Here is a 57,671-nt window from a genome sequence, read left to right as displayed (position 1 = left end):
AGCAAGCGATGAAGAAAGACGGTATCAATCGTATCATGATGCTGACCGATGGTGATTTTAATGTCGGTATCAGTGATGTCGATGATATGCTGGATTTGGTCAAATCCAATCGTGAGCGTGGTATCTCACTATCTACCGTTGGCTTTGGGCGTGGCAATCTCAACGACCATATGATGGAACAAATGGCCGACAATGGTAATGGTAACTACAGTTATATCGATAGTCTGACTGAGGCCAAAAAAGTTTTTGGTGATGAGTTGGCCGCGACCTTTAATACTGTCGCCAAGGATGTAAAAGTACAAGTTGAATTCAACCCTGATGTCGTGAGTGAATGGCGTTTGATTGGCTATGAAAATCGCGTGCTTAACGAGCAAGACTTTAATAATGATAAAGTCGATGCAGGCGAGCTAGGCGCAGGTAAAGCGGTTATCGCACTATTTGAAGTCACGCCTAAAGGACAAAAAGGTCTATACAGTGATCGTCGTTATACTGACAGCAATGCCACTGTTAAGGTAAAGAGCAAACAGCAAGCCAATGAGCTTGGTTATCTAAAAATTCGCTATAAAGCGCCTACAGGCGATACGTCTAAACTGCTTAGTCAACCAATTAATAATGACAGTCACTCTCTGGACAAAGCCAACGCTGATACTCAGTTTGCAATGGCGGTGGCAGGTTTTGGTCAACGCTTAACTCAAAGTGATTACATTAATGAGTGGCAATATAATGATAGCACTAAGCTAGCGACAAGCAGTCTCGCCCGTCAGCTAAGCAGTGATAAGGACGGCACTCGCCGTAACTTTGTGACTTTAACAGAATTGGCTAGCGCCCTTGACAGTAGAAAGTAATGAACGGGTAACAAACCATAGGATTTCTACGGATGAATGTTCGCCAATAGAACGCTAAAAACCCATTGGTTTTCAAAGTTAAATATTTGATATAAAACATTTTATTTTCCGTCAAGCCTGTTTGCGAACTCAAGCACCAATCTTTTGTATTGAGTAGTTTGTACAAAGTGTGTATGTTAATAAACAAAGGGCTATTTACCGCTATATTGTTTGCTCAGCACTGTACGATTACGCCGTAACCTTGCTTGCCACCGTAATGGTCAGCAAAGGCTTGGCATTTCGTATGTTTATCACACTGTGATTAGTATACGCTGACGGTAATGTACTATTACTAGGAGAAAAAAGATTATGGAAAATCAAGTAAATTTTACCCGTCGTGATGATAAAGTTTGGCTAAAAACGTATGAAGAGCTTGGGCTGAATTACAATATTGAAATGCCAGCTGACGATACTTCACTCATTGATGTTTTTGAAAAAAGCTTTGCGGATAATAGTGACAAGACTGCCTATATTTGCATGGGTTCATCATTAAGTTTTAAAGAAGTGGATTTATACAGTCGCCAGATGGCGGCCTATCTACAGTCGTTAGGACTGGTCAAAGGTGACAAAGTTGCGGTCATGATGCCCAATATTTTGCAATTGCCAATTTCTGTCATTGCAGTACTGCGTGCAGGTTTCACCCTAGTCAACGTCAATCCGTTATATACCACCAGAGAGCTTGAGCATCAACTGACCGATTCAGACGCCAAAGTGTTAATCATGGTCGAAAATTTTGCCAAAACCTATCAAGACATCGGCCGTAGTCTAGTCGACAAGGTCGTGATTACAGGTATGGGCGATTTGATGGGTACGCTCAAAGGATTCATGGTCAACACGGTCGTTCGCCATGTGAAAAAAATGGTGCCTGCCTATAGTATTAGCAACAGCATCACCTTCAAAAGTGCGCTGAGTCATAGCGCTGCGAGTCAGTACAAACGCCCAAGCAATATCACGCTTGATGACATCGCCGTCCTACAATATACCGGTGGTACGACAGGTGTGGCCAAAGGCGCGATGCTAACGCACAAAAACTTAGTGGCAAACTTAATTCAATCCAATACCTTCTTGGGCACCGCTTTTGATGATTTCGATCAAAGAGGTGAGCAGCCTGTCATTATGACGGCATTGCCTATGTATCATATTTTCTCATTTACTGTGTGCGGTATGTTTGGTTTATATCGCGGTTGTGTGGTGCTATTAGTACCAAACCCACGCGATCTTGATAGCTTATTAAAAGCATATAAAGCCAATCCACCAGCATTCTTCCCAGCAGTCAACACGTTGTTCAACGCGCTTGCCAATAACGAAGAATTTATCGCGATGGATCATAGCAAGCTGCGTCAATCGATGGGCGGCGGCATGGCAGTACTGAGTCCAACCGCTGAAAAATGGCGTCAAGTAACGGGTAATATTATTATCCAAGGTTATGGATTGTCTGAAACAGCACCGGTTGCGACCTCTAACCCTAGCAATAGTAAAACATTCACAGGTACTATTGGTGTGCCGATGCCAGCGACTGATGTTGCCATCTTAGATGATGCTGGTAATGAAGTAGAGCTTGGTGAGCGCGGCGAGATTAGTGTTCGTGGCCCGCAGGTTATGAAAGGCTACTGGAATCGTGAGGATGCTACTGCCGAAGTGATGACCGCAGACGGATTCTTCCGTACGGGCGATATCGGTATCATGGCTGACAATGGCTATGTGACGATCGTTGATCGCAAAAAAGACATGATTTTGGTGTCTGGCTTCAACGTTTATCCTAACGAAGTTGAAGAAGTTATGGCGGGCCACCCTAAAATTCTAGAGTGCGGTGTCATTGGTATTAGTGACGAAAAGAGCGGCGAGACTCCTAAGATTTATGTCGTTCGCAACGATCCTAGCCTGACCGCTGAAGAAGTACTGGCTTATGGTAAAGAAAACCTAACTGGTTACAAACGTCCTCGTCATGTTGAGTTTATCGATGAATTGCCAAAATCTAACGTGGGTAAAATCCTACGTAAAGATTTGCGATTGCTTGAAGAAAAGAACCATGGCTAATTGATTGATACTCAATACTCGAAAACTAGTTATGAGTGCTTACAAAGACTCAATGCTCACACAGACTTAGTGTTCATAACTAATCGTAATACAGAGTAGGGTCACCACTAAAAATGATAAGATTGCGTATATGCTATCTTGTCATTTTTTTACGTCTATTTTGTCTTTAAGATGTCGCTAGGGTGAGTCTTCATTGCAAAAGCAGTAATCAAATAATAGATATTAAAGTTAAAATAAAACAATGACGCCGACAATATCGAGATATTCATCAGTTATGCGATACGGTTTGGCGAAACCTAGCTATCATTAGCCTAGTCATCGTTAGACTGGATAGATAGTCATCGATTGAGTTGAGGGCAGGACTGAGTATAGATAGAGAATTTTTGGCAAAACTGCTATAGTGCTCATCAGCGTATAGTTATATTTAACGACAACAGGATATGATTTTCGCTCTATATTTCTTGTAAAATCAACCTTGTAGACTTCATTGTTGATTTAATTCTATTTAGCTATTACAACACTTATGATGGATCTAACACTGCGCTTTGATTTACAAATCTTGTGAATAACGAATGCTATTACCTTATCCTCGTTTCTTATTCACAAGTTTTGCTGTCATTGATCAACCACAAAAATAATGGTGTTTCCATTAGATTATTCTACGTTTTTAACGGCAACATTTAGGAAAAGTTATGACCGACAGTACCAATAAAAAGACCACAAACGATAATGCTGCGACTAATAATAACGACAGCGCATTTCCTACTATGCCGATGATACCGAGTGATAGTCCATGGTTAGGTACTTATGAGCGCTATGGTATTGCGGCTACTATCGACATGCCGGATGATAGTACTTCTTTACTGGAGGTGTTCGAGCGTAATTTTAGCCGTTACGGCCAAAAGCCTGCTTATATCTGTATGGGTGCATCGATTACCTTTAAGCAATTGGATTTGTTTAGTCGTCAGATTGCCAGCTACTTACAGTCGTTAGGATTGGTTAAGGGTGATAAAGTTGGGGTGATGATGCCTAACCTCCTGCAGTATCCAGTGGTTGCATTGGGTATCATCCGTGCAGGTATGGTGCTGGTCAACGTCAACCCTTTATACACGAGCCGTGAGTTATCACATCAGCTGCATGATAGTGGTACGAAAGCTTTGTTCATCGTAGAGAATTTTGCAAAAACGTATCAAGAAGCGGAAGATAAAGGTCAAGTCGAGCACGTCATCGTTTGTAAGATTGGCGATATGTTAGGCACGATCAAAGGAGCAGTGGTCAACCTCGTTGCACGCCATATCAAAAAAATGATTCCTGCTTATAGCTTGCCAGAGAGTGTGAGCTTCAAGCATGCCTTGAATGCTGTTTCTGCTAGCAAATACAAACGTCCTGATTTGAATTTAGGAGACGTGGCATTGCTGCAATATACGGGCGGTACTACAGGTGTGGCTAAAGGAGCAATGCTATCGCATGGTAACTTAGTGGCTAACATGCTACAGATCAGTGCGTTGATGAACAGTGCATTTGACGATGACGCTGAGGCCGACGAGGTTATCTTGACGGCGTTACCGCTCTATCATGTGTTCTCATTTATGGTTTGCGGTATGTATGGCATGTACCAAGGCTATGCGGGTTTGCTTATCCCGAACCCACGTGATCTCGATGGTCTGATTAAAGAGATGGGCAAATATAAACCATCATTTATCCCTGCGGTGAATACGTTATTCAACGGCTTGGTGCACAAAGACAGCTTTGCGGATTTAGATTTTTCTAATCTAAAAGCCTCTATCGGCGGTGGTATGTCGGTACTACCAAGCGTGGCAAAAGAATGGCACAAAATCACAGGTTTGCCTATCGTAGAAGGTTATGGTCTGTCTGAAACCTCGCCAGTGGTTGCTTTTAACCCAATGACCATTGCTGAATTCACAGGCAAGATTGGTATTCCTGCTTCTAGCACAGATGTGATACTGATTGATGATGACGAAAAAGAAGTTGCTCTGGGTGACCGTGGCGAGATTTGTGTCAAAGGTCCGCAGGTGATGATTGGGTATCAAAACCGTCCAGACGAAACAAAGGAAACCTTTACTACCAATGGTTATCTCAAGACCGGTGATATCGGTATTATGGATGAGAAAGGCTTTATTAAAATTGTTGATCGCAAGAAAGATATGATTTTGGTTTCTGGCTTTAATGTCTATCCGAATGAAATCGAAGAGGCTATGAGCGAGCATCCAGCAGTGGTGGAGTGCGGTGCGATTGGTGTTCCTAACGAAAACCGCGGTGAAGAGCCAAAGTTATTTGTGGTCAAGAAGGGCGAAGTGACAGAGCAAGAGTTACTCGATTTTGGCAAAAAGCAACTGACTGGCTACAAGCGTCCGCGTAGCATCCAGTTCGTTGATGAATTACCAAAATCAAACGTGGGCAAAATCCTGCGTAAAGAATTGCGTAAGATAGAAGGTTTAGAATAAATTTAACACCAAACTTTACTGAAGCAGCGGCGTAATAGCGTGAGTGAATCTTGCTATTGCGCCGCTGTCACGTTAGGATATCTCCATATTTGCGTCTACTCAAGCCCACAGTCGCTATTTGTATTCGAGTTATATTCCTGTATGTCAGTTTTTATGAATTGATATGCGATTAATAAATATACGATAATAAATACTGCTCTGCCATGTAGCGACAACCTCTTATTTTAAGACCATTTTTATCACCCTGATTTTCAAACATTGTACTAGGAATTTTTATGCGTAATGACAATCGTGAGCTTGACCAACTTCGCTCTATCAGCTTTGAGCGCCATTATACTAAGCATGCCGAAGGGTCAGTGTTAGTGAGCTTTGGCGATACCAAAGTACTATGTACTGCTAGTGTCGAATCTGGCGTACCACGCTGGTTGAAAGGCAAAGGTAAAGGCTGGATTACCGCTGAATATGGTATGTTGCCACGTGCGACCAATACCCGTAATCAACGTGAAGCGGCACGCGGCAAGCAATCAGGTCGTACCCAAGAGATTCAGCGTTTAATCGGTCGTAGCCTACGTGCGATGATTGACTTGAGCAAGTTGGGTGAAAATACCATTTATCTTGACTGTGATGTACTGCAAGCTGATGGTGGTACTCGTACCGCTAGCGTAACTGGTGCAGCAATTGCCCTTATTGACGCATTAGAGACCGTTCAAAAAGCTAAAAAGCTAAAAGCAGATCCATTGATTGGCTTAGTTGCTGCTGTGTCTGTCGGTATGAAAGATGGTGAAGCGTATCTAGATTTGAATTATCAAGAAGACTCTAGCTGCGATACCGATTTGAACGTCGTTATGACTCAAAAAGGCGAGTTTATCGAGCTGCAAGGTACTGCGGAAGAGAAACCATTCACTCGCGCTCAAGCTGATGACATGCTGATTCTTGCCGAAAAAGGTATTGCCGAATTGATTAAAATGCAGCAAACCGCTTTAGGCTGGTAGTCTGCTTTTGATCTATTATAAACGGTGCTAATTTTTTAACACTACGACGAGCTCTGACAGATAGTTGGCTTTTAATAGCCCGCTATCTGTTGCCAACTAGATATCTCGCAACAGGTAATGATGCATGCTTAAGCTGACCGACGATGGCGCCAAAATCACCTTACAAGGTCAGTCTCAAACGACTGATAACGGTATGTTTTGGTTTGGCTCTGCCTTATTGGTCGGGGCAGTTGCGGTCGCCTTTGCAATGAGTGTGCTACCTGAGCGCTTGGCTATCGGTGCGTTAGCGTTGCTAATTATTGGCAGTTTTATTTTTAATCGACAACGCCAAAAACATAAAAAAGCCATGGTTGGCGCTATCAGTAGCGGCACACTGTGGGTACGTGCTGGTGAGATGGTGCATGACAATCAAGGTAAGCGCGAGCATATCCATTTGATCGATAGTGACAAGATAACACTGATTGGCGAGCAGTTACAGATTGTCGATAGCAGTGATACACGTAAGTACAATATCAGTGGTTTTGATAGTGTCCAAGAAGCGACTGCTGCCAAAGCCATTTTGCAAGGCCAAGCGCTATCTAAGCGTCATGTTAATATCAAGATGAGTGATAATTAAAAATTATCTCCTCTTACTTGTCCAAATTAGACTTTTCTAACAGCATATAGATTACCTTCCTAGCCTTTAGTGCTATCTTGATTTATCCCTTCTAAATTAGCGTTGTAACGCTACCATCAATCTATAATTTCATACCTTCTGTCATCTATTCAAAACGAATAGTGCTTGCAGACTCACTTCTAAATAGTTTATAAGTAGGGTTGGAAATTCATCCACTACTATTTTTATGCTGTCATTTATATTTTATTGACAAGGAGTCAGTCATGTCGCGTTTGCCTATGTCGTCGTCGGTTACAGCGTCGTGCAGTCTTTTATTATTGACCTTTGGTTTGGTTGGCCCAGCTCATGCAGATAGTATGAGCACACTAATCGCTCAAAAATCTACTCAATCAACGAGCAATACTTCCTATCGTTATCCAGACGTATCTCGTCAAGCGCCCACAGTGCTCCCTGCATTTTTATCCGGTGATTATGACAATATCGATAGTGAATATTTACCGCTATTGAGTAGTGCGGAGACCCAAAGTAGTCTGGCCGCACGTGAGGTTGTCAGTACTGCACGCAAGATGGCCCTAAACGAGCGCACTATCATTCAAGGGGGCTGTTGGGACTATCTGAATGCGGTGTTCAAACGAGCAGGAGTGACGCGCGATACCATTCACAAAGGCACTTATGGTCAAGGCCCTTATGCCAATAGTGACGAAATTGAAGTGGGAGATTGGCTCTATTATATCAATCATGGTTATAATGGTGTCGAGCACAGTGGACTGTTTGTGGGCTGGGTCGATGAGCGTGCCAAGCAAGCGCTAATATTAAGCTATGCGGGAGAAAACCGCCGTGAGCCAGCTCGTTACCGTGTTTATGATTTGAGCAATGTCTATCAAATCATGCGCCCTAGCGTTTAGTATTTAACGTTTGATACCAACTTCAGAAATAGGGTCAGCGGTTTCAGAGTTGTTCAAGCTACTAGAGATAATAGGTCAAAAAAAGCGTCCGTCACTGATAAAGTGGCGTACGCTTTTGGTTTGTGGGTATCAATTATTCTGCTAGTGTTGGCGCTAATTTTAGAAAGGTTTTACCACGACTAAAATGACGATAAATATCAACGCAAACACTGGTATTTCATTAAACCAGCGCCAAAACTTATGTGTTTTATAGTGTGGGTTATCAATCAGTTTTTTGCGATACAAGCCACAAGCACCATGATAGCCAGATAGTAATACCACTAGTAAGAGCTTAACGTGTAGCCAACCTTGAGTTTTATACACATCCCAGCCTAGCCCTAACATCCATAGGCCAAAGACCCATGTCGCTATCATCGATGGCGTCATAATGCCTCGATACAGCTTACGCTCCATAATGGTAAAGCGCTCTTGGCTGATGGTATCATCACTCATCGCATGATAAACAAATAGACGCGGCAAGTAGAAAATTGCCGCAAACCAGCAAACCATAGAAATAATATGTGCCGCTTTAATCCAGTTAAAATAATCTGCCATTACTTAATCTCTTGTTATCAGCCATTTGGAATGAGGACATGCCCTAGGCTTATTTTCATATGCTTGCTATAAGGGCTAATTGATGACTCAGCCCAAACGCAAGTGCAATGCAGATTATTGATGAACACTAACTGCACACCGTCAAACTAGTCAGCCAATACGACTTGTGTTTGATGACCGTTCATCGCGTCCATTACAGGCAATACTTTAGGTGCTCTTGGCGCAGCAAACTGCTTTGTTAGGCCAAGTTCACGCATGAGTCTGTCATCGCCTGATTGACTGGCGTTCCCAGTCGTCAGCAGTTTATCACCATAAAAGAATGAGTTCGCACCCGCCATAAAGGCCAAGGCTTGTTCAGAGTCAGAGAGGCTTTCGCGGCCAGCAGATAGACGCACATAGCTGGTCGGGCAGCAAATACGCGCCACGGCAATGGTACGAATCCACTCAAGTACAGACAGCTGACCTTCGGCCAATACTTTGTCACCGATAGGAGTCCCTGCAATAGGCACGAGCAAGTTGACTGGGATTGACTCTGGCGCTTTTGGCATTTTTAGCAGTTCGTGTACCCAATCGATACGGTCATCACGGCTCTCGCCCATGCCAACGATATTACCGCTACAGACATTGATGCCTGAGTTACGCACATTGTCTATCGTATTTAATCGCTCGTCATAGCTGCGCGTGCTGACGACTTGTTCATAATAGCTGCGTGAGGTATCTAGATTATGATTATAGTAGTCTAATCCGGCATCCGCCAACTGCGTTGCTTGATTGGTATCTAACATACCAAGCGTCATACAGGTCTCAAGCCCCAATGCCTTGACTTCTTTAACTAGCTCAACCACGTAAGGCATGTCTTTTGCACTTGGATGTTTCCATGCCGCACCCATGCAGAAGCGTGACGAGCCACTGTTTTTGGCACGTTTAGCAGCGGCAATGACTTTGTCCACTTCTATGCGTTTTTCTGCTTGTAGTTTGGTGGTATCGCGATGATGACCTGATTGTGAGCAGTAGCCGCAATCTTCAGGGCAGTTACCTGTTTTGATAGATAACAAGGTACTGATTTGTACTTCATTAGCAGTAAAGTTCGCCCGATGTATCGTTTGTGCTTGTAACAACAAATCCATCAACGGCAAATCAAACAGTGCGGCGATTTCTTCGCGGCTATGCTTATGTGGCGCTGGTTGGTTGGCATCGGTGGCTAAACTGGCCAAAAAATCATCGCTGCTATTTTGATGATTGAGTGTCTCAGTGTGGCTATCGGCATTGGGTTCTGAGATGTTAAGTAATCCTGCCATGAGATAAATCCTTTTATAACGGTATTGGGTATATCTAAATGTTTTTGTGTTTTTAAAATAATAAAAAAGGCTGCGATATAGTATACCGTAACCTTTTTAGAAAATCAGAGTGCTGCTAAATAGTATTTATATTGAATACAATAAAGTAGGTCAATAGTAACTATTTGCTGATCAGTTTGCTATTTAACGTTCTAATTATTTTTATCTGGTTATTTACCCAGTTTGTGCTTGGCAACACCAATCCAATGGTTTGCAAAGTTTTGTGCTTTGTAAGCATAAGGCTTGGCTTTGTCCAGATAGGGTTTACACTCTTCTGGCACCGCTGGAATGATATGCTTGGCAAGCTTATTAAACCACATCATGAGGCTGTAGTCGCCCTCGATGCTGAGGTTGCCTTCTTGAACCGCTGTCATAAATGCTGGAAGATTACCTTTGGTCAATAGCTTAACACCAGTCATAGAGTCTTTAAAGTTGATAGTCAGGTCTGCTGTTTTTGCATGACCACTATACTGGTTGAATCTCCCATTATCAAAGACAAAATAACGAGCGATATCCGCTTCGGTGCTGGCAAGCTCAATCGTGACATTACGATCAGCGAATAGCTTTTGGACAGCTTCATCGTCGCTATCAGCTAACATAGATAAACGGTAACCGATCACAGCCAATAATACGTCTAAAGGATCAGACTTAATATCTAGAACAGGAATAGTAAACATAATCGAACTCCTAAAAATGAGACGCAAAATAATGCGTACTTTATAACAATTTTTGCGACAAATATATAATTACATTATAAACGATGGATAGGTTGTTATTCTTTAGGAGTTACGTAGAGAGCGTTAAGTATCTTGTAACATTCGATGACGTCAGCATAGTTGCTACAGGATTGATTGCATTAGTGAAAGCGCGGTTGGTAGTCATCATCGTAGACAGGCGTATGTTCGATATAGCGTGCTGCCTCTAACTCACGTTGTAGCTGAACCGATTGACTGACATCCTCATAACGTAACGCCCGATACAAGACCCAAGCCGCTAAAGGTAACCAGCTGATACCCATGGCGATGATATAGCTGTGCCAGTCTGATAACTCTGACAGTATCAGTCGACTTGATAGTATGCTGTGAATGACTTCAACGCTTAGCCAATACGCCATACCACCGAACAAATACAGTAGTAACCAACGCTGAGACGAGAAGGCGAGCGCCGCTATTATCACTGCCAATAAGCCGTAACCAAGTAGAGCCGCATTGCTCCATGCCGCTATGTCGATAAAAGAAAATATAGTTAGTAACATCATTCATCTCGCTATTCATAAGGTGAATTCCAATAAGACCATTATGAAAGTTTGCGAGGCAAAGCTAAAGAGGGTAAAGGCTAGTTTGCGACAACCGATGACGTTTGGTTTTTTAGCATATTTTGATGGTTTTCTATTGCAGATTTGGAGCGTAAGCGCCGTAAGGGTCGGCGCTTATTTTTAGAGAGGAATAAGAGGTTTGCTAATCAATAGTGATTAAACGTTGTTATCAATGATGGTTATTGCGCTTGCCCCACCACGATAATAATGACACTAACACAGCACCTAATAACATCAGCCCCAGTGTGCTGAACCAGTGTGGACCAGTAGGGTAGTGCCATGGTATGACGTTGTGTATTGCTTCATTATCTAGGGTGTTCAAAACACCTACCTTCCATGGCCATATCTTCATCAAAGAGCCAGCGATAAAGCCAGTCAGCAAAGCTAAGGTAGCTTGATAGTAGCGAGCCAACAGCCATTTTAATGCGTGAGTGAACAGTAAAAGTCCAGTGACCATACCCGCTATGAGTGTAAAAATAACCGTGAAATTAAGGGTATGAACAGCTTCTAATACGGTGTCATAAGCGCCTAATAGTAATAGGATAAATGAGCCTGATATACCTGGCAATATCATGGCGCAAATTGCAATTGCCCCTGCAAAAAACAAATAAGGTAAGCTTGGCGTGCCAGTGAGCAGTGGCAAACTACTGATGACGACTGCGCTGACGAGACCGATGGCAAATAAGGCAATGCGTCCTATGTTCCAACGCTTGATTTCAGTCAATAATATACATATGGTTGCAATGACCAATCCAAAAAAGAATGACCAGATCGATAGTGGTTGATTGTCTAGCAAGTACTTAATCATGCCAGCCAACGTGGCGAAACTGGTGGCGATACCTAATAACAGGAATAATAAAAATGTCGCATCGACCTGTCGCCACACCGCAAGCAAACCTTTGATACCACCTTCCTTTTGGAATATCTGCCAGAGCTTGGGTCCAATACTGCCAAGTGCATTAATCAATCGCTCATAAATACCAGCAATCAGCGCAATAGTACCGCCAGAGACGCCAGGTACGATATCGGCTGCACCCATGGCCATTCCTTTGATATAGACGCCTAGTAGCTGTTTTGGGTTGTCAGTATTAGTAACACTGCCATCTAATGGTTGCGGTGCTGACGACTCGCTTGGTTTGGATGATTGGGGTGCCGTCATGGACAGTCCTTGATTGATTTAAAATGAGCGTTGAAAGTGAGTGACAATAGTTAGACTAAAGTGTAGTTAAACTAAAGTGTAGTTAAACTAAAGTGTAGTTAGACCAAAGTAATGTTCAGGCAGTAATATTCAAATGGTTTTATTAAAATAGCACTATGACCAGTGGTAACAAAATATAAAAGCTAGAAGTATAAAAGCCAGATCAATGACAAAGACATTAACCTAGCTTTTTACAGTGTTTCTAGTTTTTAGACATTATTCGGTAGGGGCAAGTGCTGGATAACCAAGGGCATAAAGCGTGCCTTCAAGACCAGTCACGTTAACCGCCGCATCAGCCCGTGCTTGGACGATAGGTTTTGCGTGATAGGCAACCCCTAGATCGGCGATGGCCATCATCGGCAAATCATTAGCACCGTCACCAATACAGACCACTTGTGACATATCGATGCCTAAGCGCTCTGCCGTGTGTTCGACGATGGCGGCTTTTTTGGCACCATTGACGATAGGTAATTGCACGTGGCCCGTCACCATGCCTTCGTCAATATCTAAAAAGTTGGCATGAACTTCGTCAATACCTAACTGCTCTGCGATATAGCGGGCAAAATAGGTGAATCCACCTGATACCAATACGGTGTGATAACCCAATGCTTTGAGTGCACTGATCGTGGTGCGTGCGCCTACTGATAAAGTTAAGCGGCTACAAATATCATCCAATACGTCAATTGGAATGTCTTTTAATAGTGCCACACGTTTGGCAAAAGATTCGTCAAAATCGATCTCACCGCGCATCGCCGATTCAGTGATGGCGGCAACTTCTTCACCGATACCTGCCGTTTTGGCCAGCTCAACGATGACTTCTTGCTCGATTAAGGTGGAGTCCATATCAAAGCAGGCAAGCTTGTGGGTACGTAGCATATGACCAACAGATAAGATATGGCAATCAACGACATTCAAATTATCCGTACTATCAGCACTGCTCGTACTCTTATACGCTTCAGCCAAATCATGACGCAAGCGTCTGGTCAGCTGCTCATCAATGATGTGAGCGGCAGCGGTTTTTTTGGCGGGGTGCATGAGCGTATCGGTGACTGGTACCAGTAGATAGCGGAATACTTGTGTCTGTGTAAAAGGAAGGCGCTGTGCATTTCCGTCTGTTGGTTCTGTATCAGAGACAGTGATATTCACAAAACTTGCATCGGTATCTTCAGCGACAGTGACCAGATGCCAGTTCGGCTGCTCATCGACCCAAGACTGCACATATTGATGGATATCAAGGGTTGATACTTTGGTCGGTAGCACCACAATTAGTGCAAAAACAGGTAGGGACTGTAGCGCGTCAAAATCCTGTAGATCAGTACCATCAGGTAGGAGCGAGGCAATAGAGTCAACGGCTTGTTGCCATGCTTTGCTGTCTTTTGGTAACGAATAAGATGTATTGTTTGGCATGGCTTAATTGTCCCTTGTATGCTCGTATAAGATTGGGAATAATAGCAGCTTTCCTCGGCAGCGCCTATAGATGACATGCAAAGTATCACGGTTAACTAAAAAGGGCTGTACCAGACAGAAAAGCGTTTGAAATTGAATGTTATTATTATGACAAATTTATAAAGCTGCTAACGCTATAAGGTTTATTATGGTGATATAGTAGATAGGATAAGCGAGTTGTATTTATGATAATGTGTTTAGTCATAACAAGTCTCATGTGCGGTCGTTTATCCTATAGTTCTTCCACTATAAAAGTATGACAGCGTTAACCTCGCTTGAAGTATCACATATACATCTACACTTGGTTGCCTTGTACTACTTTTGAATTGAATCGACTATAAGTGATGGTTTACCCAGATATACGTTATAAAGACACGCGTTACAAAAAGATGCCTGCATTACCGTTTTTTAAAATAGCCAAAAAATGAGCAATAGCCTTGTTTTTTAATTTCTTTTATCCAAAAAAGTTTAACATATCATGACGTATTTAGCGCCGCGGCAAGGGTTGTTTGCCATTATTCTTCTGGTTAGTTTTTGTTTGCAGACTCTATTGTTGGTTATTAGCACCGATCAACAGTTGAGCAACAGTCGTGCGTTAAAAGGCGAGCAGATGGTTGCTCAGCTGATTGATGAGGCAAGATTGTCTTTAGAGAATAAAGACCGTGTCAGTCTAAGCGTGATTGCTAATCGCTATACCAGCGAGCAAGACGTGACGAAGATCTTGATCACAGACAATAACGACGATATCTTGGTGCCAGTCGGCAATGCGCCTATGCAGCAAGGTGATACGATTCGTCAAATTGCTACCAACGGCGATGCTGTGATTGGTAGTGTGGCACTGACATTAAAGGATATTAGCAAAGGTGAAATTATCGCCATGCAATGGCCATTTGTCATCGGTACTATGCTACTGCACTTATTGCTTTGGTTAATTTACGGCTATCTTGCCCGTCCTACCAAAGAGCAAATCAATGCCCTCAGTCGTGATATCCAAGATTTGCACCGTGAGCAGTATATGCAAATTGATCAGCGTAGCCGTAACCACGAGCGCCGCTCAGCTGACCGTCAAACAAACGATCTCCAAGAAAATGACTATCAAACAATGAGCAGCTTGGATGAAGACGGCGCAGAGCATAAACCAGCTGACCTTCGTAAGTTTGATGTAAATAGTGAAGTAAACCAGTATTTAAGAACACAACAAAATCAAAGTGCGGCGAGCGATACCGCTCATTCTAGTACGGCTATTGATGGTGCGGCAGATGACCAAGTAGAAAATCTAGCAGCGAAAAGCATGCAAGATGAAATGAGCGGCAGTAGTACTCAGAGATCTAGCAGCGCCTCGCGATTGTCTGCCACACGAGCATTTGACAGCGTGAAAGTACAGATTGTATTCCATGACGAGTTCAATATGCTTGAGCGTCTTGCACCTGCCCAGCGCTTGCCTTATTTGGCATTATGCACTCAGCTATTGAACCAAGCAGCGACTGAGCTACTCAAGCAGCCATTGTTGCTAGGTGTCAGCATGATAAATGAGCCTAAGTTCGATGACAGCGGTGCGAGTGTGCTATTAAAAGCTGATAACAGCCATGCCAAAGTGGCGTTAGCAGGCGTGATGCTTGGTAAGCTATATTTAATGCTTAACAAGATTATCCATGACAAGCATATCGAGCTGTCGCGCTTTGCATTACCTGCCAAAGCGGGCGTCAGTGATGATGCACAAAGTGATGCGATGACGCAATTACTGCACAGTGTTGGCAAAAAAGAGCAGATGCTGATCTTGCTACCGAATGCTGGACTCAAGCAAATCAGCCATCATGTACAAGTACAGAGTATCATGCGCCCAACCACCGTTTATGAGCGTGAATGTGCCGTATTCGATGGTGGGAATGATTCAATGATTCAACGTTTGGCTGATGTCCGAAATTCGGTACTGATGATTGAAAATGAAGACGAATCACATATTTAATAGTATCTGTGTAATGATGTTTCATTAACGACAATTGTTTTTGTTTTTATGTACACAATTGTCTGTTATATTGCCTACATCATTATCTTGGTATTATAGGTGAAATAGGCCATAGTGATAAAAAGCATTGACAACGTTCAGTAGAGACTTTATAAGGCATATATATATTAATGTATTCTTAATACCTTTGCCAAAAATGATAGGAGTTTGTCATGAGTGACGCTGATATTGACAACGATTTTGATGATGATTTCATCGATGATGATGATGCAAAGATGGTGGAAGAGGCTGAGACGAGTGTACGTACGCGCTTAAGCAGTCTTGAAAAACGTCGTCTAATCGATAATTTGTTAGAAGAAAAACGGTTGGCTAAAGAGCTAAAAGACGATTTAGATGACATCGATAACTTCGATGAAGATGGCGATGACTGGGATGATGACGACTTTTAAATTTTAGAATAAAGGTCTCACACAATATAATAAAGTTAAGTCATTTAAGCCGACTAAAGCCACGTAATAATGGCTCATCACCTAATGGTATTAGATTGATGATATCTTATTTATTACTTTTCTATGGTTGCCAGCAGCCCATTCTATGCAGTAATTCTGACTTTATAATGGTTGTTTGAATGTTTATTCGAATGACCTTTATCCTCAAATTATCACTGATTTTGCACGTAACTGAACGTTTATTGCGCATTTATTAAGACTGTCGCAATCCACCTTTCAAGGACAATTAGACCATGAGTAACCAATTAAGTTTTGATGAATTACTAGACTATATGGACAATCAAGAGAGCCAGTTTGTGCTCGATAGTGTCGCTGCGCATGGTTTTTTGACGGCGACAGTCATCGGTCGTCCATTGCCTAACTGGATGGATGCATTGTTTGAAGGCCATACTAGTGAGATTCCAGAAAACGTGATCGATGGCATCACACGCTGGCGTGATTCGATCATCGCTGAGTTAAAAAACGAGACGCCTATCGAGCTACCGTTTGGTGAAGACGCTGGTGATGAAGAAGTAGCCGTCGACTTTTCAGATGACTCAGATATCGTTGCTTGGTCAATCGGCTTTGTCGATGCGATGTATGGTGATGAAGCCAGTGATTGGTTTGAAGATGAAGAAACCGCAGAAGACGTAGCAGTGTTGACCTTACCAATGATCGTATTGAGCGGTATTGATGACGAAGATCCAGAGCTTGCTGAGATGCGTAAAGATGAAGATAAACTGGTGCAAATGGCCAATAGCATTGAAGGCAATTTGACTGAGCTGTTTTTGTTGTTTCATACCAACGACTAATATTTTTGTATTTAATAAGCGGTACTATCAATAGCGCTGCTTATTATGTTCCATGCAGTTTTATACCTCTTTAACTCATCGATAAGGTCGTAACATGACTGTACAGCTTTCCAATCTTGAGCGCTTGCCTAACTATCAAATCACCGAGCGTTTAGATGTGGTGTACGGCAGTACGGTACGCTCAAAGCACGTCGGTAAAGACTTGTTTGCTGGACTAAAAAATATCGTCGGTGGTGAGCTGACAGCTTATACCGAGCTGTTAGAAGAGTCACGTCAAGAAGCGATAGACCGCATGATTGTCAAGGCAGAATCTTTGGGTGCTGATGCAGTCGTTGGTTTGCGTTTTTCGACCTCTAGCATCGCGCAGGGAGCCTCTGAGCTATTTGTTTATGGTACTGCTGTCAAAGCGATACCCATGCCGCAGCAATCACCTCAAAACCCGCCAAGCGATTCGCATTATCAAACGGGTCAATCGCATCATTCAGGTCAACACCCAAGCATGCAAACCCCATCATCAGAACCTAATGATGAGTTGCCACGTTTCAATCCTTTTGGTTAGATAACCGAATCTTAAAGCATTGATGCTTTTGTATGATAAGAGACGTGCCATGAACAACTCCCTTACCCAATTCCTCATCAACTATGCACCGTTTGTTTTATTATTCGCGGCTGGCTGGTTTTTTGGCACGCGTCACGAGCGTCAGCATTTGGCACAGTTGAGCATCGACGAGCAAGCACTGAGTCATATCATTGTGTCAAGCGAACGCTTTTATCGTCCTAATATTGCGGCTAATAGTCAAGGTGAGCTAGTACTGGGTAGTGTGGTGATTGGTCAAGATTACTTCAAAATGATTATCGCCCGTGTCTTAAGTATCTTTGGTAAAAACCTGACCACCTACGAGACGTTATTAGATCGCGCCCGCCGTGAGGCTATCGTACGGATGCGTACCGAGGCCAATGCCAAAGGTTGTAATCATATTTATGGTCTACGCCTTGAGGTGACTAACGTCAATCAACTAGGCAGCATGGTAGAAGCCATCGCCTATGGTACGGCAGTTATCAGTACTGACCGTCACTAAAGCCCTGCCAATCTAAGATATATTCTTAATCTTGCCTTCTTTCTTATCCCCAAAATAATCACTTGTCTTAGGGTGTGTCCTCATTTTAAAAATGATGATCAAAATAAGATAAATTGCAGTCAAACGAGGAAAATAGCGCAGATAATATCGGGATATTAACCAGATATTTGACGATGTTTGGCAAAATTTAGCTATTTTTAGCCCATTTAGAGGGCACTCGTTTGAATTGAGGACACGTCCTAGTTATCCTTGCGTTGCTATCAATGTCTAACAAGAAATTATAGAGGGTCGACTATATTATGCTTGAACTTTTCTTCTGGGGCTTCCTGCTACTTTTACAGATTGTTTTTGGGTTACTGATGTTTTATGGTGTGTTTAAAGTGATGCTCTGGTCTAGTCGTAAAAAGCTGTCAAAGCGTACTTCAAGCTCATCTTCAGGAGATGACGTCAACAACAGTAACAGTAATCATAGCGGATATAGCAGCCAGGACTCTTGTAGTGACAGTGGTGGCGATGGCGGCGGGTGTGATTGATTCCTTTCTTAGCGGCAAATCTGCTCGTTCTCAGCCTAACAACATAAATAATGGGATACCCTAAAATTTTCTGTACTTTTATATGGCGGATATCCTACGTTTGAATACTGACTGGTGAGTAGTTGAATAAAATAGATAAAGCTGCCTTTACAACGATATACTTTATGTTACCGCTTTATTACGATTACTGAATATATGTGAAAGATGGCATGGAATGCTGTCAAGTAATGTTGTCATACAAAACATTGATGACGTCGATGGCTTTTACCCAAAATCTCAGCAGGATTGGCTGATTAAGCATCACAAAGTTGTCATAAAACTGCCTATGTAAGGGCTCTATCTACAAGGATGTAGTTATGGAAGGTGTGGAGTTAGTCACGTTTGTAAATTCAAAAGTCATTCCTATTGGTATTTTTTTGATCATGATGGGGATGGGTCTGTCCTTAGTTACCAATGACTTTAAAAGAGTCGTCAAATACCCCAAAGCAGTCGCAATAGGCCTAACCAATCAGCTGATCTTCTTACCATTGGTTGGTTTTGCTTTGGCAACCTCGATGTCCCTAGAACCTGAATATGCCGTTGGGGTTATGTTACTGGTGCTTTGTCCTGGCGGCACCACCTCAAACCTATTCACTTATCTGGCCAAAGGTGATGTCGCACTGTCGGTCACCATGACCGCTATTGCAAGCGTCATTACCGTGTTTACCATTCCTATCGTCCTCAGTTTTTCTCTCGTGTATTTCATGGGCGCGGGCAGTGAGTTTCAGTTGCCAGTGGTTAAAACCATGGTCAGCTTAATTGCTCTAACTATCTTACCTGTGAGCGTTGGTATGCTGATCAAACGCTATGCGCCCACGGTTGCAGATAAAACACAGGTCATGGTTTCTCGTTTTGGCGTGATATTCCTGAGTTTTTTGGTTTTATTCTTAAGCTATGTGCAAAAAGACATCATTGTAGAAGCCTTGATAGCGACTGGCCCTGTATCATTGATATTGAATGTGTCAACGATGGCGCTTGGTTATTACACCAGTAAATGGTTTGGTCTGAATCCGGCACAAAGAAGATCGATTACCATGGAAGTCGGCCTACAGAACAGTACGCTTTCGATGTTTATGGCATTGACATTATTGGCCAATTACAAAATGTCGCTGACGCCAGCTATTTATACGCTAATCATGTTCTTAACCGCAGGTATCATGGTAAGAGTATTCAGTGCGCAACACAATAAGGCGAAGCAAACTGAGATAGACAGTAGTGTGATGGCAGCACGTAGACTTTAAACTTAAGACTATAAATCACTCAATCGTCTTTTAATTGACTGAACCCCATAACCGGCTTGATGTTTCAAAGCTTGTTATGGGGTTTTTGCATTTATGGCCACTATATTTCATTACATACAGACTGTAGAACATAGCGCAAGACAGGGTTAAGGACAGAGCTTAACGATGACGTACATCTACTCTTTCTTTGGCATTGGCTGTCTGTTCTTTTACTTTTTCAATTTCAAACAAGAAGGTGCGGTTTTTCAGTACTGCGACAAACACCACGCCACCGACCGTATTACCCACCAGTACCACTGCCAAGAAGATTAAATAGCGCCATAGGCTGACAGTATTGCCATACAGTAAGGCAGAAAACACCTCAATATTACCTACGATACTGTGATGTAAACCCAAAAATCCGATACTGCCAGTAATGATGGTAACTAAGACAATGCGGCTAAGGGTATCGCGTGCCGAGGTCACCAGCCATGCCGTCACGCCCATCATCCAACCTGCCAATACTGCGCTACCAAATATCACCCACCATTCAAATCCTAAGACATGCTCGGCATACGCGTCAATATCGCTGACGCTGAATAATTGCATTTTCAAACCAAGGCCAATCATTAACGCAGCAAATAAACACCCACCCACCACGTTACCAGCGATCACAATGCCCCATAGACGTAGCAACTTAGTTAACGGTTCAATCCCATTGAGTACTGGCAGACTTAGTAGGGATGTTTGTTCGGTAAACAATAGCGACTGACCAATGACAACGATAATAAAGCCGATGGGGTAAAGTAACGAGGCGAGTACGAGGGCGTATTCACTGGGTAGTACTCTGCTGAGGAGCGCAAAAGCCGATAAAATCATAAAGAAGCTAATACCAATCTCAAGTCCAGCGGTAAAAGCACTGGTGAATAGCGAGCCAAGCGAGCGCTCAAAGGTTTCTTTAGCGTCCATGACTTGCTCAACTAAAATACTGGCATAGCTTTTTGCATGACTCAAATTGTCATCATTGGCGACTTTTTTGATGGTTTCTTTGTCTTCGTCACTGATTTCTTCTGGCAGATCATTGTCTTTTAGGTCTTCAGTGACGTTTGTCTCATTGGTGTTCTCATTATTATTGTCATGAGCTTTGCCATTGGGACTGTTTTCTTGAGAGCCTTTTTGACTGTTTTCTTGATGGTCTTCTTTCTGGCTTCTTTGAAATTTTTCTTTATGACTGTCATCAGCCAAGTGCTCATAATCTGTAGATGAGGTCTGCAAGTCTTTCTGATGTTCAGTATGACTATCAATATCTTGGGACACGGTAAACTCACTGGTTAAGAGATAATAGTTTTGCTATATAAGAAATATCGAACGTAGAGATAGAAACTATATTGAGACAGAAGCTATATTCTATCGTACGACGATCGCTGATTATGTTTAGCATTGAGCCGATTGCTGTTGTTAATTGTTTAATAATTTGCTCAAAAACTGCCTTCAGGCTTTATAAATTGCCTTACCATCTAACAAAATATGCCTATCTGCGTTAAAATCACTCTATTCATGATTTTCCTAATTTTTATATTCGCTTTAATTCAATTAACTTTGATCACATTCAATCAATAAAAGATAATGCCATTATGAGTAACCACAACCTAACCGCCTCTATCCAAGCGGCCTTAAGCCAACTTGAAAACGCCTATAATCCTGCGGAAGTCGAAGCAGGCATGTATCAGGGCTGGGAAGAAAGCGGCTATTTTCAGCCGACTTTTGACAAAGACGAGTCATTTTCTATCGCGCTACCACCGCCGAACGTCACTGGCTCGCTGCACATGGGACATGGTTTTAACAATGCGATCATGGATGCGCTCACCCGTTACCACCGCATGGATGGTGACAATACGCTGTGGCAGCCAGGTACGGATCATGCGGGTATCGCGACTCAAATGGTCGTTGAGCGTCGTTTGGAGGCACAAGGTATCAAGCGCCGTGATATGACGCGTGAAGACTTCATCGATAAAGTATGGGAATGGAAAGAAGAGTCGGGCGGTAATATCACTAGCCAAATTCGCCGTTTGGGCAGCTCGGTTGACTGGTCGCGTGAGCGCTTTACCATGGATGACGGTCTGTCTAACGCAGTCAAAGAAGTGTTCGTACGTCTATTTGACGATGGCCTTATCTATCGTGGCAAGCGTTTGGTCAACTGGGATCCTAAGTTCCAAACCGCATTATCTGATTTAGAAGTAGAAAACCATGACGAAAAAGGCAGCCTGTGGCATTTCCGCTATCATTTCACGGATGCAGACCTAACCACCCAAGATGGTAAAAACTATCTGGTCGTCGCCACCACACGTCCTGAAACGCTACTTGGTGATACTGCTGTCGCCGTCAATCCTAGCGATGAGCGTTATGCACACTTGGTTGGCAAAACCATTACCTTGCCAATCACGGGGCGCGTCGTGCCTATCGTCGCTGATGATTATGTCGAAAAAGACTTTGGTACGGGCTGCGTAAAAATTACTCCAGCGCATGATTTTAACGATTATGAATTGGGTCGTCGTCATGACTTGCCATTGATTAATATTCTTGATGAGCGCGCCAATATTTTGCCAGCGATGGAAGTCTATCCTGACTTGCAGACGCGTGAGCCAGAATTAGAGACCACCCCAAGCGAGTATGCTGGTTTAGAACGTTTTGCTGCACGTAAGTTCCTCGTTGAGCAAGCAGGCGAGCAAGGCTGGCTAGAAGATATCGAAGACTACGCACTCAAAGCACCACGTGCTGAGCGTGGCGGTACGATCGTTGAGCCGTGGTTGACCGATCAATGGTATGTCGCTGTCAAAGAATTGGCCAAGCCTGCGATTGACGCGGTAGAAGACGGCAGCATCGAGTTCGTCCCTGCGCAGTACAAAAACATGTATATGTCGTGGATGACCGATCTGCAAGATTGGTGCATCAGCCGTCAGCTGTGGTGGGGACATCGTATCCCTGCATGGTATGACGATGCGACGGGTGAAATCTATGTCGCCCGTGACGAAGCTGAAGTACGTAGCAAGTACAGTCTCAGCGACGATATTGTATTGCGCCAAGATAATGATGTGCTCGATACATGGTTCAGCTCAGGTCTATGGACGTTCAGTACGCTTGACTGGGCAGATGTCAACGCCGATCCACGCGTGATGGACACCTTTCACCCAACCAGCGTGTTGGTGACAGGTTTTGACATTATCTTCTTTTGGGTGGCCCGCATGATCATGATGACCATGCACTTCGTGAAAAACGAAGACGGCACGCCGCAAGTACCGTTTAAGACCGTTTATGTGCATGGTCTGGTACGTGATGGCAATGGTCAAAAAATGTCAAAATCAAAAGGCAACGTCTTAGATCCGATTGACCTAATCGACGGTATTGATCTAGAAGCGCTGGTAGAAAAACGCACCAGCAACATGATGAATCCGAAAGACGCGGCCAAAATCGAAAAGCAAACGCGTAAAGAGTTCCCAGAAGGCATCCCAGCCTTTGGTACGGATGCATTGCGCTTTACCTTTACATCCCTTGCCAGTACCGGTCGCGATATCAACTTTGATCTAAAGCGTGTCGAGGGCTATCGTAACTTCTGTAATAAAATCTGGAACGCCAGCCGTTTTGTACTCATGAACTGCGTCGATAGCGAAGGTGCTGCCAAGCCTATCGACCAAGCGGCAAACCCTGACGTTTGGGAATTGCCAGAAAAATGGATAATGAGTCGTCTGAACTCTACCGTTGCCGATATCCATCAGCATTTTGCTCAGTATCGTCTCGATATGGTCAGCCAAGATATCTATGAGTTCATCTGGAATGAGTACTGTGATTGGTACGTTGAGCTTGCCAAAGCCAGTCTAAATGATGACTCAGTGTCTGACGAGCGCAAAGCGCAAATCCGCTATGTATTGCTGCACGTGCTAGAGACGGCGCTACGCTTTAGCCATCCAATCATGCCGTATCTGACAGAGCAAATCTGGCAGACGGTAGCACCGCTACTGGGTCGAAAAAACACTGACAGCATCGTGGTCGCTGACTATCCAAAAACGGATGAGGCACAAATCAGTGAGCAAGTTGAGGCGGATATGGCGTGGCTACAGGAGCTAATCGCTAGCGTCCGTAACATCCGTGGTGAGATGAAACTGGGTAATGCCGTACGTCTGCCAGTGCTACTACAAAATATCTCTGCTGATGAAGATGCGCGTCTATCACGTATCAAAAACCAGTTCAAAGCGCTTGCCAAAGTCGAGAGCTTAGAGATTATAAATAGTGGTGACGGCTCTGATCAAAAGATTCCACTATCGTCATCAAGTATGGTCGGTCAACTACGTGTACTCGTACCGATGAAAGGTCTGATCGATCCAACGGCTGAGCTGGCACGCTTAGGTAAGTCATATGATAAGTTGAAAGGTCAAGCCGAAGGCATCGCGCGTAAGCTTGGTAATGAAGGCTTTGTGAGCAAAGCACCTGCGGAAGTAGTCGATGCTGAAAAAGCGAAACTGGCTGAGCTAGAAGGGCAGTTGACCGCGATGACGGCGCAGATGGAGCAGTTAAAAGCGTTGTAAATAAAACGTAAATATCTGTAGTAATAAAAAGCGCTGTCACACTTGTGATGGCGTTTTTGTTTCGTTACATAGATCAGAGCGATGATGTAGATCAAGAATTTACATATTATATAGAGTTATCTTTTTGATTATATACGTCACTATATGTCGTATATAATCTCTAATACCTGTTTTTTATAGTATTAAGGTACTATTATTAGTAAAAGTACTGAAAAAACATTAAGACAAACTGTTAAAGTATTGATATAAATAGGTCTAATCATACTGTGTTATAATTGGTAGCTTCAAAAAATGATAAATTTTGCAGATATAGTAGATTTAGATACTTTAAACATCACAACTGATAATATTGAACAACTAGGTACTAAAGAGAAGTTTTGGTTCCAGCATCCTACATACGATATGAAATGTCTCTTTAAGATTTCAAGAGAGGGTACTGGAGAGCATTGGTCAGAAGTTATAGCTGATAAGATATGTACAATAATTGGTATTCCACATGCAGAATATGAGTTAGCATATATAACTCATTATGGTGAAAAAAAGCTTGGTGTTTTTACTAAAAATATCGTCCCTAAAAACTATGAAATGGTGATAGGTAACCAGTTCCTATATCAGCTAGTGACTAATACTTTAAAGCAACCTTACCCCCAACCTCTAAATTCTCCAACAAGGTTTGATAAGGTTAAAGAATATACCGTTGATTCTGTGCTCAGAAGTTTAGAGCTTATAGAAGTATTACCTGAGCATCAACAAATAAGTGATCGTTGCTTAAGTGCTTGCGATATATTCTGTGGCTATTTATTGCTAGACGCTTTGATTAGTAACCAAGATAGGCATCATGAAAATTGGGCAGTACTTCAAAGTAATATTACAGGTAAGCAGTTCATGTGTCCTACTTATGATCATGCCTCCAGTTTAGGTGCAATTGTTAAGGATAGCGAAAAACATGAAAGATTAATAACAAACGATAAGTATAGAAAGATTCCTGCATTTACTGCTAAAGCTCGATCTGTTCTTTACAAACATCCTGAAAGTTCCAAACGAATGACTACTAAGGAAGCATATTTTGAGTCAACTAACCATAAATGTTCATCCGATGATATTAGAGACTATTGGAATGAAATATTAAGGACGCGTCTAACTCCAGAAGTAATTAAAAGTATTATTAACTCAATTGATGATGTAATAATATCTCCAACTTCTAAAGAGTTTGCAATTGCGATGATTAAAGAAAATAGAAGTTGCATACTATCCGCTTAGGGTGATTTATGAATATTCAAAAACAAAATATTTTTATTTCTTGGCAGAGTCAGGAAACTAGAAATTGGTATGTTGTCGGTAATTTAGAGTATGATGGTCAAACTTATAATTTCCGTTATACAAATGGTAGTAAGAAAGCAAAGAAGGATGGATTCACCGCTTTCCAAGGAATGAGTGAGTTAGACGTTATTCACTCATCATCAGAGTTATTCCCATTATTCAGAAATAGAGTACTTTCAAGTAGAAGGCCAGAATATCCTAGGTTCATTTCTTGGTTGAGATTAGGTGATGATGCAACAGAAATGGATTTATTAGAGCGTAGTAACGGCATTAAGGTTACTGATAATTTACAAACTTTTTCTCGTTTAGAAATTGACGATTCTGGTAGTTTCGATTGCTTTTTCTTTTTACATGGATTAAGCCATCGTACACAAGATGCAAGAGATTTTGTTAGTAAACTTACACTAGGAGATCAATTATTCCTAAAGCAGGAACTAGATAATCCTCATGATAGCAATGCTACAATGGTTTTGAGTTCTGGTAAAAAAAATTCGGCTTTACAGTTAGGTTATTGTCCAAGATATCTGTCATCTGACGTTTCTAAGTTATTAAATGATAATTATGATTCGATTAAATTTACGGTTGAGAGTTTTGATAGCAAAGCCCCCATTCACTATCAGCTTATGTGTCGTTTAACAGGTCAAGTAACACAGAAATTTGATCGATCACAGTTAGACGAGGATGAGTTTAAGTTTGTACAAGGCTAAGTCAAATGTTTGAAGAAGAGCAGTATTTGATCTGGGTTGATATTGAAACTACAGGATTAAATCCTTCCGAAGATAAAATTTTAGAAGTTTGCTGTGTCATTACAGATAAAAACTTAAATATTAAAGCGAGTTCGAAAAATCTAGTAATAAGTACTAACGTTTGCGACATGAATGATTGGTGTTTAAAAACACATACTAAAAATGGTTTAGTTGAAGATGTCTTGCTGTCTAGTCTTAAAATAAATGATGTAGAAATTGAATTACTGAAATTTCTTCAGTCTTGGTCTGACTATAAAACATCTCCGATGTGTGGAAGTTCAGTACATTTTGATAGAAGTTTTTTGAAAGTTCATATGCCTCTTATAGAGGACTACTTTACTCATAGAAATGTAGATGTTTCAAGTTTCAAAGAGATGACTCATAGGTGGTATGATGTTGGCTATTCCAAGAATGAAAATAACCATCGCGCTGAGTCTGATATTTTAGAAAGCATTGGAGAACTAAAGTTTTATCGAAATCGCTATTTTGTTTAAGTGAAAAACCGCTACAGCAAATACTGTAGCGGTTTTTTAATGTCAGTAATTAGTCTATTATCTTTAAAGGAATAAAAATCTAACGTAAGGAACACCATGAACTATCTCACCGTTGGACAACGCGCGCCTTTAAGCAACCTTGCTATTGACGACACCGCACCAATCACGCTCAAGTTCACTCGTCAAAGCCCAATAGAGATGGACATCAGCTGCTTTGCGTTAGACGCAGCAGGCAAACTGATCAATGATGATTACATGGTGTTTTATAATCAGCCAACCTCACCATGCGGGCAAATCAAACTCATCCATTATGAGTCGCAGCCAACGGCGAATAAAGGCATTCAAGCCGAGTTTGAAGTTAATTTATCCAAACTGGCGACTAATATAGACAGCTTGTTTTTTGTGCTATCAGCCGATACGCCGTTGAATAAAATTCAATCGTTAGAGATTGGCATTTGGCAGCAGTCGCAAAAAGCGCAGGCAGAGTATCAAGCAGCAGACTTTGCCCAGCAGCAAGCCAGTATGTTGATGCAACTTTACCGTAAAAGTGGCGTTTGGCGAGTATCTAACGTCGCGCAAGGCTTTAATGGTGGACTTGCCGCCATCGTGCAGCATTTCGGTGGTGACGTAGAAGAGGGCAGCTCGACAGCAGTAGAGGCGACCGTCACGCCAATGCAAGCAAAACCGTCATTAGAGAAGGTCATGCTAGACAAAGCACCAAAACTGGTCAATCTGGCCAAAAAAGCCACGATATCGCTTGAGAAACGCCAATTGCAGCAATTAACCGCAAAGGTAGCACTGGTGTTAGACGCCTCAGGCTCAATGAACAGACAGTACAAAAAAGGCCGCGTGCAAGAAGTGGTCAATCGCATATTGCCATTGGCAGTGAGCTTCGATGATGACCAAGCGTTAGACTGCTGGGCGTTTGCCCGAGATCCGCAGTATTTGGGCGAGATTGGGCTGAGCAACTATGACGGTTTCATTGACAATGCTCATGGCGGCTGGCGCAAATGGGCACTTGGCCCGCGCATTAACAATGAAGCAGAAGTCATGAAAGCCGTGACGGAGTTTTATCAAAAGGACGGCTTGGATGTGCCTGTCTACGTGCTATTTATCAGTGATGGCGGTGTGAATGACAATCGCGGTATCACGAGAGTCATGACGGAAGCCGCGAAGCTACCGATATTTTGGCAGTTTGTGGGCTTGGGTGGTCGTGGTTATGGCATCCTAAAAAAACTAGACGACATGGCAGGGCGCGTGATTGATAATTGCGACTTTTTTGAACTCGATGATTTGGACGACATTAGCGAAGAAGCCTTGTATGAAAACATGCTAGAAGAGTTCCCAATGTGGCTAAAAGAAGCCAAGCAGCTTGGGATAGTGACGAGCGGTAACTAATAATCAGTCGATAAACACCTAGAACTAATAAACAGTCGATAAATACCTAGATAGGTATCCATAAAGGTAACGCAAGAGATAGGTTTGGTCGTTTATTTACCCATCATTAACCAAACCTACCTATTTATAGCAAAAACCTCGCAAAAATAGTCTTGTATCGCTTTCGGTGGTATTGCATGCTTACTTACCTATATAGGTAGCTATCTTATAAATAAGTAGCTGCTTGCCTTTATCGCCGTATTGCCTAAAAACATGATTTCTATGACTCAATCAAAAAAAACGTTTTATCACCGTCCCAAGACCAATCAATCGAAGAGCCCTACCGTGCGTTGGCTGTTTTTGACGTTAGGCTGGCTATTTTTTGTGTTGGGAATAGTGGGGGCTTTACTACCAGTGATGCCCACCGCGCCATTTATATTGCTGGCGGCAGGGTGCTGGGCGCGTAGCTCAAGGCGTTTTCATTTTTGGCTGATCAATCATAAGTTTTTTGGGAAGTTTGTCCGTGATTGGGAAAATAATCATGCAGTACCTTTCTATGCCAAGTGGTTAGCCACGATAATGATGGCAATATCTACATCTATGTTATTTTATCGTTTACCTGCTGATATGATGTGGATGGCATGGGCGGTAGCGGCGGTCTGTAGTGGGGTAGCGGTGTATTTGTTCCGTTTACCAAATGCTTAAAAAACAGTGAAAATAGGTCAAAAAACAATGAAAAAGGGCCTCCAGTTACACGAAATCTCAGATAAGACTTGCGAAATCAGGATGTTCCCCTTATAATACGCCCAAGCTTAAGAGCAGTTCTGCACCAAATCATTACCTCGTAGTATTAGTTATAATCCTTCGTTTTAATATTTATCGTTCAGTAGCTATTTGCAAGCGTTACCGGTCACTAGGCCATTAATAAATTAAAAAGTAGGATTATCAATATGTCAGATACTCAAAAAGGTACAGTTAAGTGGTTCAACGAAGCTAAAGGCTTTGGTTTTATCGCTCCAGAAACTGGCGCAGACGTTTTTGCTCATTACAGCGAAATCACTGGTTCAGGCTTCAAAACTTTAGCTGAAGGCCAAGAAGTTGAGTTCACTGTAACTCAAGGTCAAAAAGGCCCACAAGCACATAACATCGTTGCTATCTAATTTGTCTTTATAGACAGATAGATGAATAGATGTAAAAAAAGCGAACCTTCGGGTTCGTTTTTTTATGTCTGTCATTTGATATGAGCCGTTAAATATCAAATGACTTTGACATCAAAATATAGAATCAAAAATGCCTACATACTATTTCGATAGTTGTAGGCATTTTTGTTTTTATGGAGTGTAATAGATGACGGGGTGCTAAAGCTTAGGGCTAGCGCTAAAAAAGTGAATCTATTAAATAGAGCTAATACCAATATTAATCAGACCACCGCCAATGATTAACCAAGCAAACATAATAGCCCCCAAGATGAGTGGCTTCACGCCAGCTTGCTTAATCGCGCTCAGATGAGTCGTCAATCCTAGTGCAAACATAGCCATCGCCAGCAATACATCATCAAACTTGACCATACTTCGCTCAAAGCTGTCAGACATCGGCACCCATGTGTGCAATACAACGATAAGAATAAAAATAAAGGCGAACCATGGCACGTTGACTTGTTTGATGCGGTCTACAAATGACAATGTCTCGCCATGACTGTCATTGTCACCCTTGGTTAAAGCAAAGGATAAAATCAGTAGAAAAGGGGCGAGCATCATGACGCGTATCATTTTGGTCACGACGGCTGTATTGCCAACTTCAGGATTGATCGCGTTACCTGCGACCACGACTTGCGCCACTTCGTGTATGGTCGAGCCAGTGTAAATGCCGTATTGTTGAGCATTTAGCCAAGGCTGCAACCAGCCAAGATGATACAAAAATGGATAGAGCAGCATCGCAATAGTACCAAAGACGACGACAGTTGCCACAGCGATAGTGACTTTATGAGCTTCTGCTTTGACCACTGGCTCTGCAGCAATGACTGCGGCTGCTCCGCAAATGCTCGCGCCTGAACCAATCAATAGAGTCGTTTTTTTATCGACTTTTAGCCATCTCGTACCCAGCCAATAGGTCAATAGAAAGGTCGATGTCAGTACCAGTGCATCGGTCATAATTGCTGGCATACCCACGCTAGCCACTTGCGTCATCGTCAGTTTAAACCCATAAAACATAATGGCTAAGCGCAAGATTTGACCTTTGGCAAAGCATACACCAGCATTTAGCTGCTCGGCGAAATTAGGGTATACCGTATTGCCCAACAGCATACCGAGCAAAATCGCTAATGTTAAAGAGGATAATCCGACGATGCGCCCGTTCGACCAAGTGTCTAGACCATTATTGAGCCATAAACAAAATAAGCTACCGACCAGCACCACGAGCAATCCTGCTAAGTGCCGATTGCTTGGGAGATAGTTGGTCACTGTTTTGGTTAAGGCATTCATGACAGGTTGTCCTATTGTCATTAATCGAAATAAGCATAAGTTTATGAATGGACAGTATAAGATAAGCTGATTTATAATAAAAACAGATTAATAAGATACAAACTATCGATTTTTTAGGTTAATACTGATGGTTCAAGATTGATAGTAAAAATATTGAGATTGAAACAAGATAGGTATAGCGAATAAAACAGGCTAAAAACTGACATAAGGCGTCATGAACTAATGAAAAAAGCGATGCAGACGCTACCTAAGATTACGCTAAAGCAATTGGCGGTATTTGTGAGTATTTATCAGACAGGCAGCACCAGCCGTGCCGGTGAAGAGCTGCATTTATCACAGTCAGCGGTCAGTAGCGCGCTGACTGAGCTTGAATCCAGATTGCAAATGCCGTTGTTTGAGCGCGTTGGACGTCGGCTCAATCAGCATCCCAATGCCCATCCCATTTATGTGCAAGCGCAAGCGATATTGGGACAGTCATTGACGCTTGAGCATTATCATAAGCACCAAGCAGGGCAAATTCATATTGGCGCGAGTACCACCATAGGCAACTATGTACTGCCACCGCTGCTGGCTAAGTTATATAAAGCACTGCCAGATGCGAGTGTGAACACTTATATTGCCAATACCCAAGAGGTGGTCGCTGAGGTTGAGCAACTCAACATCGATATTGCCCTAGTAGAAGGGATGCCGCGCCCGACAGATATGAAAGCCATTGAGCAGCGAGCATGGCGAACGGACACGTTAATGATCTTTGCCAAGCGTGACAGTCAGTGGTTACCAAATATCGCGGCCTATAATGATGCGGATAACTGTTACGAGCTTAGTATCGAACAACTGGCACGATTGCCACTATTGGTGCGAGAGGCAGGCTCAGGTACGCGGCAGATCATCGATGAGCAGTTGCTGAAGCATTTACCCGATGCGGAGGTGATTATGGCGATTCAACAATCAGAAGCTATCAAAAATATGGTCAGTGCCGATATTGGCCTTGGCTGTCTATCGCAGCATGTGATTGAGACAGAGCTAGCAGCAGGTACACTAGTACAAGTGAATGTGGCAGGAATTGATCTATCACGGACATGGTGGCTAGTCTGGCACAAAGCTCGTCATCAAAGCCCCATTTGGCAGACTTTCATTGATATTTTGACATCAGAGTAACGACTGCAAGGTAATGATTGAAAGGTTAGGAATAGACAATAAAAAGCGTTCCATAGTAATTTTCTATGAAACGCTTTATTAAGGACTATTTTGATACAAGCTATCTAACTTAATTCTCGTCACTTGAGCTTTGTCATATAAGCTATTTTGAGACAGGCTTATCCAGTCTGACCACCAAACTATCACAAGGCACGTTTGGTAGGATGTTATCTGCTGTAGCGCCGCTTAACCAAGCGACAATGCCATGGCGTTCGTGACGACCGATGACCAATAAATCCACATCGTGTTTATGGCAGTAGTTGACGATACCTTCGCTGTTCGAGATAGCAGTGGTTACCTCAGAATTGACGGCATTTAACTGGTTGCGTTCCAAAAATTCTGCCAATTTAGCGCGGGCTTCTTGGCAGCGTTCATCATCAATCTCATCGTATAAGCTTGAGGCGGGCACCAGCTCATAGCCAAAACCAACCATTGTATCTTTGACAATATGCAATACCGATAACTTAGAGCCAGGACGATTATCAACGATACGTTTGGCCTTTTGAGCGACCACGTCAGCATCAGATAATAAGTCGGTAACCAGTAATATATGTTGATAACTCATGAGATTTTCCTCGTAGCAGATAGTCTTAACTATAGCACTACCCATGGCTGCTGTTAAGTAAGCGTTGGCTATCTTTTTCTGAATAATCGATTACTGTGTTACAGGCTGATCAAGCTTCACCACTAGGCTGTCGCAAGGCACGTTTGGTAGTATGTTGTCTGCAGTCGCCCCAACTAACCAAGCGGCAATACCACGTCGCTCGTGGCGTCCGATAATGAGTAAATCGACGGCTTTTTCTTGGCAGTAATTGACGATGCCTTTGCTATTGGATATAGCGGCAGTTACCTCAGCGTCGACTGCACTCAGCTCATTGCGCTCCAAGAACTGTGCTAGATTTGCTCGAGCTTCTTGCCAGTGTTCACCATCGACATCACCTGACAGACTAGAGGCGGGCACCAATTCAAATCCAAAGCGTACCATATCATCCTCAACGATATGCAAGACTGTCAGCTTGGCTTCAGGAGAGCCTGCAAGGATGCGTTTGGCTTTTAGGGCAACCTTATCAGCATCGGATAATAAGTCTGTCACCAATAAAACATGTTGGTAGCTCATTAGATGTTCCTATTAATAGTTAACTTCATAGTAACAGTGGCGACTGGCTTTGTTAAGGGTTAAATCCATTATTTAATTGTGGTAATAATTAAGTGCTGTTATATGATTTTAACTACAAAGGTTTTAACCATAAAAGTCTGAGGCAAAAAGGTTTAAGGCAAAAAGGCTTTAATAGAAAAGAGATTCAAGCCAACCGAGTGCCGATTTATATGGAACACTCTGAGCAAGGTTAATGCTGTCACTAGTCTATAGAGAATTGACTGTATTATTGCCAGATGGATGGCTTGACTTATGACAGTGTAAACCCCATCTACTTCCGTTAGGCAAATTCTTTTTAATTTATACAGGCGTATCGCTGTCATTTGAGATGATGTATTGATACCTGCCATTAAATTTGAATATTACTCATAGGTTAATCACAATAATACTCACAATATTTTATATGAATAGCATATAAAAACGACCCTACGATAAGTATTACATTCACTAGTTATTTATTGTTTACCCTGATTTTATTTGATCGCTACTGGCTAGATTTGGTTATAAATAGCATATTATTCTAAATAAAATAGGGCAATCCATAAGGAAAATTATGACCGACACGTTATTTACTGCTGATCTAACTTTGCATCCTGCATTTGAGCTGCTAGAGCATCGCCATATTGATGCGCTCTCGATGGACGTATTGATAAGCCAACACGTCAAAACAGGCGCCATGCATTATCACTTGGCGCATCCAAGTGACGAAAATGCTTTTTTGGTTGGCTTTCGCACACAGCCGATGGATTCAAAAGGGGAAGCCCATGTGTTAGAGCATGTGGCGCTATGTGGTTCTGAAAAGTTCCCTGTCCGTGATCCGTTTTTCTCAATGATTAAACGTTCGCTCAATACCTTTATGAATGCGATGACCGCCGCTGATTGGACGGCTTATCCGTATGCAACGCAAAACAAAAACGACTATTTCAACTTGCTTGCTGTCTATCTTGATGCCTCGTTTTTCCCTAATATTCATCCGCTCGACTTTGCTCAAGAAGGCATTCGTGTTGAGTTAGATGAAAATGACAAGCCACAGTTTAAAGGTATCGTCTTTAACGAGATGAAGGGCGCAATGAGCGGTGAGATTGACCAGTTGTATCATACGGTCGCTCATCATTTGTTCCCAACGACGACGTATCACTATAATTCAGGCGGCGATCCTGCGGATATTCCTGATTTGACGCATACTGAACTGGTTGAGTTTCATCAGAGCCATTATCACCCATCAAACAGTGTGATTATGAGCTTTGGTAATATTCCGGTCGCTGAAACGCAAGCCAAAATTCATGACGATGCGTTGACTCAATTTGAAGCGGGCAAAAAGCACGTATCGCGTCCAGAGCAGCGTTTGTCTGCGCCTGTTAGTGCGGTAGATACTTATACGGCTGACGAAGCTGGCCCTGATCAAACCCATCATGTCGTGGCATGGTTATTACCATCGATTACTGATCCCAAGCAGCGTTTGGCATTACGTCTATTAGAAGGCGTATTGGTTGAACATGCTGGCTCGCCGCTGCGTGCCTATCTTGACAGCCATCCACTGGGTAAAGCGCCAAGTCCGCTATTGGGACTCGATGACAGTCATTACGAGATGGTTTTTTATACAGGACTGCGCGGCTCCAACCCTGAGCATGCCGAAGCGGTAGAACAGGGTATTCTTGATTTGCTCACAGAAGTTGCCAGTTCACCAGTCGATGACGAAACCATCGAAACTATTTTGCACCAGATCGAGATTGATCAGCGTCATATCGGCGGTGATAGCATTCCTTATGGTCTAAATCTTATGCTAGAGGGTTTTAGTACCGCTATTCATGATGGCAACCCTATCGACGTGTGGGAAGTGGACGAGCACTTACAGTGGCTGCGCGAGCAAGTAAAAGATGCGCAATGGCTACCGAATTTAATCAAAACCCATCTGTTAGACAATCAGCATCGTGTCCGCGTCACACTGACACCGGATAGTGAAAAGACCGCCCGTCTTGCTGCCGCTGAGCAGACGCGTCTAGATACTATTGCGATGGATTTGACTGCTGATGATAAAGCTATTTTAAAGCAACAAGCATTAGATTTGGCAGAGCGTCAAGCAGCGCCTGATGATTTAAGCTTATTGCCAAAAGTTGGTTTAGAAGACGTACCAACGGATATTAGCTTTAAACAAGGCACGCAAAAGCAGGTAAGTTTAAGCGGGCAAAACAGCACTTTATTTGAATATGAAGCAGGTACCAATGGCATCTACTATTATCAAGTCATCATACCGTTGACCGATGCGATTGGTAATACGAACGCAGATGAGCTGCCAGTCAATGACGTGATTAATCATCCATTGCTGCCTATCTATTTAAGCCTATTGTCAGAGCTAGGTACGGACACGCTCAGTGCTCATGAAATGCAAGCGAAGCAAGCGGCGCATTCATCAGGGGTCACGGCTCGTATCAGCCAACGTACCAATATCGATGATAGCCAAGCGATTAGCAGCTATTTCGTTGTGGCAACGCGTGCGCTTAATCGTAAGCCTGAAGCGATTGATTTGCTCAAAGAAGTTATGGAACACAGTATCTTTTCTGAGCATGACCGTATCAAAGAAATCTTGCAGCAGCGTCAAGCAGGTTGGCAGTCAAACCTAGCAGGGTCTGGTCACTCTTACGCCATGCAAACCGCCAGTCGCGGTATGAGTCGTCAAGCACAGCTAGAATATGTGCGCAGCGGTCTGCCAGCATTGAATGCGCTAAAGGACTTCTTAACGCATGCCAGTAGGGATGATGCACAGTGGGATAAATTGGCCACCAGCTTGATAGATTTACATCAACGTCTCATCAGCTTGCCTAAGCACGCCGTTATCATCTGTGAAGCTGAGCAAAGCGAACGCTTAAGCGGCTTGATTGTCGATAGTTGGAAAGACAGCCAAACGCCAAAGATTGCCGAGCAGATCCGCAGTTCTGAGAATAGCATTGAAGACAGTATCCCCAGCGAGTTTGCAGATTTGAAACTTGATACAGCACTAAACGGTGAGAAAGACACGGTCAAAGCACTAGAAAGTGGCGACGATGTTAAAAACGACGTGCTCGATGTTGAGGATTTGGCTTGGCTAGTACCAACCAACGTTTATCATAATGCCAGTGCTTATACCGTTCCAGCAGCCGATCATCCTGATACCGCTGCATTAATGGTATTGGCACCTTATTTACGCAACGGCTATCTACACAGTGCCATTCGTGAGCGCGGTGGTGCTTATGGTGGTGGTGCTGGTTATGATGCCAATGCATGTGCGTTTAAGTTCTTTAGCTACCGTGATCCGCAGTGTGCTGAGACCTTTGCTCACTTTGATACTAGTATCGAATGGTTGTTGAATGAACCTCAGACCGACGAGCAGTTAGAAGAAGCTATATTGGGTATTATCTCAGGTATGGATAAGCCAGGCTCTCCAGCTGGCGAGGCTGTCAAAGCATGCTTTGCTGACTTGCATCATCGCGGTGTCGATTGGCAGCGTAAAATGCGCGCGTCAATATTGTCAGTGACGGTTGCTGATTTACAGCGCGTTGCCAAGCAATACCTACAAGGGCAGGATCATGTACGTGCAGTATTAGCGCCTTATGATAAAGAAGAGGCCGTTAAAAATCTTGGCTTTAACGTTTGCAAAATAAAGAGCTAATATCGCTTTTTATATAAGAAACCTTTAAATAAAAGCCAAATTTTATAGTGAGCATTAAATAAGCAGACAATACTAAATTATTGTCTGCTTTTATTTTGTCTGCAAATAATTTAATATGGAGAAATTTTGTATTAGCAGTGAATTAATAGGAATCGACTTGGCAAATAAACCCATCATAGAAGTGACTGAGTACACTAACTCTTACAAAAGCTTGTTAGGGTATGCTGTTTTTTATGCATTTAGCTATGTGCTTTTGACGTATGTCTTAAACCAACTGAGCTTTATAGCGGGCGGTGTGCTCTTAACCGTTGCTATCATTGCTGTGCTAAATATGGCAGTGACGTTTTTATTTCGTAAGCGTCAACATCGAGGGTTGGATAAGGCTGAATGTGGTCGTATTGCAGTTCTCTCTGTGCTGATGATTACTGCTGTATCAGTGGTTATGTTTGTACTAAATATTAATGTACTTATAACAAGTATGGACATCAATATCACATGGGTAGACATTCATAATAGTGGTATGCATAAAGTGATGGCAGTGGTGGGACTTATTACCTTAATTATTCATTATGCCGTCATCTTTTATAGTTTGTGGTACATGCAAAGGTTTTGGAAGACATGATAAGTTTTGCAAGGCAATTAAAGTGTTAGGCAATAAAAAGCCGCTATTTCTATTCGAGATAGCGGTTTTTTTAACAGATAGATTGGTTGTTGAGCCGACGTTTAAAAACGTTTGATACTTTGATCTTTGCCGATATGATCTTGATGTATAGGGAAGTCAGCATGATCATCGAACTGCTTGCGGTCTTCAAAATAGCTTTTTAGAGTGCGACGTATCGCTTCAAAGGCCAGTTTATCCCATGGAATATCTTCTTCGGCAAACAAAGCCGAGTCAAGGCTTTCAGATCCAATCCCATAAGCACCGTCTTTGAGGTCAGCTAAATAAATAGAGTATATTTGCCCGATATCTGGAATGTCATATAGGCAATACAAGTGTGGATTGATAACGACTGCTTCGGCCTCTTCATAGCTCTCACGTGCAGCACCCTCTGCCATGGTCTCCCCATTTTCCATAAAACCTGCCGGTAAAGTCCATAAACCGTATTGAGGCTCAATGGCACGGCGACATAGCAACACTCGGTTTTTATGTACGACAAGTGAACCACAAATAACCTTCGGGTTTTCGTAATGAATATAGTTGCAGTTTGGGCATACCAAGCGCGGCATATTATCTGTGGGTGGTATCTTTCGTTCTGCTTTATGACCGCATTGGAGACAATAGCTCATATCAACTGCCTTGTATAATGATAGTAGGAATAAAAAATAGATAAGAAAAAGACGTCATTATTTTAAGAATTATCATTCTTATTGTAGGCTGATAGCCTATCTTGTTTTCATTTATGGCCAATCCGTTTATGGTTAAACCATCTATAGCCAAACCGTTTATAGCCAAACCGTTTTACATTGGTTAGATCATTACTTTAATTACATCGCTCTGACTACTTTTAGCATTTGGCTGTCTTTTATTCAAGCTATTTAGACTTGCCTATAGTCGTCATGCTTCAGTCTAAGATACCACAAATTTTGTCGTACGAGCAGTGCTCGTAAAAACAGCCCGTTTGCCGCTGATTAATTTTGATACGCTTACTCTGTACTTGCGAGTGCACTAGATAAGGAGTCGCGGTCACATAAAGCATGTGCAGTGATAGGGTATACTGCGCTAATATCGTAAAAGAGATAACCTTCTCGTAATGATTATAAATACTGATAAAAATATAGGGCGATTACAATGTTACTTCCCCCACAGTCTGTGAGTTTGGATGAATTTTCAGTCGCTGTGCCAACCTTTATTCGTTATCCCACACTCAGAAAATTGGCTGAGCGGGTGCAACGTGAAACTTTAAATACCGTTACTGGTGCAAAAATGCCTGACTCTTATCAGCGTTCTCACAGTGCTCGTCTCTTAGACAGTTTGTATCAAACACCGATTGCGGATGCATCAGTATTGGTAGCCATTACTCATGAGCGTCACCCTAAGTTGCTACTGACGCTTCGGGCTGCACACATGAACAGTCATGCGGGCGAGGTGTCTTGTGCAGGTGGTAAGCATGAAAGGGGCGACGGCAATAATGTGATCACTGCCTTACGTGAAGCGTGTGAAGAGACGGCGCTACCTCCTAATAAAGTCCAGCTGCTCGGCCAACTGCCTATTCAGACTTCCAAGAGCGGCATGAGTGTCAGGCCTATCGTTGCGCTCATTGCGCCAGATCTGATATTGGTACCAGAACCTGGAGAAATCTCACGCATTTTTTGGGCAGATTTTGAGTCGTTAGTCACTCAGCCTACTGTAGAATATGCTGTGGAATATGCGATGCAAGATGAAAAAGCGACCATCCTCACACCCAGCTGGCAAGTGGATGGTGAGACGGTATGGGGTCTGACAGGTCGAGTGATTGCTAGCTTATTAGAGACGGGCTTTGATCGACAGCTCGACTGGTATTACCGTATACAAGACACAAGGTTATAGCTTTTAATATAAGGCTATAGTCAATCCTCTATAAATTGGATACGGTGTCAGTCTCACTTATTCTACTAGCTGTAGTACTTTCACTCGCCTTCCTTGTATCCAAATTATATTGAACTGACTATAGTCAGCGAACTGCTAAACCGCTATGGCGTTACCCTTCTTAGATGTACTATTTGTACAATCTGCAGTCGGCTGCCTTGTACCCATTTTAGAGTTCTTTGACTATATATTATGATTATTTATAGTAGTCATCGTTTTTCTTTAGCCACCAGTTCATATTATCTTGGCGTTTAAATCGAAATGCTTCTAGTTTTTCAGCAATGGTTTGATTGTGCTGCCGTGCGGTATCGAGAGCAAAAAGAATCGGTACTGAAGACAAGACGCCAAAACGTATCTTAGATTTCGGTAAATCTAGCCCATCACCGATATCGTCACCCACCAACGTACGTGTCACGCTGGCATTGACCATTTCGACAAAGCGTCCACGTCTATTGTCTTCGCCCATGAGCTGGCGTGGTAAGTCGTGTAGCGCTTTTGCCAGTGGCTGTCCCATCTTAAAATCAAGCTGTTGGATAGAGAGGTAGGTATAGAGCCACTCCCAGCAGGCGGCTTCATCTTTTGGCAAGCGATCTAAATCAACGCCCATCCAGTAGCTGGCCAGATTCCATAAATGCAGAATACCTTCTGCTTCTTCGCTGCTAATGCGCGCCCCCAACAGTCGCAGCCCGCGCATAATCAATAATGAGAACTGCAAATGAGTGGCAATCATATCGGTTTGATTAATGGGAATACCCCAATAGTCAGTATTCCAGCTGCCATCAGGATTACGGTGCTGATCTACTTCTGCTATGACGCCAGTGGCAGCATTGCCTTTACCTTTCAGCAGGTTTTGCCGTACCAAGGTATGAATTTGGCGCACCTTGATAGACTGTCGCCAGCCTTCAGAGCCAATGGCTAGCACTTCATCAATAGGTTTTTGGTCATTGCTCATGCTCGACTGAGGATGTTCAGAGACGGCCAGTATGTAGGCATAGGTGCGCATCAGGCGCGGTAGGGCATCGTGCATCAATGCGCCAGTCTGAATCAGGGGTAGAGATAGAGCAGGGATGCTGTAGCCTGCCATCAATGCGACATTACGTAATAGCCAAATGAGCATGAGTGGATAACGGCGATAGGCGACCGCACCAATTTGCGCTAGCTTGGGATCGAACCAATCAGGATGGCTACCAAACTGCGCTGTTAACGCATTGAATGAGGCGTTTTGTGTGAGGTCACTATCTACTTTTCCATCGATGATTAATTGCTGTAATGGCTTTGCAAAACGGATACCATCATTAGCCAATGCATCTGCTAGCGGGTCGCCAATATCATAGCCTGCGACTATTTCATCTAATAGGTCTTGTGAGATGACAAAGTTTTTAGGTAATAAATAGCGTTTGATGCGCTTTAGGACTTGTAGGTCGCTGTGGTCATCTATCGCAGTGGTACGCCCATGACGTAGATAAGATTCTACTGATGGCTGCTTGTGGGGTAAGGCGCTGTCAGTAGATTTTTTATTGATATCGATTGAATCCATATTTATCAAGTGCCGTTATGGTTGGACTTTCTCATCACATCCTAATGTCTATTGTTCTGATTTAATGAGTCCAATTGCCTTTGCGTGTTATCGATACGGCGTTTGGCTTGGCGTCGCTCATCAGCGAGTAATAGTAAACGTGCACGTGCCTCTTTTTCATTGGCAAAGCCTAGCATCGCACCACCTTCTAACTTATCGAATTCTTCTTGATATTCTTCTAACAGTCTTTTGTCACTATCTAGTTGATTCTCTAGATTATAGTAATCTAAACCACGCTGATTGGCTTGTTGTAGATTGCTCGCTATAGCGACTGGGCAGACATTATTGAGCTTACGTCCGCGTCTGCCAAGGTTATAGGCATTGTCAGTGATACAGTATTGTTTGAGCCCTAACTGGCGACCGCGCTCCCATGCTTGATAGTCAGGAGCCACGCTGGCCTTGGCACAGGCTTTGGCATGTGATGCTAAGCGGTCTGATCGATAACCTGCAACGCCATCATTATAGCCGATAGCCTGCCAGTCGCCGATGAGGCATTCTTGCTTAGAGAGAGTGGCGCATCCTGATAGTAGGGAAATGCTACCGATGATAGCCATACTTGACGAGAGTCGCTGTATAAATCGTCGCATCCTTGTTTCCTATAGCAATGAGCCACTTATTCGCTATATCGCTCGTAAGTGGCTCATCTTATTATCAATGCGGACGAGTCAAATCAACTGATGTACCACTTACATTGTCTTTCAAGCTAACTTTAAGTATTAAGTAACCTGCGATACCAGAGACGATTGAACCCATGATAATGCCTAAGCGCTCATCGAATAAGGCAGTGTCGCCAGCGAATGCTAAGCCACCGATGAATAGGCTCATGGTAAAGCCCACACCGCATAGTAAAGCAGCACCGTAAATCTGCTTATAGTTCATACCTCTAGGCATCGTTGAGATGCCAAGTTTGAAGATTAACCAGCACATGACCATGACGCCAACTTGCTTACCGATGAATAGGCCAGCAGCGATACCTAGTGGGACAGAGTGGAATAATTCAGCGAATCCTGCACCTTTGAGTGATATGCCTGAGTTGGCAAATGCAAATAATGGCAAGATACCAAAGGCAACGGTATTGTGTAGATCATGCTCTAATTCCTCAAGCGGAGAGTGCTCAGGATCCGTACGGTCAAACATAGGTATAAATAGTGCTAAAACCACACCAGCCAGGGTGGCATGAATGCCAGACTTGAGTACGGCGACCCACATAATCACACCGATGAGTAGATAAGGCGTGATACTAGTCACATTGCGGCGATTAAGGATATATAAGAAAGGCAGACACAACGCTGCCACTGCCAATGACTGTAAGGACAAATCACTGGTATAAAATAAAGCGATAATCAAAATCGCACCGATATCATCAAAGATAGCAATCGATACTAAGAATACTTTTAAAGAGTTGGGAACGCGGTTGCCTAGTAAGCTTAAGATACCAAGCGCAAATGCAATATCTGTGGCCGCAGGGATCGCCCAGCCTTTCCAAAATTCAGGTTCATTATAGTTGAAGAGTAGGTAGACGGCCGCTGGTGCGATCATGCCACCCAGTGCCGCACCAGCTGGCAGTATGATTTGTTTGACGTTGGACAGCTCGCCTATTAAGACTTCGCGTTTGAGCTCAAGGCCGACTAAGAAAAAGAAAATCGCCATCAGACCATCGTTGATCCAGTGATGCGCGTCTTTAGCGATAGCAAATTCACCGATTTGGATAGCAACAGGGGCATGGATAAAGCCTTCATACCATGTATTAAGAGGGGAGTTAGCAATAATCATCGCAGCAATCGCAGCCAATGCTAAGACGATACCGCCTGCCGCCTCAAACTCAAAAAATGCTTTAATCCTTCGTATTGCCATATCATCCTCATTTGCTAAATACAATTTACTAAATAGTTCAATAACTTCAAATATCTATGCTACTGCTCTCAACGATATAGTAGCCAGACAAGAACAGTTTCTCATACTCTTATTAATATACACAACAAAATACGTTAATCAAAAGTTATTAGCTCAGCTCAGCAGATTAGTAATAGCAATGTGACAAAGTTGAGATCATAAACGAAAACGCTGTCAGCCGTTATATTCTTTAATCAGACTGCTTTTATCTTGCATATTTGGTAAGTGGTTAGACAAATTTAACAGACTTTGCCATGTTTTTGGTTTTTTTTAGCCCTTTATCTCTATAATGAGCGACATTAGTAAAACCAATAGCTACCCTAAAAGCTACTTTAATAGCAATGCTAGTAGCAGTATTTTAAATCTAATTCCCAGAGCCGATTTTTAGAGCTTTCTTTTTTTATTATAAATTTTGCAGGTCAGTGTCATGGACTTATCACTTTCATTAGAAGTCATTTTAATGCTTACGGCTGTGGCAGCGTTAGCAGGGTTTATTGATGCCATCGCGGGCGGCGGTGGATTATTGACCATACCAGCCATGTTGCTTGCTAATATCCCGCCAGTACTTACGCTAGGCACCAATAAGCTACAAGCTGCATCAGGTGCGCTTGCAGCGTCTATTACGATGATTCGAAAAGGTGTCGTAAAGCCGCAACGTATAAAAGTAGGTATTATTGCCGCTTTTATTGGCTCGGTCATAGGTACGATTGCCGTACAGATGTCGCCACCAGATTTGCTCGAAAAACTTATTCCATTTTTGATCGCAGCGATTGGTCTCTATACGTTATTTGCTCCTAGGCTTGGCGAAGTAGAAGCAGCGCCGCGTATCTCAGAGAGTAAGTGGCAAAAAGTCGTGGCACCGTTAATTGGTTTTTATGATGGTTATATCGGGCCAGGTACTGGTATGTTTTTTGCGCTTGGTAACGTGGCATTGCGTGGTCGCCAAATCATTGAAGCGACAGGCACTGCGAAAGTATTGAACCTATCGACCAATATTGGCTCACTGATATTCTTTATTTTGGGCGGAAATGTCTTGTGGAAAGTAGGGCTAGCAATGATGGTGGGGCAAACCATTGGCGCCTATTTTGGCTCGCATATGGTCGTCAAAGGCGGCAGTAAACTGATTCGTCCGATGATTGTCTTTGTGTGTTTTGCTATGTTGACCAAATACGTATTTGGTTAATATGCTCAGCGAACCATTAAAATATTGAACCCTTCAAGCATAAACCATAAAAAACCCCAGTCTATAAAATAGACTGGGGTTTTTTATGGAACAATGATACGGATAGACTGTTAGTCATTATTAGTCTTTTTTAACATCATCGTATTCGCTACCCATGATGCCATCACTAAAGACTTCAGAGAATTCACGCTCGTTGTCTTCATCGATATGACCATCAAACACATCCTTTGCACCAGCATCAGGATCGTTATAAATAGCCAAATCCATTTTGCCTTCTGATTTTGCCACGATAGCAGTCACAGCAGCATCACCGCCTACGTTTACAGCAGTACGTAGCATGTCTAGGATACGGTCAACACCTAGGATCAGACCAATACCTTCGATAGGTAGACCAACTTGAGCAAATACCATCGATAGCATGATTAGACCAACACCCGGTACACCAGCCGTACCGACAGAGGCCAATACTGACATCAAGATAACGGTTAAGTATTCGGTCACACCCAAATCAATGCCATAAATATTGGCAATGAAAATGGTCGCAGTACCTTGCATAATTGCCGTACCATCCATGTTGATGGTGGCACCAAAAGGAACGGTAAATGAGGCAACAGAGTTATTCACACCCATACGCTTAGTAACAGTACGCAAGGTAATAGGAATCGTCGCGTTCGAGCTTGAGGTACTGAATGCAAAAATCTGTACTTCACGCATTTTTGCCAAAAAGGTTTTGATTGATAAACCTGAAGCAACTTTTAGGACAATCATCATGGTGATAAAGAAATGGAATGCTAATGAACCGATCAATACAGCCACATAACCAAGCAATGACCAAATCAAATCTAAGCCAAGCTCTGCCATGGCTTTAGTCAATAGTGCAAAGACACCATAAGGTGCTAGGTTCATAATGATGGTCACCATCTTTAAGATGACTTCATTGATGAGCTCTAAACTTTTAACCAAGCCTTTAGCAGGCTTGCCAACCATCAAGATACTGACACCAATCAAAATCGCAAAGAAAATGATGGATAACATATCGCCATTGGCCATCGCGCTGATGGGATTTGATGGAATAATATTAGAGAATACATCAAGCAAAGGTGGCGCTGATGCGGCTTCAAAGGTAGCATCTGTACCAATGTCCATACCTTTACCAATACCAAACAAGATGCCAAGTCCAATCGCCGTTGCAATAGCAAGTGCGGTGGTGAACATGTAGATCATAAAGGTTTTGGTACCAATACGACCAAGCAGACGAATATCACCAATACCGCACACACCGCAAATCAATGAGATAAGTACTAGTGGTACGACCAACATTTTGAGTGAGTTAACAAATAGCTTACCAATAATAGCGAGGAAACCGTTTGTAATGTAGGTATTAACAAAACCGCCTTCAGCGTTTAGTCCTGAATAGTTTATAAACAAACCCAGTATGATACCGAGCGCCATGGCAACCATGATCTTGCCTGTCAGTCCCATATTTTTCCACATAACCTCTATCCTTTTGTGTACAACGTCCAATAGCAGGTATGGCAATAAATCAATGCATAAATGATTGCTGTTTCTACACCCGATCTTGCTACGTCTATAAATTTTGATTGGTCATTTTATGTCAGGCTCTCAAACAATATAAAATAATTGTTAAGGTTACTGCAACATTTTTTTATGATTCAGCCGAGATAAACCTAAGAATAAAGCGCTTATAAGGCTACCCACGATTTTAAGAGAGCAGATAATACTGCTTTTTTCCACTAATGATAAGCAAAAGTTTTTGTTTGTAACCAAAAAAAGACTGCCCGAACTGGACAGTCTTTTTAAATTAAACAATAGTCATGTGGTATTTGATATTTTTTATATCTTGAATACGGTCACATTTATAGATTGCCGTGCTTATACATTATCGCTTTCATCACGACGCAGACCATCTCGCCACTTGCTCTCGGATAAAGATGTTTTCTCTACGTTATCCTCTACTTGTGGGGTTTCAGTGCTATCCAGATAATTGGATTTTTGTACGTTGTCATTCGCGATTTCCAAATGGTCAGATTTGTCAGCGCTATCTAGGTTGTCAGAATTTTCAGCATTATATTTATTGAGACGATGGTTGTTACTCATGCGTTCGCTCAAATGCGATTCTGCATCACGGTAACGAGGATCAAGTGCTTCTGTCTCAGGATCAGAGTCTTCAAAGTCGGTCTGCGCCTGTACTTCTTCAACAGTATCTTGCTCAGCAACCATCTCGACATCACCGTCGACCTCATAGCCGTGATTTGGGTTGGCATCACCAGTTGGTTTATCGGTGTTGGCAGAAACATTGCTACTAGCATTATCACTAGCAGAAATATTATCGACAGCATGAACGTTGTCACTAGTAGGAACATCAGAATCATCAACTAAGGTATCGTTATCAGTCGCAATACCATTTCGAGCTTGTGCCGCACTTTTTAGTTCAGCATAGTCAGTCAGCTGCTGTACAGCATTGTCGAGGCTGTGTGGATTGGCGCGTTCTTGTACCTGCAATAGATGTTCATCGAAGACATCGGTCAATAATGAGTCAAAGCGTATGGCATTATATTGAATGAGCACTTCAGCTTCTTCTTCAGTGATGTCCTCGTTTTGACTGGCATGCACAACATGATCTTCAAAGGTAAGACCTTCAAAGCTGTCTTTGTGTTCTGCCTTTTTAAACTTCTGCCATAACGGTTCAATGCTGATCAAAGTCTGATAAGCATGCTCCATACGCCCAGTCACATCGTCTTCTTCGGTATTATAATAAACCATGGTTTTTAGATAATCACGGAAAGGGTTGGCCTCAAAATCATCCATAAAGGTATCACCCAATTGGCGTTTGAGTTCATCACTTGGCGGCGTAAAGATACGACCACTTGGGAAAGTCACAAAGCTGACCAGTTTGGCTGCCATACGATTTGGAAAATTATCAAAGAATGATAAGAAAGCTTCTTGAATGGTGTATAAGCTATTTTGCAAGGCAACTTCAGCATGTAAGCGCTCAGACTTTGATTTGGTGCCATGTTCATAAAACTGCAAAATAGCCGTTGCGATGAATAAATGACTATGAATATCGGCTAAGCGACCAGAGAGCATTTCTTTACGTTTTAAGTCGCCAGCCAACAGTCCTAGCGCCATATCAGCCGTTAGGGCAAAGCCCGCGCTTAAGCGGTTAATATGTTTGTAGTAGGGACGGGTAAAGCTGTCTGCAAAGTTCGGTGCATGATTGCTACCACCGACATACCCTGCGACGAAGGCTTTTGCCCCACGATTAAAAGTGTAGCCCAAATGTCTAAAGAAAAGCGTATCGAATTTTCGAGTCGCACCTTCTTTATCTTTGCTCTGTAGCAGTTGTAGCTCATCAAATAGATACGGATGGCAGCGCATGGCACCTTGACCAAAGATCATCAATGAGCGGGTCAATATGTTTGCACCTTCAACCGTGATAGAAACCGGAATAGCTTGATACGGCGTCGCCAAAAAGTTGCGCGGACCCATCTGTACTGCTCGTCCACCAACGACATCCATACCATCATTAATCACACTACGCATGGTCTCAGTGGCATAGTATTTTGCCATGGCTGTCATCACCGATGGCGTACCACCTTGGTTCAATCCACATGTAACGAGATGGCGAAATGCTTCTAGCATATAGGTATTGCTAGCCATACGACTGGTGGCGTCTTGTACGCCTTCGAACTTACCAACAGAGATTTTAAACTGCTCACGAACCTTAGCAAAAGCACCAACAGACAGATACGTCATCTCACTGGCTGAGGTTGATAATGCAGGGAGAGAGATGCCGCGCCCAACACCCAAGCATTCCATCAGCATGCGCCAACCGCGACCAGCGTTTTCGACACCGCCAATGATGTAGTCCAATGGGATAAAGACGTCTTTGCCATCGACCGTACCATTCATAAATGGTGAGCCGATTGGGTTATGACGTGGCCCTGTGATGACGCCTTGATGGCTTGCAGGAATGAGTGCACAGGTAATGCCGTAATCGGTTTTTTCAGAATCACCAAGCAGGCCTTCTGGATCATGCATTTTAAATGCCAAACCAACCACAGTGGCGATAGGGGCCAACGTAATCCAGCGCTTTGAGAAGTTCATCCGTAGGCCGAGCACTTGCTCGCCTTCATGCATGCCGTAGCAGACTACACCTGTATCAGGAATAGCGCCTGCATCTGAGCCTGCTTCAGGACCCGTTAGACCAAAGCAAGGTACTTCCTCACCTTTGGTAAGACCGGGTAACCAGCGTTGTTTTTGCTCATCTGTACCATAGTGCATCAGTAGCTCACCAGGGCCGAGCGAGTTTGGCACCATGCAAGTTACGGCTGCAGTGGGAGAGCGAGAGGCAATTTTGCTCATGATACGGCTTTGCGCATATGAGCTAAAGTCTAGACCACCAAATTCTTTAGGAATAATCAGACCTAAGAAGCCATTAGCTTTAATAAATTGCCAAGCCTCAGGCGACAGGTCTTTATCTTCATGCTGAATTTTCCACTCATCAAGCATGGCACACAGCACTTCTACTTCATTGTCTATAAAGCTTTGTTCTTCTTCTGACAGTTCTGGGTACGGATAATTGGCAAAAGTGTCCCAGTTAGGCGCACCCATAAATAGCTCTTTTTCCCACCAGCTAGTGCCCGCGTCAAGTGCCTCACGTTCGGTATCACTCATGCTCGGCATCGCACCGCCCAATGCTTTATAGACAGGCTTGGTAATCAGTGACTGACGAAGAGGAGCAACGAGTAGTACCAAGCATAGCAGCGCTATCGGTACACCTAATATAAGTGACCATGGACTGATAACGGCAGTAACGATAACGGTAACAAGGGCAGTAATGCTGCCAGTGACACGTGACAGGGACAACAAAAAGATGGCCAAAACCATGGCTAATTGAATGATGATTGCCAAAATAAATAAGCCAATTGCCATAACTGTCTCCTTTGTAACGCTGAACCAAAAGCGTGAGAAATGTAGGTATAAAAATGTTTGAATATATATAGTTGTTATTTTTCGGACGTTTAGTGGTCTTATAGCTAGGTTAAGCCAGCTACCAATAATTGGCTTTGAAGTCCAATTAGGAAAAGACAAATAAAAGACGAAGTTAGCCATCAATATGAAACAGTTGTCGGCGACTATCAACGGTTAAAGTGCTACGCTGTGTCGATAATATGTATCAAGCTGCATAAAGTATATAGCTAGTGCGACCAAAGACCAAATAAGTCAGATAAAACTAACCAAAAGGCGCCAAACAGCTTTCGGCATAGGATAGAGTATCGTTACGTCCGACGATTATATGATCGACTAAAGATATGTCTAATAAATCACAGGCCTTTTTTAGCTCATAGGTGAGTAAGTTATCAGCTGTCGATGGCTTGGAGTCGGTATGAGGATGATTGTGTGCGATGATTAACTGGCTAGCTGCGTGACTTAATGCGTGTCGTAGTACGTGCTTCATGCAGACGGAGCATGATGAGATGCCGCCTGTGAATAGTATCTCAAAGTTTAACAGGTTGAGAGCATTGTCCAGACAAAGAACGGCAAAAACTTCACGATGCTCACCGCGTAATTGGGTGCTGATATAATCTTTGACCGCTTGAGAGCGCCCGAGTGCTTGGCCAGTTTTGAGTTGGCTGTCTAGATAGCGGGTACCCATTTCAAGCGAGGCTAATATCTGTGAGTATTTTGCAGGGCCGATACCATGACAGGCTAGGACAATATCTTGCGGGGCTGCCAATAGTTCTGCTAAGCTACCAAACTGCTCGATCAAATGACGAGCCAGTTCAATCGCTGACTGAGATTGGGTGCCTGTACGCAAAAATATGGCTAATATCTCTGCATCGGATAAATGAGCCGCACCAAACTTCAACAACTTCTCACGTGGTCTGTCATCTTCATGCCAGTCTTTGATCGCCATTATCACTCCTTGAAAATGGATTGCTGCTAGAGATATTTGGTAAATATCGAAATTCTTACCCAACTTATCTCATAATTGTTACTATAAGTGCAATTTTATCTTTCAACTTTTTTATTGTTGCCATGCTTATGTCTAATATTGTGCTTGCTATCACTGGCGGTATCGCCGCTTATAAATCTGCTATATTTGCTCGCTTATTAATTAAAGCGGGCTTTAATGTGCGCGTCATTATGACCACAGGTGCACAGGCTTTTATCACACCGCTGACACTGCAAGCCTTGACTGGTAATGAGGTGCATATCTCACTACTTGATGAGCAAGCAGAAGCAGGGATGGGGCATATTGAATTGGCTAAATGGGCAGATTTAATCGTCATTGCACCAGCCTCGGCCAATACGCTCGCACGTCTTGCGATGGGTATGGCGGATGATCTGCTGACCACCGTTTGTCTTGCTACCACAGCACCTGTCATTGTCGCCCCTGCGATGAATCAGCAGATGTGGGCACATCCAGCGGTAAACCTGAATGTGCAAACGCTGGGCGACATGAATTATCATGTGATACAGCCTGCAAGCGGTGAACAGGCTTGTGGTGATGTGGGAGCGGGGCGCTTACCTGAGCCTGAGGAGCTATTGGCCGAAGTATTATTATTCAATGCCATGCAAACGACGCCGCAACTACTTGCAGGCAAGCGAGTGGTCATTACCGCTGGACCGACAGTAGAAGCAATTGATCCGGTTCGCTATTTGTCCAATCACTCTACCGGGAAAATGGGTTTTGCTTTGGCACGTGCTTGTGTGGCTGCCGGTGCCGAGGTGATTTTGATCACAGGTGGTAAAGTAGCACTGCCTACACCGCTTAAAGTCACGCGTATAGATGTCTTGTCTGCGCAAGAGATGCTGATTGCCGCGCAACAATGTGTGGATGGTACACATAGCGAGCTACAATACATATCTGAAGACGAGCATGACCATGACCACGACCATGATCATCATCATGACCACTCACACGACCACTCACATTCACATGACCACCACGGTGATTGCGATTGTGGGGACGAGCAGGATGATGTCACGCCTAGCACCGATGACAATGTAAGAGTCGCTGATATCTTTATTGCGACGGCTGCTGTTGCTGACTATCGTACGGAAGAGGCTGCTCCGCAAAAAATCAAAAAAACGCAAGATGCCATGGCGCTAAATTTGGTTAAAAATCCTGATATTTTGGCGACTATTTCTCTTGCGCATCCAGAATTGTTTGTCGTTGGTTTTGCCGCAGAGACCCAAGATGTCGAGCACTATGCTCGTGGTAAACTTATTTCCAAAAACTTAGATTTGATTGCTTGCAATGATGTCTCACGAGCTGATATTGGTTTTGCTAGTGACGATAATGCTATGCAGGTGTTTTTCTCAGAGCATTATGAGAATGATAGCATCATGCTTGAAAAAGCGAGCAAAGGTAAGATTGCTGAGCAATTGGCTAGTATCATCGGTAAAACAGTTTGGCAGCGCCATAATAGCTAAGATATGCGTTCTCTCTAAACAAGACAGTATGTGATGCGCCAAAACAAAACTGGCTAAGTACACATCGAATGGCATTAAGGACAGGTAATATGAAAATATTATCTGTCCTTAGTCGCTTTACTGGACTAAGATCTATTGCGTTCTTATCGCCATTATTGAAATTAGGGCAGGCATTAATGCTGTCGCTATAAATGTAGACATAAAGCCGTGAGTGGTATGACATATGATGGAAATGGCGGGTAACGATAGCACGCAGATGCTAATACTGACTTTGATTTTTGCAATGGCATCGCTGCTGCATGGTATTAGCGGGCTAGGTGTGACGTTGGTAACGACCACAGCACTTGCGAGCATTTACCCGTTACCACACGCGATTGTGTTGGTTATTTTCCCCTCTATATTACTCAATGCGATGACTTGGTTGTCTGGTGGTGGTCGTACAATTTGGCAAAACTTTACTTATTATGGCAGGCATTATTGGTTACTAGCACTAACCAGCTTACTTGGCAGCATACTAGGTGCCAAGTTATTGCTATGGATAGATAGTGCTTATATTTTATTAACACTGGCAGCGGTTATTGCCTTTTATGTCATCAGTAGTTTACTTGGCAAACAAATACGTCTACCAGATACCAAGCCTGTGCTGATTATGGTTGGTTTTAGTGCCGGCGTTATTGGTGGTGCGACCAATGCTATGTCGACCATCTTGATGATGTATCTGTTATCTGCCAGCGACGATAAAAACACCATCGCGAAAGTCGGTAATATGTGTTATTTCTTGGGTAAAGTTGCCCAGATTATCGTATTGCGTGAACCGATTATGGCATTGACCAGTGGTGAGTGGCAGCTGATTACTTTACTTAGCGTGATATCTATCGTTACTCTTTTGGTTGGTATTCGCCTGCGTCGTTACTTGCCGCAAGCTCGCTTTCGTCAGCTTATTTTATTGATTGTCACGGTGCTTGGTATTCGTGTGGGCTGGCAGGGGATTACAGCATTTTTGTAGTAGCTAATGTCTTTAAGTTGGCATAGGTGCGGTTTACTTACCAAAGAATATCTGCTGCGCCAAGCGAAACGTATTGCAATGCGCTTCCACCACATCTTCGATATCCTCTGAATAGCCGCCGCCCATCACGATAGCAACAGGGATGTTGGCGGTTTTTGCTTGCTGCAATACATATTCATCACGCGCTTTACAACCTTCCATCGTCAAACCGAGCTTCCCTAATTTATCAGTGGCCAATACATCTACCGCAGACTGATAAAAAATCATATCGGGCGCAAACTCTTTTATTAGGCGCGGTAGCGTGTCCTCTAGTATCTGTAAATATTCGGCATCACCCGTATCGTTATCTAGCTCAATATCCAAATCTGATATTTGCTTGCGAAAAGGATAATTCTTTGCACCATGCATACTGAACACAAAAACGCGTGGCTCGTCTGCCATGATGCTAGCGTTACCATTACCTTGATGCACATCTAAATCAACAACCAAAATCTTTTGTGCCAATCCGCGATCTAATAATAAATTGCTAGCAATACAAACATCGTTAAAGACACAAAAACCTTCGCCATGATTAGAAAACGCGTGATGTGTGCCACCGGCGACATTCATTGCCACGCCATATTGCTGTGCATATAATGCGCATTCATAGGTCGCATGGGCAATGTAGCGACCACGCTCTACCAACTCTGGCGTCATCTCAAAGCCAATGGCACGTGCTTCTTTTCGTGGTAATGTCTGCGTTTTCAGTTGATACCAGTAATCATGCGTATGCGTAGTCAAAATCTCGTCTTCACTCAAACGTGCAGGCGCAAAAAAGTTATCGGTCGTGATCGTCCCTTCGGCCAGTAAGCGCTCAGGAATCATGGTGTACTTCTGCATAGGGAAGCGATGCTTTTCAGGCACTGAGTAACGAAAAATATTAGAGTAGGCAATTTTTAGCATAAGGGCGATGGTTTTCTAAACGGGTGAGTGGATAGTAGGATAGTGTCCAATGATGGCTCTATTGCACAAACTGCGTGGGTAAAAAGAACGTGCGAGCGTCTGCTTGTTGGTGTAGCTCTGTAAGTAATGTTTGCATGTCTTCTGCAGGGTCTTGGTTATTGATCAAATCGCTAAATAACTCATGAGCGACGGTGGTCATAGCAACCACACTTTGTAGTAAGTGTTCGATAAGCGCCTTGTCGATATCAACTGCATCGACATCGATGGCGGTTTTGTAGCGTATTTCTCCGTCATTGACATCCATCTCTAGATTACCAATCATCATGTCATAATTGATTTGAGTGATTAGTAGCATCGCAGCGCTTTGATGACTCTCTGGGATTGAAAATGGCAAAATACCATAGACGGCCAGCAGTTTGTTTTTCTCCTGCCAACGAAATAGATAAGCAGAGATCAATTGTTTATGACGCATCGAAAAAGACAAATGGTGCGATTGCTGGTCATCATTGGCCTTCGGACGGTGGTAAGTATAGTGCCATTTTTTAGTATGGAAGTACTGCTTCAGACAGTCGATAATAAGTGTGTCATGTTGCTCGGGTTGCTCTTTCTCTAAGCTTAAAGCATCAGGCTGTACCTGCTCGCTTTTATTTTCAGTGGTAGGGTCAGAGTTACTCTCACTATCATCATGGTTATGCGAGTCACTATGGTTATCATTATGTTCATGTGAGCCACTATAATCATGTGAGCCACTAGTCTCTCTGCTACTTATATCATCATTGCGCATATCAGTATCAGCAATAGCCTGAGGCGCAGCAGCAGTCAATAACTGTTTGAGTTTTTGCCACAAGCTGAGTTTAGTCGTTTGGCTCATAATTATAGGTTGCTAATCAATAAGTGAATGATAAAGGCATCTGATGCATGACCCAAAATGTTGAGTTACTCGTTATTGAGTGCCAATCCTTCTTTGATATGCGATTGTGCATAAAATGCCTCTAACATCTCATGGATATGTGCCACAAACCATGGGCTATCAAGCGCATCGTGTACGACAGGCAGTAGCGCCGTACTAAACTGTGTCATGGCTTGCTCATCAATATGCAAACTAGCAGCAACAGTCGCAATCGTGTCTGTTTGATGATTGTCATACCAAGTATCGATGCTTGCTGTTGCTAGTGTATGCAAATAAGGCGACACGCGCAGGCGGTTATAGCTTTGCTGAATACTGGCTTCGATATGATCGATACTACTATTGTCAGGCTCGTCACGCAGATAAGTTTGCAGATGACTGACAGGCTGCTCTTTGATGCGCGCCCAACCAGTGACTAATAATCGTGCCACTTCTTCATTTGATAGATGTGCTTGCGCATTGGCTTCTGCCCGACGTGTTAAGTCTTTAATATTACGGTGCAAATAGGCTTGCAGTTTTTCATCAAGATTTCTGTTGGTCGCCTTTTCAAAAGAGCTGCGTCCCAGTTTCATCAATTTCCCAACACCACCCGCTTTATCTAGTGTGCTTTCCATAAAGTCGTTGATCGCGTGATATAGTGTCTGGGTCAGTAAATCTGCAAAGGTTTCATTACCGACTAGCGTGTGAATTAAAACATTGCGCTGCTGTTTATGACTGCCTACATAGTTGGCAAGCGTCTCAACCTGTGTATCATCTACTAGCTCGGATAGGGGTACGTTATCATTGACTGGGTGATAAATAACCGTGTGCAAAATATCACGGATATCCTTACGCATCACCGCCGTCATGGGCTGACTTAGTAGCCAATCACCCATCAAATGCTGCAAGTTATCACGGCTAATGTATTTGTTAAGTGGTTGTGCGCCAAACCATTGCCAAGCTTCCATACTCAGTGGCTCAGCCTGCTGGCGTAACCACTGCTGCATAAAATCAACTTGGGCGTCGATTAAGCTATTAATAGTGAACGTCGACGTGTTTGTTTCTAAGTCTAGGTTTTGGTTATCTTTTGAAGTCTGCATAGGTTTTGAGGTCATAGTAATCGACAATTTGTTATACTGGGTGTTTGTGGTAAGCATAAAGTATTATGCCATGAACATCGTATTTCTTTATGGTGAATATTGATTACTGTTTGATAAATAATGAGAGGTTTTGATGACAGCTTTGGATACGCCTTTACTGGTGCTTGACGGTTTGACAGTCCAGCGCGGTGAAATACCTTTATGTGAAGCAGTCTCTCTCAATTTATCTGCAGGTAGCATCTGTCACTTAATTGGTGCAAATGGTACGGGTAAAACGACATTGCTGATGCAGCTGGCTGGATTATTACCAGTCATTACTGGTGAGGTTGCTTATCAAGGGGCTATAAGTCTGCCTATTCAGCCTCTCTATGTCTCGCACCAGTTGGGTATTCATCCAAATCTCACCGTCGCGCAAAATCTAACATTTCTACTGAATTTATATGGTATCACACCAAGTGTCACTGATATCGATGATGCGCTCGCTTGGGTAGGATTACAAGGGTTTGAGACCGTTAGCTCCAGTCATTTATCTGCTGGGCAGACCCGCCGTATTACCCTTGCAAGATTATATCTATTAACCCCTGATATCATACCCTTGTGGTTACTTGATGAGCCTTTTACTGCGCTTGATGTCGATATGGTGGTACGAATGGAAGACAGATTGAGGGACTTTGCCAATGCTGGCGGCTCAATATTAATGACCAGTCATCAGGCCGTTGGCGTTGCCAATCAAGTGCTCGATTTGTCAGATTATATGGTATGAATGCGATAGCTATAAGAAGTGTGATAGCTCCAATAAATGTGGTAACTATAAGCAGTATAAGTGAAAGGACGGATAATGACAGACAGCCCCGTACAAACAACAGATAAAGGCTCGAACGTTATCGTATCAGCTGTGCGTGGCATCAGTTTTATGCAGTTGTGGCGTCGTGAATGGCAAGTGAAGCAGCAAGGAGCAGTGCAGTGGTTGTATCCTTTAGTACTATTTCTAGTCATTATTACGTTGTTTCCGCTAGCCGTTGGTAGTGAGCCTGCATTATTGCAGCGCCTCGGTGTGTCTGCCGTATGGATTGCAGCGCTATTATCATTAGTAATGGGCGTTGATGGACTATTTAAGCCGGCACTTGATAATGGTACGCTCGCACAATTAGTCGTCGCCAACGCTTCATTGCCATTGTGGGTATTGATACGTTTAGTGATTCATTGGATTTTTAGTAGCGGTATTGTGGCAGCGCTCAGCTTGCTTGCCGTACCATTGTTTCAGCTCAGTTGGTTTGAGGCGTGGATACTAATGGCCTCTATTGTGACGGGTAGCCCCATGCTGTTGATGCTGTCAGCAGTTGCCAGTAGTTTAACGCTATCATTAAAAAATGGCGCAGTGCTCGTGCCATTAATCGCGTTGCCGATGCAGTTGCCGGTATTGATTTTTGCGACTGGTGCCGTTGATTTATTTGCTTCTGGTTTGAATGGTTTGCCTATTTTAGCGCTGTTATTAGCAGGCAGTATTATTTCAGTTTTGATCATGCCATGGGTAATTGCGATGACCTTAAAAATGGCGTGGCTCAATTAAAAACCAAGTAGGATGCCTCAATAGTCCTCATAAAAAACCTTTGTATTAACAGCCTGTTGAAAACGGGTAATTTTGCTATAATAGCCAACTTAATACGCAAACAATCACTTGTAGATTCTATCCAGTGTTTAACGCCAGCAGGTTCATAGATAATAGCGCCCATAGTGTGCTGTGTCCGTTATGACCAAAGAGCTGCGCAAATAGGTTTATCCCCATGCCCAACCTGAATAACGTCTCATCTCCTAGCCTGTGGCAGCGCATTTGGCAAGGCTTTTTGACCACTGTGGGTACCAAGGAGTTTTTCCGTATCTTTGGACCTTGGGTTAAATGGTTGGCTATATTAGCCAGTATTTGCCTGCTGATAGGTAGCGTTTGGGGGCTTGCTTTTGCGCCGCCTGACTATTTGCAAGGCAATAGCTACCGCATTATCTTTATCCACGTACCAGCTGCTGGTCTTGCGATTTCTATCTATTTTGCGCTTGCTATACTAGGGGTAATTTATTTGGTCTGGAAGATTAAGACGGCCAGTTTGGTGGCTCAGGCGATTGCTCCCATAGGCTTCT

Annotated in this window: 49 protein-coding genes (2 of these 49 cut by a window edge); 29 read left to right on the top strand and 20 right to left on the bottom strand. The window is 43.1% G+C overall.

Annotation, left to right across the window (positions count from 1 at the left end; genetic code table 11):
- From ACZW67_RS02870 to ACZW67_RS02845, 6 genes are all read left to right on the top strand, one after another.
- Window positions 1-845, top strand: partial view of a vWA domain-containing protein gene (locus ACZW67_RS02870; RefSeq protein WP_465182087.1) — the 3' end only. 970 nt of this gene lie to the left of the window's left edge; only the last 845 of its 1,815 coding nucleotides appear in the window; its start codon lies beyond the left edge, outside the window; it ends in the stop codon at window positions 843-845.
- Window positions 846-1,193: 348 nt separating this feature from the next.
- Window positions 1,194-2,921 carry an AMP-binding protein gene (locus ACZW67_RS02865; protein ID WP_465182086.1) on the top strand — a complete coding sequence of 576 codons (1,728 nt, stop codon included), beginning with the start codon at window positions 1,194-1,196 and terminating at the stop codon, window positions 2,919-2,921.
- A 692-nt stretch (window positions 2,922-3,613) separates the two neighbouring features.
- Window positions 3,614-5,386, top strand: a complete 1,773-nt coding sequence (locus tag ACZW67_RS02860) for an AMP-binding protein (RefSeq protein ID WP_465182085.1) — start codon at window positions 3,614-3,616, stop codon at window positions 5,384-5,386.
- Window positions 5,387-5,661: 275 nt separating this feature from the next.
- Window positions 5,662-6,378 (top strand): ribonuclease PH, encoded by a 717-nt coding sequence (gene rph, locus ACZW67_RS02855; RefSeq protein WP_465182084.1) that lies wholly within the window; start codon window positions 5,662-5,664, stop codon window positions 6,376-6,378.
- A gap of 124 nt (window positions 6,379-6,502) precedes the next feature.
- Window positions 6,503-6,994 carry a hypothetical protein gene (locus ACZW67_RS02850; protein WP_465182083.1) on the top strand — a complete coding sequence of 164 codons (492 nt, stop codon included), beginning with the start codon at window positions 6,503-6,505 and terminating at the stop codon, window positions 6,992-6,994.
- A 263-nt stretch (window positions 6,995-7,257) separates the two neighbouring features.
- On the top strand, window positions 7,258-7,899 hold the full coding sequence (locus ACZW67_RS02845; RefSeq protein WP_465182082.1) for a hypothetical protein: 642 nt from the start codon (window positions 7,258-7,260) through the stop codon (window positions 7,897-7,899).
- Window positions 7,900-8,058: 159 nt separating this feature from the next.
- On the opposite strand, the gene hemJ is transcribed toward ACZW67_RS02845, so the two are convergent.
- The 6 genes from hemJ to serB all read right to left on the bottom strand — a co-directional run bounded on the left by hemJ (window position 8,059) and on the right by serB (window position 13,750).
- The gene (hemJ, locus tag ACZW67_RS02840; RefSeq protein ID WP_465182081.1) at window positions 8,059-8,493 is read right to left on the bottom strand and encodes a protoporphyrinogen oxidase HemJ; all 435 of its coding nucleotides are present in this window, start codon (window positions 8,491-8,493) and stop codon (window positions 8,059-8,061) included.
- A gap of 146 nt (window positions 8,494-8,639) precedes the next feature.
- Window positions 8,640-9,791, bottom strand: a complete 1,152-nt coding sequence (gene bioB, locus ACZW67_RS02835; protein WP_465182080.1) for a biotin synthase BioB — start codon at window positions 9,789-9,791, stop codon at window positions 8,640-8,642.
- Between the two features lie 209 nt (window positions 9,792-10,000).
- A complete protein-coding gene (locus ACZW67_RS02830; protein ID WP_465182079.1) occupies window positions 10,001-10,507 on the bottom strand; it encodes an SCP2 sterol-binding domain-containing protein in 507 nt (168 codons plus the stop codon).
- 179 nt (window positions 10,508-10,686) lie between these two features.
- Complete coding sequence (aciT, locus tag ACZW67_RS02825) at window positions 10,687-11,088, bottom strand: AciT family ciprofloxacin tolerance protein (protein WP_465182078.1); 402 nt, start codon at window positions 11,086-11,088, stop codon at window positions 10,687-10,689.
- A 226-nt stretch (window positions 11,089-11,314) separates the two neighbouring features.
- Window positions 11,315-12,304 carry a DUF368 domain-containing protein gene (locus ACZW67_RS02820; RefSeq protein ID WP_465182077.1) on the bottom strand — a complete coding sequence of 330 codons (990 nt, stop codon included), beginning with the start codon at window positions 12,302-12,304 and terminating at the stop codon, window positions 11,315-11,317.
- Between the two features lie 255 nt (window positions 12,305-12,559).
- The gene (gene serB / locus ACZW67_RS02815; RefSeq protein WP_465182076.1) at window positions 12,560-13,750 is read right to left on the bottom strand and encodes a phosphoserine phosphatase SerB; all 1,191 of its coding nucleotides are present in this window, start codon (window positions 13,748-13,750) and stop codon (window positions 12,560-12,562) included.
- A gap of 517 nt (window positions 13,751-14,267) precedes the next feature.
- On the opposite strand from serB, the gene ACZW67_RS02810 reads away from it, so the two are divergent.
- The 6 genes from ACZW67_RS02810 (at window position 14,268) to ACZW67_RS02785 (ending at window position 19,947) form a co-directional block, all read left to right on the top strand.
- Window positions 14,268-15,755: a hypothetical protein gene (locus tag ACZW67_RS02810; protein WP_465182075.1), complete on the top strand. Its 1,488-nt coding sequence runs from the start codon at window positions 14,268-14,270 to the stop codon at window positions 15,753-15,755.
- A 212-nt stretch (window positions 15,756-15,967) separates the two neighbouring features.
- A complete protein-coding gene (locus ACZW67_RS02805) occupies window positions 15,968-16,204 on the top strand; it encodes a PA3496 family putative envelope integrity protein (RefSeq protein WP_110924075.1) in 237 nt (78 codons plus the stop codon).
- A gap of 293 nt (window positions 16,205-16,497) precedes the next feature.
- Window positions 16,498-17,055: a YecA/YgfB family protein gene (locus ACZW67_RS02800; RefSeq protein ID WP_110924074.1), complete on the top strand. Its 558-nt coding sequence runs from the start codon at window positions 16,498-16,500 to the stop codon at window positions 17,053-17,055.
- A 94-nt stretch (window positions 17,056-17,149) separates the two neighbouring features.
- On the top strand, window positions 17,150-17,614 hold the full coding sequence (locus ACZW67_RS02795; RefSeq protein WP_465182074.1) for a YbjQ family protein: 465 nt from the start codon (window positions 17,150-17,152) through the stop codon (window positions 17,612-17,614).
- A 49-nt stretch (window positions 17,615-17,663) separates the two neighbouring features.
- Window positions 17,664-18,134 (top strand): YbjQ family protein, encoded by a 471-nt coding sequence (locus ACZW67_RS02790; RefSeq protein ID WP_110924071.1) that lies wholly within the window; start codon window positions 17,664-17,666, stop codon window positions 18,132-18,134.
- A gap of 889 nt (window positions 18,135-19,023) precedes the next feature.
- On the top strand, window positions 19,024-19,947 hold the full coding sequence (locus ACZW67_RS02785; RefSeq protein ID WP_110924069.1) for a bile acid:sodium symporter family protein: 924 nt from the start codon (window positions 19,024-19,026) through the stop codon (window positions 19,945-19,947).
- Window positions 19,948-20,106: 159 nt separating this feature from the next.
- Here the strand turns inward: ACZW67_RS02785 and ACZW67_RS02780 are convergent, their stop codons facing one another.
- Window positions 20,107-21,243 carry a formate/nitrite transporter family protein gene (locus tag ACZW67_RS02780; RefSeq protein ID WP_465182073.1) on the bottom strand — a complete coding sequence of 379 codons (1,137 nt, stop codon included), beginning with the start codon at window positions 21,241-21,243 and terminating at the stop codon, window positions 20,107-20,109.
- 317 nt (window positions 21,244-21,560) lie between these two features.
- On the opposite strand from ACZW67_RS02780, the gene ACZW67_RS02775 reads away from it, so the two are divergent.
- The 7 genes from ACZW67_RS02775 to ACZW67_RS02745 all read left to right on the top strand — a co-directional run bounded on the left by ACZW67_RS02775 (window position 21,561) and on the right by ACZW67_RS02745 (window position 29,603).
- Entirely contained in the window at window positions 21,561-24,506 is a 2,946-nt protein-coding gene (locus ACZW67_RS02775; protein ID WP_465182072.1) for a valine--tRNA ligase, read from the top strand.
- 291 nt (window positions 24,507-24,797) lie between these two features.
- A complete protein-coding gene (locus tag ACZW67_RS02770) occupies window positions 24,798-25,766 on the top strand; it encodes a HipA domain-containing protein (RefSeq protein WP_465182071.1) in 969 nt (322 codons plus the stop codon).
- Between the two features lie 8 nt (window positions 25,767-25,774).
- A complete protein-coding gene (locus ACZW67_RS02765; protein WP_465182070.1) occupies window positions 25,775-26,533 on the top strand; it encodes an HIRAN domain-containing protein in 759 nt (252 codons plus the stop codon).
- Window positions 26,534-26,538: 5 nt separating this feature from the next.
- Window positions 26,539-27,066, top strand: coding sequence for an oligoribonuclease (orn, locus tag ACZW67_RS02760; protein WP_465182069.1), 528 nt, complete (start codon window positions 26,539-26,541; stop codon window positions 27,064-27,066).
- A gap of 96 nt (window positions 27,067-27,162) precedes the next feature.
- Entirely contained in the window at window positions 27,163-28,464 is a 1,302-nt protein-coding gene (locus ACZW67_RS02755) for a VWA domain-containing protein (protein ID WP_465182068.1), read from the top strand.
- A 261-nt stretch (window positions 28,465-28,725) separates the two neighbouring features.
- Window positions 28,726-29,148, top strand: a complete 423-nt coding sequence (locus ACZW67_RS02750) for a YbaN family protein (RefSeq protein ID WP_465182067.1) — start codon at window positions 28,726-28,728, stop codon at window positions 29,146-29,148.
- Window positions 29,149-29,393: 245 nt separating this feature from the next.
- Window positions 29,394-29,603, top strand: coding sequence for a cold-shock protein (locus ACZW67_RS02745; protein WP_010201661.1), 210 nt, complete (start codon window positions 29,394-29,396; stop codon window positions 29,601-29,603).
- 234 nt (window positions 29,604-29,837) lie between these two features.
- Here ACZW67_RS02745 and ACZW67_RS02740 read toward each other — a convergent pair whose 3' ends face one another.
- Window positions 29,838-30,923, bottom strand: coding sequence for a YeiH family protein (locus ACZW67_RS02740; protein ID WP_465182066.1), 1,086 nt, complete (start codon window positions 30,921-30,923; stop codon window positions 29,838-29,840).
- Between the two features lie 222 nt (window positions 30,924-31,145).
- Here ACZW67_RS02740 and ACZW67_RS02735 point away from each other — a divergent pair, with 222 nt between their 5' ends.
- Window positions 31,146-32,081: a LysR substrate-binding domain-containing protein gene (locus ACZW67_RS02735; protein ID WP_465182065.1), complete on the top strand. Its 936-nt coding sequence runs from the start codon at window positions 31,146-31,148 to the stop codon at window positions 32,079-32,081.
- 142 nt (window positions 32,082-32,223) lie between these two features.
- On the opposite strand, the gene ACZW67_RS02730 is transcribed toward ACZW67_RS02735, so the two are convergent.
- Window positions 32,224-32,685 carry a universal stress protein gene (locus tag ACZW67_RS02730; RefSeq protein WP_352259627.1) on the bottom strand — a complete coding sequence of 154 codons (462 nt, stop codon included), beginning with the start codon at window positions 32,683-32,685 and terminating at the stop codon, window positions 32,224-32,226.
- A 90-nt stretch (window positions 32,686-32,775) separates the two neighbouring features.
- Window positions 32,776-33,237: a universal stress protein gene (locus ACZW67_RS02725; protein ID WP_110924060.1), complete on the bottom strand. Its 462-nt coding sequence runs from the start codon at window positions 33,235-33,237 to the stop codon at window positions 32,776-32,778.
- 592 nt (window positions 33,238-33,829) lie between these two features.
- Between ACZW67_RS02725 and ACZW67_RS02720 the strand changes: the two genes are divergently transcribed.
- Both ACZW67_RS02720 and ACZW67_RS02715 read left to right on the top strand, forming a co-directional pair.
- Window positions 33,830-36,922 (top strand): insulinase family protein, encoded by a 3,093-nt coding sequence (locus ACZW67_RS02720; RefSeq protein WP_465182064.1) that lies wholly within the window; start codon window positions 33,830-33,832, stop codon window positions 36,920-36,922.
- Window positions 36,923-37,079: 157 nt separating this feature from the next.
- A complete protein-coding gene (locus ACZW67_RS02715) occupies window positions 37,080-37,544 on the top strand; it encodes a hypothetical protein (protein ID WP_465182063.1) in 465 nt (154 codons plus the stop codon).
- Window positions 37,545-37,645: 101 nt separating this feature from the next.
- Here the strand turns inward: ACZW67_RS02715 and ACZW67_RS02710 are convergent, their stop codons facing one another.
- Window positions 37,646-38,209 carry an NUDIX hydrolase gene (locus ACZW67_RS02710; protein ID WP_465182062.1) on the bottom strand — a complete coding sequence of 188 codons (564 nt, stop codon included), beginning with the start codon at window positions 38,207-38,209 and terminating at the stop codon, window positions 37,646-37,648.
- Between the two features lie 502 nt (window positions 38,210-38,711).
- Between ACZW67_RS02710 and ACZW67_RS02705 the strand changes: the two genes are divergently transcribed.
- Window positions 38,712-39,449, top strand: coding sequence for an NUDIX hydrolase (locus ACZW67_RS02705; RefSeq protein WP_465182061.1), 738 nt, complete (start codon window positions 38,712-38,714; stop codon window positions 39,447-39,449).
- 235 nt (window positions 39,450-39,684) lie between these two features.
- Here the strand turns inward: ACZW67_RS02705 and ACZW67_RS02700 are convergent, their stop codons facing one another.
- The 3 genes from ACZW67_RS02700 to nhaA all read right to left on the bottom strand — a co-directional run bounded on the left by ACZW67_RS02700 (window position 39,685) and on the right by nhaA (window position 42,918).
- Complete coding sequence (locus ACZW67_RS02700) at window positions 39,685-41,025, bottom strand: oxygenase MpaB family protein (protein ID WP_465182060.1); 1,341 nt, start codon at window positions 41,023-41,025, stop codon at window positions 39,685-39,687.
- 41 nt (window positions 41,026-41,066) lie between these two features.
- Window positions 41,067-41,651, bottom strand: a complete 585-nt coding sequence (locus ACZW67_RS02695) for a DUF2799 domain-containing protein (RefSeq protein WP_465182059.1) — start codon at window positions 41,649-41,651, stop codon at window positions 41,067-41,069.
- Between the two features lie 64 nt (window positions 41,652-41,715).
- The gene (gene nhaA / locus ACZW67_RS02690) at window positions 41,716-42,918 is read right to left on the bottom strand and encodes a Na+/H+ antiporter NhaA (RefSeq protein ID WP_465182058.1); all 1,203 of its coding nucleotides are present in this window, start codon (window positions 42,916-42,918) and stop codon (window positions 41,716-41,718) included.
- Between the two features lie 466 nt (window positions 42,919-43,384).
- Here nhaA and ACZW67_RS02685 point away from each other — a divergent pair, with 466 nt between their 5' ends.
- Window positions 43,385-44,140 carry a TSUP family transporter gene (locus ACZW67_RS02685; protein WP_465182057.1) on the top strand — a complete coding sequence of 252 codons (756 nt, stop codon included), beginning with the start codon at window positions 43,385-43,387 and terminating at the stop codon, window positions 44,138-44,140.
- 120 nt (window positions 44,141-44,260) lie between these two features.
- Here ACZW67_RS02685 and ACZW67_RS02680 read toward each other — a convergent pair whose 3' ends face one another.
- The 3 genes from ACZW67_RS02680 to radC all read right to left on the bottom strand — a co-directional run bounded on the left by ACZW67_RS02680 (window position 44,261) and on the right by radC (window position 50,081).
- Window positions 44,261-45,634: a dicarboxylate/amino acid:cation symporter gene (locus ACZW67_RS02680; protein ID WP_465182056.1), complete on the bottom strand. Its 1,374-nt coding sequence runs from the start codon at window positions 45,632-45,634 to the stop codon at window positions 44,261-44,263.
- A 399-nt stretch (window positions 45,635-46,033) separates the two neighbouring features.
- The gene (locus ACZW67_RS02675; protein WP_465182055.1) at window positions 46,034-49,096 is read right to left on the bottom strand and encodes an acyl-CoA dehydrogenase; all 3,063 of its coding nucleotides are present in this window, start codon (window positions 49,094-49,096) and stop codon (window positions 46,034-46,036) included.
- A gap of 301 nt (window positions 49,097-49,397) precedes the next feature.
- A complete protein-coding gene (radC, locus tag ACZW67_RS02670; protein WP_197135019.1) occupies window positions 49,398-50,081 on the bottom strand; it encodes a RadC family protein in 684 nt (227 codons plus the stop codon).
- A gap of 128 nt (window positions 50,082-50,209) precedes the next feature.
- Between radC and coaBC the strand changes: the two genes are divergently transcribed.
- Window positions 50,210-51,604: a bifunctional phosphopantothenoylcysteine decarboxylase/phosphopantothenate--cysteine ligase CoaBC gene (gene coaBC / locus ACZW67_RS02665; RefSeq protein WP_465182054.1), complete on the top strand. Its 1,395-nt coding sequence runs from the start codon at window positions 50,210-50,212 to the stop codon at window positions 51,602-51,604.
- Between the two features lie 223 nt (window positions 51,605-51,827).
- A complete protein-coding gene (locus ACZW67_RS02660; protein WP_465182053.1) occupies window positions 51,828-52,610 on the top strand; it encodes a sulfite exporter TauE/SafE family protein in 783 nt (260 codons plus the stop codon).
- Between the two features lie 33 nt (window positions 52,611-52,643).
- Here ACZW67_RS02660 and ACZW67_RS02655 read toward each other — a convergent pair whose 3' ends face one another.
- The 3 genes from ACZW67_RS02655 to ACZW67_RS02645 all read right to left on the bottom strand — a co-directional run bounded on the left by ACZW67_RS02655 (window position 52,644) and on the right by ACZW67_RS02645 (window position 55,538).
- Window positions 52,644-53,552 (bottom strand): histone deacetylase family protein, encoded by a 909-nt coding sequence (locus ACZW67_RS02655; RefSeq protein ID WP_465182052.1) that lies wholly within the window; start codon window positions 53,550-53,552, stop codon window positions 52,644-52,646.
- Window positions 53,553-53,610: 58 nt separating this feature from the next.
- Window positions 53,611-54,423: a YbjN domain-containing protein gene (locus tag ACZW67_RS02650; protein ID WP_465182051.1), complete on the bottom strand. Its 813-nt coding sequence runs from the start codon at window positions 54,421-54,423 to the stop codon at window positions 53,611-53,613.
- 65 nt (window positions 54,424-54,488) lie between these two features.
- Window positions 54,489-55,538 (bottom strand): hypothetical protein, encoded by a 1,050-nt coding sequence (locus ACZW67_RS02645; protein WP_465182050.1) that lies wholly within the window; start codon window positions 55,536-55,538, stop codon window positions 54,489-54,491.
- Window positions 55,539-55,671: 133 nt separating this feature from the next.
- Between ACZW67_RS02645 and ccmA the strand changes: the two genes are divergently transcribed.
- The 3 genes from ccmA to ccmC form a co-directional block, all read left to right on the top strand.
- Complete coding sequence (gene ccmA / locus ACZW67_RS02640) at window positions 55,672-56,301, top strand: heme ABC exporter ATP-binding protein CcmA (RefSeq protein WP_465182049.1); 630 nt, start codon at window positions 55,672-55,674, stop codon at window positions 56,299-56,301.
- Window positions 56,302-56,451: 150 nt separating this feature from the next.
- On the top strand, window positions 56,452-57,108 hold the full coding sequence (locus tag ACZW67_RS02635; protein WP_110924123.1) for a heme exporter protein CcmB: 657 nt from the start codon (window positions 56,452-56,454) through the stop codon (window positions 57,106-57,108).
- A 214-nt stretch (window positions 57,109-57,322) separates the two neighbouring features.
- On the top strand, window positions 57,323-57,671 hold the 5' portion of the coding sequence (gene ccmC, locus ACZW67_RS02630; RefSeq protein WP_465182048.1) for a heme ABC transporter permease CcmC. It continues 440 nt past the right edge of the window; 349 of the gene's 789 nt are visible here — the first part of the coding sequence; the start codon lies at window positions 57,323-57,325; the stop codon falls past the right edge of the window.

Source organism: Psychrobacter sp. TPE 89C (assembly GCF_055522395.1).
The sequence above is the reverse complement of the archived record's forward strand: the minus strand, read 5'-3'. Positions and strand labels throughout refer to the sequence as shown.

What these genes read in the sequence shown, in the direction of transcription:
- ACZW67_RS02865 (WP_465182086.1), top strand. Translation starts at nt 1,194, where the DNA reads ATGGAAAATCAAGTAAATTTTACCCGTCGTGATGATAAAGTTTGGCTA.
- ACZW67_RS02860 (WP_465182085.1), top strand. Translation starts at nt 3,614, where the DNA reads ATGACCGACAGTACCAATAAAAAGACCACAAACGATAATGCTGCGACT.
- rph (WP_465182084.1), top strand. Translation starts at nt 5,662, where the DNA reads ATGCGTAATGACAATCGTGAGCTTGACCAACTTCGCTCTATCAGCTTT.
- ACZW67_RS02850 (WP_465182083.1), top strand. Translation starts at nt 6,503, where the DNA reads ATGCTTAAGCTGACCGACGATGGCGCCAAAATCACCTTACAAGGTCAG.
- ACZW67_RS02845 (WP_465182082.1), top strand. Translation starts at nt 7,258, where the DNA reads ATGTCGCGTTTGCCTATGTCGTCGTCGGTTACAGCGTCGTGCAGTCTT.
- hemJ (WP_465182081.1), bottom strand. Translation starts at nt 8,493, where the DNA reads ATGGCAGATTATTTTAACTGGATTAAAGCGGCACATATTATTTCTATG.
- bioB (WP_465182080.1), bottom strand. Translation starts at nt 9,791, where the DNA reads ATGGCAGGATTACTTAACATCTCAGAACCCAATGCCGATAGCCACACT.
- ACZW67_RS02830 (WP_465182079.1), bottom strand. Translation starts at nt 10,507, where the DNA reads ATGTTTACTATTCCTGTTCTAGATATTAAGTCTGATCCTTTAGACGTA.
- aciT (WP_465182078.1), bottom strand. Translation starts at nt 11,088, where the DNA reads ATGATGTTACTAACTATATTTTCTTTTATCGACATAGCGGCATGGAGC.
- ACZW67_RS02820 (WP_465182077.1), bottom strand. Translation starts at nt 12,304, where the DNA reads ATGACGGCACCCCAATCATCCAAACCAAGCGAGTCGTCAGCACCGCAA.
- serB (WP_465182076.1), bottom strand. Translation starts at nt 13,750, where the DNA reads ATGCCAAACAATACATCTTATTCGTTACCAAAAGACAGCAAAGCATGG.
- ACZW67_RS02810 (WP_465182075.1), top strand. Translation starts at nt 14,268, where the DNA reads ATGACGTATTTAGCGCCGCGGCAAGGGTTGTTTGCCATTATTCTTCTG.
- ACZW67_RS02805 (WP_110924075.1), top strand. Translation starts at nt 15,968, where the DNA reads ATGAGTGACGCTGATATTGACAACGATTTTGATGATGATTTCATCGAT.
- ACZW67_RS02800 (WP_110924074.1), top strand. Translation starts at nt 16,498, where the DNA reads ATGAGTAACCAATTAAGTTTTGATGAATTACTAGACTATATGGACAAT.
- ACZW67_RS02795 (WP_465182074.1), top strand. Translation starts at nt 17,150, where the DNA reads ATGACTGTACAGCTTTCCAATCTTGAGCGCTTGCCTAACTATCAAATC.
- ACZW67_RS02790 (WP_110924071.1), top strand. Translation starts at nt 17,664, where the DNA reads ATGAACAACTCCCTTACCCAATTCCTCATCAACTATGCACCGTTTGTT.
- ACZW67_RS02785 (WP_110924069.1), top strand. Translation starts at nt 19,024, where the DNA reads ATGGAAGGTGTGGAGTTAGTCACGTTTGTAAATTCAAAAGTCATTCCT.
- ACZW67_RS02775 (WP_465182072.1), top strand. Translation starts at nt 21,561, where the DNA reads ATGAGTAACCACAACCTAACCGCCTCTATCCAAGCGGCCTTAAGCCAA.
- ACZW67_RS02770 (WP_465182071.1), top strand. Translation starts at nt 24,798, where the DNA reads ATGATAAATTTTGCAGATATAGTAGATTTAGATACTTTAAACATCACA.
- ACZW67_RS02765 (WP_465182070.1), top strand. Translation starts at nt 25,775, where the DNA reads ATGAATATTCAAAAACAAAATATTTTTATTTCTTGGCAGAGTCAGGAA.
- orn (WP_465182069.1), top strand. Translation starts at nt 26,539, where the DNA reads ATGTTTGAAGAAGAGCAGTATTTGATCTGGGTTGATATTGAAACTACA.
- ACZW67_RS02755 (WP_465182068.1), top strand. Translation starts at nt 27,163, where the DNA reads ATGAACTATCTCACCGTTGGACAACGCGCGCCTTTAAGCAACCTTGCT.
- ACZW67_RS02750 (WP_465182067.1), top strand. Translation starts at nt 28,726, where the DNA reads ATGACTCAATCAAAAAAAACGTTTTATCACCGTCCCAAGACCAATCAA.
- ACZW67_RS02745 (WP_010201661.1), top strand. Translation starts at nt 29,394, where the DNA reads ATGTCAGATACTCAAAAAGGTACAGTTAAGTGGTTCAACGAAGCTAAA.
- ACZW67_RS02740 (WP_465182066.1), bottom strand. Translation starts at nt 30,923, where the DNA reads ATGAATGCCTTAACCAAAACAGTGACCAACTATCTCCCAAGCAATCGG.
- ACZW67_RS02735 (WP_465182065.1), top strand. Translation starts at nt 31,146, where the DNA reads ATGAAAAAAGCGATGCAGACGCTACCTAAGATTACGCTAAAGCAATTG.
- ACZW67_RS02730 (WP_352259627.1), bottom strand. Translation starts at nt 32,685, where the DNA reads ATGAGTTATCAACATATATTACTGGTTACCGACTTATTATCTGATGCT.
- ACZW67_RS02725 (WP_110924060.1), bottom strand. Translation starts at nt 33,237, where the DNA reads ATGAGCTACCAACATGTTTTATTGGTGACAGACTTATTATCCGATGCT.
- ACZW67_RS02720 (WP_465182064.1), top strand. Translation starts at nt 33,830, where the DNA reads ATGACCGACACGTTATTTACTGCTGATCTAACTTTGCATCCTGCATTT.
- ACZW67_RS02710 (WP_465182062.1), bottom strand. Translation starts at nt 38,209, where the DNA reads ATGAGCTATTGTCTCCAATGCGGTCATAAAGCAGAACGAAAGATACCA.
- ACZW67_RS02705 (WP_465182061.1), top strand. Translation starts at nt 38,712, where the DNA reads ATGTTACTTCCCCCACAGTCTGTGAGTTTGGATGAATTTTCAGTCGCT.
- ACZW67_RS02700 (WP_465182060.1), bottom strand. Translation starts at nt 41,025, where the DNA reads ATGGATTCAATCGATATCAATAAAAAATCTACTGACAGCGCCTTACCC.
- ACZW67_RS02695 (WP_465182059.1), bottom strand. Translation starts at nt 41,651, where the DNA reads ATGCGACGATTTATACAGCGACTCTCGTCAAGTATGGCTATCATCGGT.
- nhaA (WP_465182058.1), bottom strand. Translation starts at nt 42,918, where the DNA reads ATGGCAATACGAAGGATTAAAGCATTTTTTGAGTTTGAGGCGGCAGGC.
- ACZW67_RS02685 (WP_465182057.1), top strand. Translation starts at nt 43,385, where the DNA reads ATGGACTTATCACTTTCATTAGAAGTCATTTTAATGCTTACGGCTGTG.
- ACZW67_RS02680 (WP_465182056.1), bottom strand. Translation starts at nt 45,634, where the DNA reads ATGTGGAAAAATATGGGACTGACAGGCAAGATCATGGTTGCCATGGCG.
- ACZW67_RS02675 (WP_465182055.1), bottom strand. Translation starts at nt 49,096, where the DNA reads ATGGCAATTGGCTTATTTATTTTGGCAATCATCATTCAATTAGCCATG.
- radC (WP_197135019.1), bottom strand. Translation starts at nt 50,081, where the DNA reads ATGGCGATCAAAGACTGGCATGAAGATGACAGACCACGTGAGAAGTTG.
- coaBC (WP_465182054.1), top strand. Translation starts at nt 50,210, where the DNA reads ATGTCTAATATTGTGCTTGCTATCACTGGCGGTATCGCCGCTTATAAA.
- ACZW67_RS02660 (WP_465182053.1), top strand. Translation starts at nt 51,828, where the DNA reads ATGATGGAAATGGCGGGTAACGATAGCACGCAGATGCTAATACTGACT.
- ACZW67_RS02655 (WP_465182052.1), bottom strand. Translation starts at nt 53,552, where the DNA reads ATGCTAAAAATTGCCTACTCTAATATTTTTCGTTACTCAGTGCCTGAA.
- ACZW67_RS02650 (WP_465182051.1), bottom strand. Translation starts at nt 54,423, where the DNA reads ATGAGCCAAACGACTAAACTCAGCTTGTGGCAAAAACTCAAACAGTTA.
- ACZW67_RS02645 (WP_465182050.1), bottom strand. Translation starts at nt 55,538, where the DNA reads ATGCAGACTTCAAAAGATAACCAAAACCTAGACTTAGAAACAAACACG.
- ccmA (WP_465182049.1), top strand. Translation starts at nt 55,672, where the DNA reads ATGACAGCTTTGGATACGCCTTTACTGGTGCTTGACGGTTTGACAGTC.
- ACZW67_RS02635 (WP_110924123.1), top strand. Translation starts at nt 56,452, where the DNA reads ATGCAGTTGTGGCGTCGTGAATGGCAAGTGAAGCAGCAAGGAGCAGTG.